44 protein-coding genes, 1 rRNA gene and 2 pseudogenes (1 of these 47 running past the window's edge) are annotated in these 57671 nt (G+C 57.8%); 33 read left to right on the top strand and 14 right to left on the bottom strand.

Features of this window, described 5'->3' with window-relative positions; all coding sequences use genetic code 11:
- Nucleotides 1–1309, top strand: partial view of a GDSL-type esterase/lipase family protein gene (locus O9H32_RS23780; protein WP_269868606.1) — the 3' portion only. 809 nt of this gene lie to the left of the window's left edge; 1309 of the gene's 2118 nt are visible here — the last part of the coding sequence; its start codon lies off the left edge, out of view; the stop codon is at nucleotides 1307–1309.
- A 14-nt stretch (nucleotides 1310–1323) separates the two neighbouring features.
- Here the strand turns inward: O9H32_RS23780 and O9H32_RS23775 are convergent, their stop codons facing one another.
- The 3 genes from O9H32_RS23775 to O9H32_RS23765 all read right to left on the bottom strand — a co-directional run bounded on the left by O9H32_RS23775 (nucleotide 1324) and on the right by O9H32_RS23765 (nucleotide 3466).
- Nucleotides 1324–2058, bottom strand: coding sequence for a class I SAM-dependent methyltransferase (locus O9H32_RS23775; protein ID WP_269868605.1), 735 nt, complete (start codon nucleotides 2056–2058; stop codon nucleotides 1324–1326).
- 84 nt (nucleotides 2059–2142) lie between these two features.
- The gene (locus tag O9H32_RS23770) at nucleotides 2143–3060 is read right to left on the bottom strand and encodes a hypothetical protein (protein WP_269868604.1); all 918 of its coding nucleotides are present in this window, start codon (nucleotides 3058–3060) and stop codon (nucleotides 2143–2145) included.
- Nucleotides 3061–3274: 214 nt separating this feature from the next.
- Nucleotides 3275–3466 carry a hypothetical protein gene (locus O9H32_RS23765; protein ID WP_269868684.1) on the bottom strand — a complete coding sequence of 64 codons (192 nt, stop codon included), beginning with the start codon at nucleotides 3464–3466 and terminating at the stop codon, nucleotides 3275–3277.
- A gap of 202 nt (nucleotides 3467–3668) precedes the next feature.
- Between O9H32_RS23765 and O9H32_RS23760 the strand changes: the two genes are divergently transcribed.
- Nucleotides 3669–4658 (top strand): Gfo/Idh/MocA family protein, encoded by a 990-nt coding sequence (locus tag O9H32_RS23760; RefSeq protein WP_269868603.1) that lies wholly within the window; start codon nucleotides 3669–3671, stop codon nucleotides 4656–4658.
- A 371-nt stretch (nucleotides 4659–5029) separates the two neighbouring features.
- Here the strand turns inward: O9H32_RS23760 and O9H32_RS23755 are convergent, their stop codons facing one another.
- Entirely contained in the window at nucleotides 5030–5902 is an 873-nt protein-coding gene (locus tag O9H32_RS23755) for an AraC family transcriptional regulator (protein ID WP_269868683.1), read from the bottom strand.
- A 307-nt stretch (nucleotides 5903–6209) separates the two neighbouring features.
- Nucleotides 6210–7196, bottom strand: coding sequence for an aldo/keto reductase (locus O9H32_RS23750; RefSeq protein ID WP_269868602.1), 987 nt, complete (start codon nucleotides 7194–7196; stop codon nucleotides 6210–6212).
- A 146-nt stretch (nucleotides 7197–7342) separates the two neighbouring features.
- On the opposite strand from O9H32_RS23750, the gene O9H32_RS23745 reads away from it, so the two are divergent.
- Nucleotides 7343–7807, top strand: coding sequence for a DUF3052 domain-containing protein (locus O9H32_RS23745; RefSeq protein WP_269868601.1), 465 nt, complete (start codon nucleotides 7343–7345; stop codon nucleotides 7805–7807).
- A 185-nt stretch (nucleotides 7808–7992) separates the two neighbouring features.
- Here the strand turns inward: O9H32_RS23745 and O9H32_RS23740 are convergent, their stop codons facing one another.
- Nucleotides 7993–8136 carry a hypothetical protein gene (locus O9H32_RS23740; protein WP_269868600.1) on the bottom strand — a complete coding sequence of 48 codons (144 nt, stop codon included), beginning with the start codon at nucleotides 8134–8136 and terminating at the stop codon, nucleotides 7993–7995.
- 238 nt (nucleotides 8137–8374) lie between these two features.
- Between O9H32_RS23740 and O9H32_RS23735 the strand changes: the two genes are divergently transcribed.
- Both O9H32_RS23735 and O9H32_RS23730 read left to right on the top strand, forming a co-directional pair.
- Nucleotides 8375–9607, top strand: a complete 1233-nt coding sequence (locus O9H32_RS23735; RefSeq protein WP_269868599.1) for an MFS transporter — start codon at nucleotides 8375–8377, stop codon at nucleotides 9605–9607.
- A 198-nt stretch (nucleotides 9608–9805) separates the two neighbouring features.
- Complete coding sequence (locus O9H32_RS23730) at nucleotides 9806–10642, top strand: hypothetical protein (protein ID WP_269868598.1); 837 nt, start codon at nucleotides 9806–9808, stop codon at nucleotides 10640–10642.
- Between the two features lie 202 nt (nucleotides 10643–10844).
- Here the strand turns inward: O9H32_RS23730 and O9H32_RS23725 are convergent, their stop codons facing one another.
- Nucleotides 10845–11654 (bottom strand): DUF5995 family protein, encoded by an 810-nt coding sequence (locus tag O9H32_RS23725; protein WP_269868597.1) that lies wholly within the window; start codon nucleotides 11652–11654, stop codon nucleotides 10845–10847.
- A 513-nt stretch (nucleotides 11655–12167) separates the two neighbouring features.
- Here O9H32_RS23725 and O9H32_RS23720 point away from each other — a divergent pair.
- From O9H32_RS23720 to O9H32_RS23700, 5 genes are all read left to right on the top strand, one after another.
- Nucleotides 12168–19979, top strand: a complete 7812-nt coding sequence (locus O9H32_RS23720; protein WP_269868596.1) for a glycoside hydrolase family 3 N-terminal domain-containing protein — start codon at nucleotides 12168–12170, stop codon at nucleotides 19977–19979.
- A gap of 343 nt (nucleotides 19980–20322) precedes the next feature.
- Nucleotides 20323–22137: a glycoside hydrolase family 30 beta sandwich domain-containing protein gene (locus O9H32_RS23715; RefSeq protein ID WP_269868595.1), complete on the top strand. Its 1815-nt coding sequence runs from the start codon at nucleotides 20323–20325 to the stop codon at nucleotides 22135–22137.
- A 72-nt stretch (nucleotides 22138–22209) separates the two neighbouring features.
- The gene (locus tag O9H32_RS23710; RefSeq protein ID WP_269868594.1) at nucleotides 22210–22443 is read left to right on the top strand and encodes a VOC family protein; all 234 of its coding nucleotides are present in this window, start codon (nucleotides 22210–22212) and stop codon (nucleotides 22441–22443) included.
- Entirely contained in the window at nucleotides 22431–22679 is a 249-nt protein-coding gene (locus tag O9H32_RS23705) for a VOC family protein (RefSeq protein ID WP_269868593.1), read from the top strand. Before O9H32_RS23710 ends, O9H32_RS23705 begins: the two co-directional genes overlap by 13 nt.
- Before the next feature lie 152 nt (nucleotides 22680–22831).
- Nucleotides 22832–23215: a helix-turn-helix domain-containing protein gene (locus tag O9H32_RS23700; protein ID WP_269868592.1), complete on the top strand. Its 384-nt coding sequence runs from the start codon at nucleotides 22832–22834 to the stop codon at nucleotides 23213–23215.
- A gap of 170 nt (nucleotides 23216–23385) precedes the next feature.
- Here O9H32_RS23700 and O9H32_RS23695 read toward each other — a convergent pair whose 3' ends face one another.
- Nucleotides 23386–24801, bottom strand: a complete 1416-nt coding sequence (locus O9H32_RS23695; RefSeq protein ID WP_269868591.1) for a SpoVR family protein — start codon at nucleotides 24799–24801, stop codon at nucleotides 23386–23388.
- Entirely contained in the window at nucleotides 24798–25958 is a 1161-nt protein-coding gene (yhbH, locus tag O9H32_RS23690; RefSeq protein WP_269868590.1) for a sporulation protein YhbH, read from the bottom strand. Before yhbH ends, O9H32_RS23695 begins: the two co-directional genes overlap by 4 nt.
- A 365-nt stretch (nucleotides 25959–26323) precedes the next feature.
- Between yhbH and asnA the strand changes: the two genes are divergently transcribed.
- Complete coding sequence (asnA, locus tag O9H32_RS23685; protein WP_269868682.1) at nucleotides 26324–27349, top strand: aspartate--ammonia ligase; 1026 nt, start codon at nucleotides 26324–26326, stop codon at nucleotides 27347–27349.
- 347 nt (nucleotides 27350–27696) lie between these two features.
- On the top strand, nucleotides 27697–28971 hold the full coding sequence (locus tag O9H32_RS23680) for a sensor histidine kinase (RefSeq protein ID WP_269868589.1): 1275 nt from the start codon (nucleotides 27697–27699) through the stop codon (nucleotides 28969–28971).
- Here the strand turns inward: O9H32_RS23680 and O9H32_RS23675 are convergent.
- Nucleotides 28968–29534, bottom strand: a complete 567-nt coding sequence (locus O9H32_RS23675) for an NADPH-dependent FMN reductase (protein WP_269868588.1) — start codon at nucleotides 29532–29534, stop codon at nucleotides 28968–28970. The two genes, O9H32_RS23680 and O9H32_RS23675, sit on opposite strands and share 4 nt — an antisense overlap.
- 177 nt (nucleotides 29535–29711) lie before the next feature.
- On the opposite strand from O9H32_RS23675, the gene O9H32_RS23670 reads away from it, so the two are divergent.
- From O9H32_RS23670 to O9H32_RS23640, 7 genes and pseudogenes are all read left to right on the top strand, one after another.
- Nucleotides 29712–31298, top strand: a complete 1587-nt coding sequence (locus tag O9H32_RS23670) for a response regulator transcription factor (RefSeq protein ID WP_269868587.1) — start codon at nucleotides 29712–29714, stop codon at nucleotides 31296–31298.
- A gap of 22 nt (nucleotides 31299–31320) precedes the next feature.
- The gene (locus O9H32_RS23665) at nucleotides 31321–33087 is read left to right on the top strand and encodes a sensor histidine kinase (RefSeq protein ID WP_269868586.1); all 1767 of its coding nucleotides are present in this window, start codon (nucleotides 31321–31323) and stop codon (nucleotides 33085–33087) included.
- A 367-nt stretch (nucleotides 33088–33454) separates the two neighbouring features.
- The gene (locus tag O9H32_RS23660; protein WP_269868585.1) at nucleotides 33455–35134 is read left to right on the top strand and encodes an ABC transporter substrate-binding protein; all 1680 of its coding nucleotides are present in this window, start codon (nucleotides 33455–33457) and stop codon (nucleotides 35132–35134) included.
- A 120-nt stretch (nucleotides 35135–35254) separates the two neighbouring features.
- Nucleotides 35255–36226 carry an ABC transporter permease gene (locus O9H32_RS23655; RefSeq protein ID WP_269868584.1) on the top strand — a complete coding sequence of 324 codons (972 nt, stop codon included), beginning with the start codon at nucleotides 35255–35257 and terminating at the stop codon, nucleotides 36224–36226.
- Nucleotides 36227–36310: 84 nt separating this feature from the next.
- A complete protein-coding gene (locus O9H32_RS23650; protein WP_269868583.1) occupies nucleotides 36311–37228 on the top strand; it encodes a carbohydrate ABC transporter permease in 918 nt (305 codons plus the stop codon).
- 42 nt (nucleotides 37229–37270) lie between these two features.
- The gene (locus O9H32_RS23645) at nucleotides 37271–38284 is read left to right on the top strand and encodes an endo-1,4-beta-xylanase (protein WP_269868582.1); all 1014 of its coding nucleotides are present in this window, start codon (nucleotides 37271–37273) and stop codon (nucleotides 38282–38284) included.
- A pseudogene (locus O9H32_RS23640) lies at nucleotides 38278–38509 on the top strand (D-mannonate oxidoreductase); the annotation flags it as partial. The gene O9H32_RS23645 and the pseudogene O9H32_RS23640, both read left to right, overlap by 7 nt.
- Nucleotides 38510–39138: 629 nt before the next feature.
- On the opposite strand, the gene O9H32_RS23635 reads toward O9H32_RS23640, so the two are convergent.
- Together O9H32_RS23635 and O9H32_RS23630 are read right to left on the bottom strand one after the other, a co-directional pair.
- Nucleotides 39139–40917 carry a S8 family serine peptidase gene (locus O9H32_RS23635; RefSeq protein ID WP_269868581.1) on the bottom strand — a complete coding sequence of 593 codons (1779 nt, stop codon included), beginning with the start codon at nucleotides 40915–40917 and terminating at the stop codon, nucleotides 39139–39141.
- Nucleotides 40918–41144: 227 nt separating this feature from the next.
- The gene (locus O9H32_RS23630) at nucleotides 41145–41309 is read right to left on the bottom strand and encodes a hypothetical protein (RefSeq protein ID WP_269868580.1); all 165 of its coding nucleotides are present in this window, start codon (nucleotides 41307–41309) and stop codon (nucleotides 41145–41147) included.
- Nucleotides 41310–41379: 70 nt separating this feature from the next.
- Between O9H32_RS23630 and O9H32_RS23625 the strand changes: the two genes are divergently transcribed.
- From O9H32_RS23625 to eutC, 3 genes and pseudogenes are all read left to right on the top strand, one after another.
- Nucleotides 41380–42981 carry an ethanolamine ammonia-lyase reactivating factor EutA gene (locus tag O9H32_RS23625; protein WP_269868579.1) on the top strand — a complete coding sequence of 534 codons (1602 nt, stop codon included), beginning with the start codon at nucleotides 41380–41382 and terminating at the stop codon, nucleotides 42979–42981.
- A pseudogene (locus tag O9H32_RS23620) lies at nucleotides 42905–44268 on the top strand (ethanolamine ammonia-lyase subunit EutB). Before O9H32_RS23625 ends, O9H32_RS23620 begins: the two are co-directional and overlap by 77 nt.
- 49 nt (nucleotides 44269–44317) lie before the next feature.
- Complete coding sequence (eutC, locus tag O9H32_RS23615; protein ID WP_269868578.1) at nucleotides 44318–45046, top strand: ethanolamine ammonia-lyase subunit EutC; 729 nt, start codon at nucleotides 44318–44320, stop codon at nucleotides 45044–45046.
- Nucleotides 45047–45269: 223 nt separating this feature from the next.
- Here eutC and O9H32_RS23610 read toward each other — a convergent pair whose 3' ends face one another.
- On the bottom strand, nucleotides 45270–46256 hold the full coding sequence (locus O9H32_RS23610) for a pectinesterase family protein (RefSeq protein WP_269868681.1): 987 nt from the start codon (nucleotides 46254–46256) through the stop codon (nucleotides 45270–45272).
- Between the two features lie 380 nt (nucleotides 46257–46636).
- On the opposite strand from O9H32_RS23610, the gene O9H32_RS23605 reads away from it, so the two are divergent.
- From O9H32_RS23605 to O9H32_RS23565, 9 genes are all read left to right on the top strand, one after another.
- The gene (locus tag O9H32_RS23605) at nucleotides 46637–47851 is read left to right on the top strand and encodes a threonine synthase (RefSeq protein WP_269868577.1); all 1215 of its coding nucleotides are present in this window, start codon (nucleotides 46637–46639) and stop codon (nucleotides 47849–47851) included.
- Complete coding sequence (locus O9H32_RS23600; protein WP_269868576.1) at nucleotides 47848–48513, top strand: amino acid ABC transporter permease; 666 nt, start codon at nucleotides 47848–47850, stop codon at nucleotides 48511–48513. The genes O9H32_RS23605 and O9H32_RS23600 overlap by 4 nt, the downstream gene beginning before the upstream one ends.
- Entirely contained in the window at nucleotides 48494–49156 is a 663-nt protein-coding gene (locus tag O9H32_RS23595) for an amino acid ABC transporter permease (protein WP_269868575.1), read from the top strand. Before O9H32_RS23600 ends, O9H32_RS23595 begins: the two co-directional genes overlap by 20 nt.
- 43 nt (nucleotides 49157–49199) lie before the next feature.
- On the top strand, nucleotides 49200–49955 hold the full coding sequence (locus O9H32_RS23590) for an amino acid ABC transporter ATP-binding protein (protein ID WP_269868574.1): 756 nt from the start codon (nucleotides 49200–49202) through the stop codon (nucleotides 49953–49955).
- 5 nt (nucleotides 49956–49960) lie between these two features.
- Nucleotides 49961–50875 (top strand): transporter substrate-binding domain-containing protein, encoded by a 915-nt coding sequence (locus O9H32_RS23585; protein WP_269868573.1) that lies wholly within the window; start codon nucleotides 49961–49963, stop codon nucleotides 50873–50875.
- Between the two features lie 178 nt (nucleotides 50876–51053).
- Nucleotides 51054–52061, top strand: a complete 1008-nt coding sequence (locus O9H32_RS23580; protein WP_269868572.1) for a phosphotransferase enzyme family protein — start codon at nucleotides 51054–51056, stop codon at nucleotides 52059–52061.
- A 226-nt stretch (nucleotides 52062–52287) separates the two neighbouring features.
- A complete protein-coding gene (locus O9H32_RS23575; protein WP_269868571.1) occupies nucleotides 52288–53442 on the top strand; it encodes a phosphotransferase in 1155 nt (384 codons plus the stop codon).
- 116 nt (nucleotides 53443–53558) lie between these two features.
- Complete coding sequence (locus O9H32_RS23570; RefSeq protein ID WP_269868570.1) at nucleotides 53559–54500, top strand: methylenetetrahydrofolate reductase; 942 nt, start codon at nucleotides 53559–53561, stop codon at nucleotides 54498–54500.
- Between the two features lie 169 nt (nucleotides 54501–54669).
- Nucleotides 54670–55824 (top strand): metallophosphoesterase, encoded by a 1155-nt coding sequence (locus O9H32_RS23565; protein WP_269868569.1) that lies wholly within the window; start codon nucleotides 54670–54672, stop codon nucleotides 55822–55824.
- Between the two features lie 77 nt (nucleotides 55825–55901).
- Here O9H32_RS23565 and O9H32_RS23560 read toward each other — a convergent pair whose 3' ends face one another.
- On the bottom strand, nucleotides 55902–56321 hold the full coding sequence (locus O9H32_RS23560; RefSeq protein ID WP_269868568.1) for a hypothetical protein: 420 nt from the start codon (nucleotides 56319–56321) through the stop codon (nucleotides 55902–55904).
- Between the two features lie 254 nt (nucleotides 56322–56575).
- Between O9H32_RS23560 and O9H32_RS23555 the strand changes: the two genes are divergently transcribed.
- The gene (locus O9H32_RS23555; protein WP_269868567.1) at nucleotides 56576–56854 is read left to right on the top strand and encodes a hypothetical protein; all 279 of its coding nucleotides are present in this window, start codon (nucleotides 56576–56578) and stop codon (nucleotides 56852–56854) included.
- A gap of 623 nt (nucleotides 56855–57477) precedes the next feature.
- Nucleotides 57478–57671: ribosomal RNA gene (locus tag O9H32_RS23550) — 16S ribosomal RNA — on the top strand; the annotation flags it as partial.

The following is a 57671-nucleotide window of genomic DNA, read 5'->3' as shown; positions in this document are numbered from 1 at the left end:
CAAAGTGAATGTGACCAACTATTCCATGGGCGGGCGTTCATTCAAGAGTGCTTATACCGAAGGCAGGCTGAACGATATTCTGCTGACAGGCAGCATCGGGGATTATGTGCTGGTGCAGTTCGGGCATAACGACGAAAGCACGGATGAGTACCGGCGCTATGGCAGAGGGGCAACGGAAGCGATGTACGAGACCTACATCAAGGAAATCTATCTTCCTGCCATCCGGGCACGGGGCATGATTCCTGTCCTGGTGACGCCGATGTCCAGAGTCAAGGGGAATGCACAGCCGGGAGAGACATACACCAACTCGTTCAAAACAAGGCTGTTCCCGGGCCTGATGAAACAGGCGGCGGAAGAATCGGGAGTGACGCTCATCGATCTGAATTCGGAGAGCCTGAAGTACTATAACGAGATCGGCGTTGAAGCGACGACGGCCATCTTCATGTCGATTGAAGCCGGAGAAACCCCCGGCAAGACGAACGACGGGAGCTACGCCAACGGTCACCCATCGAAGAAGATTGACGGCACGCACTACAAAGAGGCGCTGGCCAAACAATTTGCCCGGATCGTTGCCGCTGAATTCGTGAAAAAGGGAGGGGCAGGCGATCCCACAGCGGCTGCGATTGCCTCCTGCCTGAAGCAGGACGTCAAGGCTGCGGCCGTATCCGGCAACTGGTCGCGGGTCTTCCCGGAGATGGCCAAGGATACAACGACCGGCGAAGGCGCTTATTACCGCAATCAGATTGAGAAGCTGATTCAGCTGGGCGTGATGGGCAAGGACCGCCACGGGAACTTCCGCCCGGATGCGAAGATGACCGTTGACGAATTCATCCGGAGTCTCTCCAAGCTGATGAACTTAAAAAAATCGACATTCGCCGGCTACCCGAAGGGGGAGCTGACCCGCGAAACGATGGGCGCCATTCTCGACGATGCGTACCATGCGAAATTCACGGAGAAGCCGAAGTATATGACGGATTATAACGGGACAACGCTCGTGCCTGGCGACCCCGGTTACGACCCGAATCTGGACTCGGGGGCCAGAGGCGTCATGTACTATCCTCTGGTTTCGTATGGACAGCTGACGGATACTGCGGAGATCGCGCCTCACTTGGCTCCCAAAGTCAAGGATGCCTATGAACTGGGGCTTATCCGGTCCGAGAAGGGAATTGCCAGGGGACAGATGGTGAACGGAACGGAGCTCGAACCGGCAGCCGTCGTAACCCGTGCGAAAGCGGCCAAAGCCCTGTACTTCATGTGGGTGCTCGAACAAGCGGTGAATGTAGAGAATGATGTGTCTTCGTTGAAGTAGGCTTTCGGATGGAATTAAGTTTTGGACGCTGCCATCAACAAGAACATAGGGCGACGGGTTTCTTCCTGCCAGGCCGGATGCTGGTCCAGCATGTCTTGGGTTGGCTTCAGCTCGGAGAACTGTTCAATCCGGAAGCCGGAAGCAATCAGGGAGCCAAGATAAGTCGTTACCGTTCGATGGTACTTGGTCACATCGTGGTCCAGAAATCTAGCCTGCCTCGGCCCTTCGATATGGTAATGGTCGACAGGCCAATGCAGCTTCTCGCCTTGGGAACCATAGTACCAATCTTGTTCAGGGAGCGCAGTGAAGATCGGATGTTCAACCGAGAACACCAGGGTACCTCCGGGGGCAAGGTAGCGATATATTTGGCTGCAGAGCCTATCGAATGGCTCGACATAGTGGAATGCAAGAGAGCTGATCACGACATCGAATTGCCCTTCTGAAAAGTCGATATCTTCAATAGCGACCCGCCGATACTCAATCTGCGGGTCGTTCGTCATGGCCCGGGCCCGGGCCAGCATATGGTCCGACAGATCCACCCCCACTACCGATAAGGCCCCGCGCTCCCGCGCATACCGGCAGTGCCAACCAAAGCCGCAGCCCAGATCCAACACCCTCTTGGCACGCAGCTCGGGCAGCATTCCTCGAAAGACGGGCCATTCTCCGGCAGAATCCAACCCGCCGGTCGAACGGGGCATCCGGCTGTAATTGGCGAAAAAACCGGCATCATCATATTTATTCTGTTTCATCCGGTACTGAGCCTCCAATGGCGGATTTCTATAGTAACTGAATATTCCTGCTGTCCGCATCCTCAACTTACAGGGAGCTGCCAGCTAGTGACGGTGACCCTGCTGCCGCCTGAGATCCATCAGCCGGCTGCGGGAATCGGGAAGAACGGCCGGAACGAGCTTGCCGCCGTCGTACCGGAAGAAGGCGTACCGGTCCGAGGAGCCGGATTCGATGATCCACCCGCTGGACTCTTGGAACAAAAGGGCATATCTCGGGATCTCGTCTTGTTCCTCCGATAGACCCAAAGCCGCCGCCGTTTCATTCTCGGTCACGGTATACTCATACTCCCGGGAGTCCTGATTCCAGCGGTAGATTCCGACGCTCGGGGGGACCCAGTTCACAGCTGGACTCACCCACTCCTCTTGCCCGTCTCCGTCGAGATCCATACGGCGTACGTCATGACCCTGGTATTCCTGCATCCTCCAAGTGCCGGTCTCCTCATCGTAGAAGAGCGAGCGGACCATCGCGGCATAGCTGTCGTCTTCGGCTCCGCCGATGACGAGTTCGGGACCTGCTCCGGCTCCCCGGGGCAGAAGCCGCACCGGTACAGCCGCCGCACCGTCTCCGCCGGACGCTCCGGCCGCATACCAAGCGTCCTGTGTCTTGAGGTAAGCGCGGATCGACTGACCCGCTTCGGACTTCTCTTCGTACAGGTAGACCGAACAGGAGGGCAACCCCGGCTCTTGCTTGAATTCGTAGACTCTCGCAGGCATAGGCTCAGCCGGAGCCGGAACCTGCTGAAGTGTAAGGGAATCGGCCCGTCCGAAGGTCAGTTGCACCGCCGCGAGCCGTTCGGGCTTCACGTAGCGGGGTTCGGTTGTGGCTGCAGCCCCAGCAGCTTCAATCAGCCCGCCCAACGCTGCTCCTTCACCACGTTCCTTCGGAACGGGGGAGAGAGAACAAGCGGAGAGCAGAAGGGAGAGTAGCACCAGCGGGGCAACGCGGGCATAGTATCGTGTCATAAGTCATCACCTCTAGCTGATTCGTAGGAAGTCTATAAGGGAAACGGAACGCTCCTATCCAACTAGACGGAAGTTCTGCCCCAAAGGTTCCCAGCTTCGCACGAAGGAAACCTGAAGATTCGGTTCTTCTGTGCCGTTAGGCATCTGAGCAGCACAAAAACAAGAGACGGCGGGCGCCTCTTGTTTTCAGTGTCGTTGAGCCTGCGAGCTTACCTTAAGCGTGGTAGCTGCCGACAGGCTTGTTCAGCACCCACTCGAGCAGCAGGATCATATCCTCCAGCCGGTCGAGGTCGGCCTGCAGGCTGGGCTTGCTTTCCTCTGGCGCTGCGGCGAGACGCTCCTCCACCGTTTTCTTTTGGAGCAGCAGCTCGTTCACTTTTCTTCGGACCTGATCTTCCGTACGCATAAGCATCCTTCTTTCTTCGACTTCGACATAGGTGCAGCCATCCTTCCATCCTATCAAAAACGCGCTGCCGAATAAAGCGGAACGGACGGCGGGGAAGGGCCTTTGGGGAGGTGCGGCCATTTCTGCTATACTGGGGAGATAGGCATCGCTTATCTTACAGAACGCTATATGAATTCTTACATAAGAAAGGGAAATGGCTGTTATGGTTACTTTCGGTATCATCGGTACGAACTGGATTACGGAGACGCTCGTCCAAGCTGCGCTGCTTACGGGGAAAGTGAAATTCACCGCCGTATATTCGCGCACAGAGGAGAAAGGCAGGGAGTTTGCCGAGAAGTTCGGCATTGCGCACGTGTATACGGACCTCGAGGCTTTCGGGTCAAGCCCGGAGTTCGAGGCTGTCTATATTGCCAGTCCGAACTCCCTGCACGCACGGTATGCGGTACAGATGATGGATCACGGCAAGCACGTGCTCTGCGAGAAGCCCATCGCTTCCCATGCCCGGGAAGTGAAAGGGATGATTGGTGCAGCGAAGCGCAACGGCGTGCTGCTGATGGAAGCGGTGAAGTCGACGTTCATGCCGGGCTTCCGGGCCGTGCAGGAGAATCTGCACAAGATCGGCCCCATCCGCCGGTATACGGCGAGCTACGGCCAATATTCGTCGCGCTACGATGCTTACAAGCAGGGGACGGTTCTGAACGCGTTCAAGCCCGAATTCTCGAACGGGTCTCTGATGGATCTCGGCGTGTACTGCATCTATCCGATGGTGGTTCTCTTCGGCAAGCCGGAGCGCGTTCAGGCCGAGGCTGTCATGCTGGAGTCCGGCGTCGACGGGGAGGGCAGTCTGCTCTTGAAGTACGGGGGCATGGACGCGGTCATCATGCATTCCAAGATCGCCAACTCCTACCTCCCTGCGGAGATTCAAGGCGAGCTCGGTACGCTGGTCATCGACCGCATCAATGAGCCGGGCCGCGTTGAGATCCGTTACAAGGACGGACGGGTAGAGGACTTGACGCAGCCGACGGATCAGCCTTCGATGTACTACGAAGTGATGGAGTTCACCTCGCTACTGGAAGAAGGGAAGACGGAGTCCTCCGTCAATTCGCTCGAGGTCTCCCTTGCCGCCATGGAAGTCATCGAGGAAGCGCGCAGACAGATCGGGCTCGTGTTCCCGGCGGATAGCCAGGGGTAGCCCGGCAGGAACAGCTGAGTACGACCTGTGCCTGAGGAACAAATGTACGACAAGAGAGGGCTTGGCATCTGCCAAGCCCTTTGCGCATATCTTTCTTGTGATCCAGCAGAGGCCCGCCCAAGCATTATTTCAACAGGAGCCTAAACAATAGTTCGACGGCTTTCGCCACATCACGTCCATGAAGCCCCACATACATATAGAGCAAGATAACAAGGACTAGAAATGCCGACGCACCGGGCCATCTGCCATAGCAATGCTTAATATAAATCACAGCAGCAAAACCAACAAGAACCAGACCGTGCACAAGAACATAGGGCATCATTTCGATAAGCCATCACCTGAGATCAATATACAGACTCTTCCGATTCGTTTCAATCGTCGGTTCGCTGCGGTCTCTTCCCGACCGGGATCCAGATTTCGCTGCGGAACGTAGGGGAGTCGATCTCCTTGGATTCGTTCCACAAGATCTCGGGACCTTCTCTCAGCTCGTAGCTGGAGGAGGGGAACCACTCGGCATAAATACGTCCCCACACATTCTGCAGCGTATCCGGAAACGGTCCGACGGCTTCGAATACGGCCCATGTGGATGCGGAGACCTCCAGGGCTGTCAGATGCGCGGGGCACGTCTCGGTCGTGGCGGCGCCGATATAATGGTCGAACTCCCCCCGCTCCTCCATCCGTCCTTCCGAGAAGTGCGTGGAGGCGCTGATCAATCCAGAAGGCTCGACGTTCGACAGCTTTTTAAGTTCGGTAATGGTGTCATGGTCCAAGCTTTCCCACATCGCCGCGATCTCCGGATTGACCCCGTGGAATTGGATGGGGACCCGTTTGTGGATACCTGCTATGCGGAAGGCTTCTTTGTTTACGATACGAAAGTTCATTTCGCTTCCTCCTCTAATCGTTAATTGAAAGGTCATCCGCGAGTAGGATTTCAGGGGCTGTCCGGACCTTCTGGCTTCGGACGGCGTGAGTCCGTGCAGCTGCTGGAAGGCTCTGGTGAAGGAGTCGGGCGAGGCATAGCCGTACTTGACCGCGATATCGATGATTCGGATATCCTGGTGTTGAAGGTCCAGAGCAGCAAGCGTGAGGCGCCGGCGGCGTATATATTCGGCAAGCGAGACCCCCGATAGAAACGAGAACATCCGCTGAAAATGATACGCCGAGCAAAGTGCGATTCTTGCCACCTCCTGCATATCGATCTCATCTGTCAGATGCTCCTCAATATAAGCGAGAGCCCGGTTCATGGAATCCAGCAGCACCGGTCATCCCCTCCTTTCATGGATAGCGTAACATGGATTTCGGACAGCGATCCGACAATTCGTGTTCTGTTCAGCAGGGTTCAGGGCATCGGCCCCGGCACAAGATCAACGGTTTCGCCGTCTTTTAAGGACGGTGCGCGTTTATGAGATATATAAGAAGACAGGATCGAGCCTTGGCGAGATATACATTCTTATATATCAAAAAACACGCCATCGCGGCGTGTTTTTTTGTAGGTGTGAGTAAAGGTTCATGTTGGATTCCGAGATCCGGGGTTCATTGAACCGCGGCTGTTTACAAGTTAAGGGAGCTCATGCTGGTCTCCGGATAGCGGGTGCCGGCAGCGGCACCCTTCGGCGCGGCTTCGTCGATCCGGCGGAGCTCCTCCGGCGTCAGCTCAATGCCGAGTGCGCCCACGTTCTCTTCGAGATAGGTTCTGCGTTTCGTGCCCGGAATCGGCACGATATCGTCTCCTTGGGCGAGCAGCCAAGCAAGCGCGAGCTGCGAAGGCTGTACGTCCCTGGCCGCCGCAATCTCCCGGATCCGTTCGACGAGGTCGAGGTTCTTCTGGAAGTTCTCGCCCTGGAAGCGGGGAGAGAAGCGGCGGTAATCGTCCTCGGCGAGGTCTTCGAACTTCCGGATCTGGCCCGTGAGGAAGCCCCGGCCGAGCGGGCTGTACGGCACGAACCCGATCCCGAGCTCGCGGCAGAGGGGCAGAATCTCGTCTTCGACATCGCGGCTCCACAGCGAATATTCGGTCTGCAAAGCGGTCACGGGATGGACCGCGTGTGCCCGGCGGATCGTGGCGGGACCCGCTTCAGACAGCCCGATATAGCGGACCTTGCCTTCATTGACGAGCTCGGCCATCGCACCGACCGTCTCTTCGATCGGGGTATTCGGATCGACCCGGTGCTGATAGTACAGGTCGATATGATCCACACCAAGGCGGCGCAGGCTCGCTTCGCAGGCGGACCGGACATACTCCGGCCGGCCGTTCACGCCGAGGAACTGGCCGTCTTCGCTGCGCATGTTCCCGAATTTCGTGGCAAGAATGACGCTGTCCCGGCGGTCTTTCACGGCCCGCCCGACGAGTTCTTCGTTCCGCCCCACACCGTACATGTCGGCCGTGTCCAAGAAAGTGACGCCGAGCTCGAGGGCCCGGTGAATGGTACGGACCGATTCCTCTTCATCCCGTCCGCTGTAGAAGTCGGACATGCCCATACATCCGAGCCCGAGCGCCGAGACCTCCAGCGTGCTTCGGCCGAGTGTTCGTTTTTTCATTTGGATAACCGCCTCTCACCTAGGGATAATGATGTCCGAAAATTTTCCAGTCCACTCTAGTGTAATCCTCCGGCTGCCGGAGTTCAAGTCAGCTTGACCCAAATCTTGTATACTGAGAGAACAAGGATGAAGAAGGAGAGAACGCTATGAATGAGCTGCTCAAGAAGCTGAATTACAAAGGCCGGACACGGATGTTAGTGCTGCAGGCACCGGAGGAATTCGGTCCGTTCCTTGACGCTTTCCGGGAGGCCGGAGAGGTTTGCGCTTCTCTTGATGAGGCGGGCGAGGAGCCGTATGGATTGGTGCTGGTTTTCTGCAAAAGCGGCGCAGAGGTGGAGGCCTTGGCGCCCGAAGCCGCCCGGCGCTGCGCACCGGACCAGCTGCTCTGGTTCGCCTATCCGAAGAAGACGTCGAAGAAATACAAAGCCGATATCACGCGCGATACGGGCTGGCAGCCGCTTGGCCGCCTCGGATTCGAAGGCGTCCGCCAGATCGCCATCGACGAGGATTGGTCGGCCCTACGCTTTCGCGAGGCCCGATATGTGAAGACGATGACCCGCAGCGGGAAGCTGGCCCTGTCGGAAGAAGGGCGCCAGCGGGTACAAGAATAGGCAGAGACAAGAATAGGCAGAGACAAGAAGCGGAGGCTTCCCGGACATGGGGACCTTCGCTTCTTGTATGCAGGGCCGTCCAGCGTTCGGGCTGCCCCGGGCAAGCAGGACGCTCGCACAGCCGCGGAAGGGGCAGAATCCCCCTCCATCCGATATACTATTCCGATGCACTAACCAGCTTGGTACTAAGCCGCCGATACGACCCAGACGAGCACGCTCATGGCATACCCGTGTGAGGAACGCCAGACCTGGCGCAGCACGCCGAGGCTTCGCTGCCGGATTTTATGCTGCCTCTCTGTCATTTGAAGCTCGAGTTCAAAGTAATGCATCCGCTCCACTTCCTTTCTGTTCTTTATTATGAAGGAAGGGAAAAGGAAATAAAATGGAAAGAACGATTATAACTAAACCGTATCGGCGGGCAGGGGTGGGGCCGGTCCGGTCAATAGAGAGAGGAGTGCGGGCCGAACTCATCGCAAATGGGCATGGGAAAGGGCTGTACTCCGTAGTAGAATCCTACATAGTGAATGAACAATCGCAGGAAGCAGCGCTGGGAGATGGATCGGGACCATGGACGAAGACAGAATTATCAATTTCTCGGGACTGCGGATGAGCGGGGAGACGTGGTACAACTTCCGCTGGGATATCACCGCGGCCTCCGCCTTCAGCTTGTTTAACGTGGTATTCAACCAATTCTACATTCCGATTGCGCTGCAGCATGGCGCAAGCGACCTGCAGGTCGGCCTGTTGACCGCGGCGCCGGCTGTCGGACTCCTCTTCTCTCCCGCATGGGCGGGTGTGATGGAAGGGCGGTCTCCGAAGCCGTTCTTCCTGCTGCCGAATCTGATCGCGCGATTGCTGCTCATTGCCCCCGCCTTATACGCGTCGCCGGTCATGTTCGTGGCTACGGCTTTTGTGTTCCACTTCCTCATGGGGATCCAGGCTCCGGCCTATGCCGCCTTGATGACGAGGCTCTATCCGGCGGACCAACGAGGGCGCTTGATGGGCAATGTACGCGTGGTCATGGGCCTGCTGATGCTGCCGCTGGCCTGGGTGGCCGGCCGGTGGATCGATGCCTCCGGAAGCACGGGGCCCCTGCTCACGGCAGCAGTGACGGGGGCGCTGTCGCTGCTTGCGTTCCGGCAGGTACGCGAGGTGCCGCGATTTTTTGCCGGAGGAAAGGGCAGTGCGCTCCGCTTATCGCTGTTCGGCCAGCTGCGCCTCATCCGGGGCAACCGGCCGATCCTGGTCTTCCTTGCCGCTACAAGTCTCGCCGGCTTCGGCAACATGCTGGCCAGTCCGCTATACGCGATCTACCAGGTGCATGAGCTCGGGCTCAGCAATGCGCAGATCGGCTACCTGCGGATGGCGTATTTTGCCTGCATGCTGCTCGCTTACCTCATCGCCGGGTGGGCGATCGACCGGTTCTCGCCGCAGGCGGTGATGGCCTGCGGGCTGACGGCGATGACGACGGTGCCGTTCTTGTACGGTCTGGTCGGCACATTCCCGGCCGTGATGGCTGCCAGCGGCATCCAGGGCATCAGCGACGCGGTCTGGGATATCGGCTGCATGGCCTTCGTCTTCCGCTTCGCCAGAGGCCGGGAGGCCGTCGTGTTCGGCCTTCATCTCATGCTGTTCGGCATCCGCGGTACCGCCGGTCCCTTGATCGGGACATCGCTTCACGGCTCGCTTCCGTTCGGGGGGATGATGCTGTGCGTCGGCGGCCTGGGGCTGATGGGCCTCGTCCTGTTCCTCGGGGCGAGGATCCGCAGCGGAGATGCGGAGGCAGAGCCGCAGGGGTGAAGCCTTCATGAAGCATTTCATCCATGCCCTTATTGGAGTCACGAAAAGCAAACAAGCAAGTATGCCCAGCGGAGCAGTTCCCCTGGGCTTGTTTGTGCTTTGCGAACGACAAGAGAACATTCGGCAGGGTTGGCGTGTCAGTTAGAGAAGAGTATCTGCAGCAGGAGATCACCAGGAGCTGAAAGAGGAGGAGAGGCGATGGGCTGGAGAGAGCATCACGAGAGGAATGCGAAGGTCGGCAGAGCGGCAGGAACCCTTCTGCTGTTCGGGGGAGCGGTCATCACCGCGCTGCACGTCTATTATGGCTGGCCGGCCCGGAAGGAGCTGCTTATGACGCTGCCGGGTATGGTCCTCCCGGCTCTGTTGATGCTGGGGGTATCGGGATCCCAGAAGCGGAAGGCGCGGTTCTTTCCGCGGGATAGAGCAACGGCGGCGGATCGGGAACCTCCATCGGGACCGGATGCAATCCTGCATCGGGATTCAGAGATGATGCTGATGCGGCAGTCCGGTATGCGGCATCACATCCGTTACTTCTCCGTCGATGGAGACCTGCTCCTGGAGTTCCGGGAGACGAGCAGGGGCTGGGTGCTGTGGGCGGATGGCGCTCTGGACGGACTGCGGTCGTTCCTGCCCAAAAGCTTCGTGGTCACAGACCGCATTGGCACTCCCAGGCTGCGCCTGCAGCAGCGGGGAGGATTGAACCGGCCTATGGAAGTCTATCTGCCGGACGGTACGAAGATCGCTAGCTATCTGCAAGACCGCTGGAAAGCGCAGATGGACATCCGGGATGGGGCCGGCTGCCGCATCGGCGAGCTCCGGAGCGACGACCTGCTCGGTACGTCCTTCCGGATCACGGATGCGTCGGGACGCGAGGTCATCCGCTTCTACAACGGGGGATTGCCTTCACGGAATATGGACGCCTTCTCGGGCGGGGCGGACCTGATCAAGCTGAGGCCGCAGCTGGCGGAAGATCCCGAGGATGATCTGCGCTTCATTGCACTGCCCGCGCTGCTCAAAGTGGTGTTCAAGCGATGAGTTCAGGGCGGCTGCCTGGAACGCATCACTACTTATTTCATGTCCGATGACGAAAGTGTACGCCCCTGCGGCATCGCTTTCGTAATCCGTATATAAGACAGAAGTGAATTCAGGATTGGCAATACCGGGAAGTGCTGCAACACTGCTGGAGTAGAAGGCGTTATCGCTGGGCGCCCAGCCGCTCCGCCATGATACTCCATGTTCAGACGGCGTGCCGGATCGGCGGCACGATATCGGTATCCGTCCCCCCTAGCACATCGATGATGCGGGGGATATCCCCGCTCTCCCGGGAGCGGATGACAGAGAGGCCCAGGTTCAGCCAGAAGCTGGGATCGGCCACCTTGCCGCCCAAGAAAGCGACTTCGTTACCGAGCTGGTAGAGGTAAGCGGCATCCGAGGCGTTATCGCCGAGCGCCAGCCGCTCCGCCACGTTCCAGGCGCAGTCTCTGGCCTTCATCATGCTGAAGTTGATAACCGCGAATTCGGCCTTGATATCGATCTTGTCGAGCAATCGGATCCATGGGGAGAGCTCCTGAATCTCGTCTACGACGCTGCCTACCAGACCGGCGAGGATGGCGTTGATTTTGTTGAAGTCCGTATACAGACTGCCGAGCTCGGCTCCGGGAGAAGTCTCGGCGGCTGCGATGCCGAGGTCGTAGTTGATATGCGCGTTCATGCCGAGCAGCAGATGCTGCAGGATCAGCAGCCGCGGATTGCGGGCAGCCTCGAACGAGAGAGCCCAACAGCCTGTCGGCCGTCCGCCGTGCAGGTGAAGGTTCAGCGCATCCAGATACCGGTTCGCGAAGGTAACGTCGAGCCGTTCCATCCGCGGGCCGTCCTCGAAGAAGCCCTGCGCTATGCCGTCTTTGACCTTCCTTGTGACCATCCGGTACAAGGCGGCAAAATACCCGAGCCGGGAAGAAGCCATTCTGGCTTCCGCTACCGCATCATCCAGCTGCAGCAGCACCTCGTCGATGCTCCGGGCTCCCCCATAGGTTCCGTTCATTGTCATTCCCCGCATTTCCGTTAGAATTCTTTCCATGGTGCCCGTTAGGCAGCGCTCTCATTTAGTTCTGCTCTCATTTTAGCACGGTACATCTTCTCCAGTAAGGGGGAAGTGGGGGGCTTCCTTTTTTTTGGCCCGGCAGCTGTTTGGTAGGGGTCAGGGAATTGGGAAAGGAGAGGCTAGACATGGAATCGATTTCAACCAAAGAGTGGAGCGTTCTCCCGATAACACGGCAAATCCGAAATATGGAGAATCCAACCTGAAAAATGGGGCCTAATCCGGGGGGGACAGCTGATTTACAATGAGGGAATAACCGGAGGGCGGCTGCCCGCAAAAAGAAGGAGGAAGAGACCCGCCAAGTGATGGAGGGGAAGGCTGAATGTTGGGGCATGTAGAGAGCGCTTACTTCGTATGCTGCGGCAGCCTAAGAGTCGAGGGATGAGTGAACACAGCATAGGGAGGTTTGCGGCAACGTAATTTGTAATCGATTCCATACTTACGAGCAGGAGGACGAAACCATTGAGGTACAAACGAAAAGTATCCGCTTTGACGGCGGCGGTAGTCTTAAGCACGTCATTCGCAGGGCCGGCTGCTTGGCCGGTATCGGCGGCAGGATCCCCGGCGGAGCTGCCTCCCTATTGGAATCCGCAGCTTCCGGTGGAGAAGCGGGTGGAGGATCTTCTGGGACGCATGACGCTGGACGAGAAGGTCGGCCAGATGGTTCAGGCGGAGAGGGCCTACGCCACCCCGGAAGATGTGAGGGAGTATCACCTTGGCTCGATGCTGAGCGGAGGAGGCTCCTTCCCGGGCGGCAAACAGGCGAACAGCACGCCAGGGAAGTGGGCGGAGCTGTATGACAGCTACCAGGACGGGGCTCTCTCGACGCGGCTCGGCATTCCGCTGCTCTATGGCGTGGATGCGGTTCACGGGCACAGCAACGTGATCGGCGCTACGCTCATTCCCCATAATATCGGTCTCGGCGCCGCTCGGAATCCAGAGCTCATGAAGAAGCTCGGTGCCTTGACGGCGAGGGAGATGAGGGCGACGGGGGTGAACTATGCGTTCGGGCCTACCGTCGCCGATGTGCAGAACCCGCGCTGGGGCCGCACCTATGAAGGCTTCGGCGATGACTCGGTGCTCGCGGGCCGCCTCGGAGCAGCCTATATCCAAGGGCTGCAGGGAGCGCAGGCAGGAGATGGGAAAGGGCCGGACAAAGTGGTGGCGACCGCGAAGCATTTTATCGGCGAAGGCTATACCGACAATGGCACGAACCAGGGCGACGTATCCGCGAAGACGTATACGGAGCAGGAGATGCAGCAGATGCTCGAACGCGAGCTCGCCATGTACAAGCAGGCGGTGGATGCCGGGGTGAGGTCCGTCATGGCTTCGTATAACAGCATCCAGGGCCTCAAGATGCATGCGAGCAAGCCCCTGCTCACCGACAAGCTGAAGGGCGAACTCGGGTTCAAGGGCTTCGTGATCACCGACTGGAACGGGATCGACCAGATCACGAAGGACTGGGAAGGAGAGCCGGTCAGCGGGCTGAAGGCGCAGGTGCGCACCGCAGCGAACGCAGGCGTCGATATGTTCATGGAATCGGACAAATGGCGCGACGTTGTCCGCTATCTGAAGGAGAATGTGAACGAGGGTGCGATCCCGGCGGAGAGGGTCGACGATGCAGTCACCCGTATTCTCCGCGTGAAGTTCGAGTCCGGCGTGTTCGAGCATCCGAAGACCAGCGGAGAACTCGCGGAAGCCGTGGGCTCGGCGGAGCACCGGGAGACGGCCAGACAGGCCGTCCGGGAATCGCTCGTGCTGCTCAAGAACGACAAGGTGAACGGGCAGCCGCTATTGTCCCGGCTCGGCTCCATGAAGAAGATCTTCGTTGCCGGCAAGAGCGCTGATGATATCGGGATCCAGGCGGGCGGCTGGTCCATCACTTGGCAGGGCCAGAGTGGTCCGACGACACCGGGAACGACCATCCTGAAGGGAATTCAGGAAGCGGCCGGAGACCGGAAGACGGTGACTTACAACAAGCACGGCCGGGGGGCGGCGGGTCACGATGTGGCCATTGCCGTGCTCGGCGAGAAGCCTTATGCGGAGTCAAACGGCGACACCGCGAATCTGAATCTCGACGCGGAAGACCTCGCTACGCTGGAGAACATCCGCAGCGCGGATCCGCAGATTCCGATTCTGGTCGTTCTGGTGTCCGGCCGTCCGATGACGGTGGCCCCGCAGATGGATGACTGGGCCGGCCTCATTGCAGCTTGGCTCCCGGGAACGGAAGGGGCTGGGGTAGCCGATGTGCTGTTCGGCGAGCAGGACTTCACGGGCAAGCTGCCGATGCGCTGGCCATTCTTCGTGGAGGCGTATCCGATCAAGACGGCAGATTCGCCGTATGTGCAGTTCCCTACGGGCTACGGGCTGACGAAGGGGCAGGAGACGCCTGCACTCCCGCCGGTGCCGCAGAAGCCGGGACAGCCTGCCGATTCCGGCAAGGCGATCCCGGGCCGCATCGAAGCGGAGGCATTCGCCGCACAGAGTGGACTTCAGCTCGAGAACGCCTCCGAAGGCACGCAGAATCTCGGTTTCGCCGATGCGGGCGATTGGAGCGAGTATACCGTGAATGTGGCGGAAGCCGGCACCTATGAAGTGGATTTCCGCTATGCCGGGGAGCTCGGAAGCCCGACGTCCATCCGGATCAAGGATGAGGCGGGCCGTACGGCCGGCACTTTCACGGGTGCCTCCACCGGCGGCTGGCAGAGCTGGCAGACCGGAACCGCCGCGAAGGTGGTGCTCCGCCAGACGGGAACCCAGAAGCTTCGGCTGGAGTTCGGCGGATCGATCAACCTCAACTGGCTGGAGTTCCGCCGCACTGGCGATGTTCCTGCCGATACGGGCGGAGGGGGGGAGTCCGGAAGCGGGGCGGTCGTGAAAGCTGGGGCGGTAGAGTCGTGGATCACGAGCGAGCGCGACCCCGGCGACATCCGCTGGTATTACGCTCCGAGGTACTGCGAAGGCGACAAGAAGCTGGAGGCCCAGACGCCTCTGGATCTGACCATGCCGGGCGGGACAGCAGGCACCGAGATCAAGATCGATCCGCAGAAGACCTACCAATCGATGATCGGCATCGGCTCCTCGATGGAGGAGTCCACGGTGCACAACCTGTGGAAGATGTCGCCCGCGAAGCGGACCGAGGTGCTGAAGAAGCTTGTGGATCCGGCCCAAGGGGCGGGCATGAGCCTCGTCCGGCTGACGATCGGTACGGCCGACTTCACGGCCCGGCAGTTCTACAGCTACGACGATAGGCCGGCGGGTGAGACCGATCCGGAGCTGAAGCACTTCTCGATCCAGAAAGACCGCGATTATCATATCATCGATACGGTCAAGGAGATGCAGCGCATCCATCCGGATATCAAGTTCTTCGCTTCGCCCTGGAGCCCTCCGGGCTGGATGAAGACGACGGACTCGCTCATGAAGGGCCAAGTGAAAGACGAGTACCTGCCGGTGCTCGCAAAGTACTATCTGAAGTACCTTCAGGCTTACCGGGCCGAAGGAATCGAGATCGAAGCGATGACGCTGCAGAACGAGCCGCTGCTCGAGATCGAGTATCCGAGCGCGAAGATGCCCTGGGAGCAGCAGGCCGAGCTGGTGAAGCTGATGCGTGCCGAGCTCGATACGAACGGGTTCTCCCACGTGAAGCTGTGGATCTTCGACCACAACCCGGGCGACACGATGGCTTACCCGGCCCAGCTGCTGCGTGATCCGGCCAGCCGGGCTGCCGTCGACGGTACGGCGTTCCACGACTATGGCGGGGACCTTGGCGAGATGACGAAGCTGCACGAGCTGTATCCGGAGAAGAACGTCTATCTCACGGAACGGGCAGTCTGGGGCACGAAGGGCGCGGACCGCATGGCGCAGTATTTCCGCAACTGGGCGCGCAGCTACAACTCCTGGGTCGTGATGCTCGACAGCGACATCCGCACCCACCAATGGGTCGGTACGCCGGACCCTACGCCGCTCGTACAGGATTCGGCCGACCCTGACAACTACTGGCTCGCGCCGGAGTACTACCTGCTCGGGCAGTACACGAAGTTCGTAGAGCCGGGATATGTCCGGATCGACAGCAACTACGGCTCGTCCGATACCGTAACGAATGTGGCTTTCCTGAGCCCGGACGGCAAGCGGATCGTCACGGTCGTCATTAACCAGACGAAGGAGACGCAGCCGGTGAAGCTGCTCAGTGACGGTACGCAGATCACCTCCTCCGTGCCGGCTCAATCCGTCGTGACGTACCGGTGGGACCGGGTCGTAGCAGAAGCAACCGCGCCGGGCACGATCCGGGCGGCGGACTTCGACAGTGCCTCCGGCAGTTACACGGCGGACGCGGCAGCGGGGACGGTCGGAGGCCTGAACGAAGGCACTGGCGAACCGGCATCGTTCGATTACCTTGTGAACGTCGCGGAGACAGGTACTTATTATGCGGACCTCGGTTATACCGGCAGCCCGCAGAACGGGGGGCTGACGCTCAAGAGGGACGGCGCGGCAGCGGCGAGCATGCCGCTTGCGAGAGCAGTGACCGAAGACGGACGTACAGCGTATGCCCGAACCTCGGTCACCCTGGAGGCGGGCATCCATAAGCTGACGCTGGCGGCCGAAGGACGGGGATACAGCCTCACTAGTCTCATGTTAACGAAGGCGGACGAGGAGCGCTACGGCGTGCCTGGCCTGATCGAAGCGGAGACGGCTTCGAAGCCGGACGGCGTGCTCGTGAACCGCAGCGGCGCGGGGATCATCTCCGTCGGTTTCTCGGGCGGGGACAGCGCGCTAGGCTATCCGGTGCATGTGGAGCAGGCAGGCGAATACGCTGTGACTTACCGCTATGCATCGGAGGGCGGGCATCCGGCAGTGGAGCTGTCGGCAGCCGGTACAGTGGTTGGTACGACGTATCTCGCAGGCTCGGCAGGCCGGGAGCAGTGGGTGAACGTGACGGATACCGTCACTTTGCCGGCGGGTGACCATACGCTGAGCCTGTCCGTGAAAGGGGCAGCGGCCGACCTCGATTGGCTGGCCGTTGGCCCGACGCTGGTGGCGTCACCCGACAGCGCTGTTCGGGAAGGCCAGGAAGACGGAGCTTCGATTACGTTCGAGCTGCTCAATGATACGTTCCAACCGGCATTGAACCCTGCAGGCTGGAGTCTGGAAGGGATCGGAGGTATGGCAGTCGGAAGCGTAACCCGTCTGGACGACAGGCATGCGCAGGTTGAGCTCAGAGGCACCCGTACGCAGGATTATGACAAGGACATCCGGGCATCGGTGACGGCGGCGGTCTATGAGACGGTCAGCGGCAGCGTCTATGCAACCGGCGTACTCGGAAGCCGGGTTCTATTCCTTGCCGCCGATGATGCCGAAGAGCTGTCCATAGCAGGCGGTCCGGTGCCTTACGGCGTGGACGGCTATGTACTGGGGGTTGCGCTAGAGGGCGGCACCTTCCGAGCTGACGCACTGGAAGGAATCGGACTGGCGGGAACGGCTGTGACGCAGGGCGGCGTCTCCCTGAAGTCCGTGAGAGCGGTGGATGCTTCGCATCTGGAGCTCACGCTGGGCTGGGACGGCACCCCGTATTACGGGGATCTGTCCCTGGCAGTGAACGTGCCGAAGGAGGCGTATGCCGACGGGGAGGCGGCTCTCTCGGCTGCTGCAGTGCTCAGCGGTACGGTGAACCGCAGGGAAGCGGTGCCGGTGCCGGGCAGCGTTCCGGCAGAGGCCTTCTACAAGGTCCAAGGCGCCGCAGCGGACGAAGGTCCCAGCGGTACCCGCAAGCTGACGGGCTTCGATGCGGGAGACTACGTGGAGTACAAGATCGATGCGGCGCAGGCAGGCACGTACATGGCGGCGCTGCGGATTACTTTTGAATCCGGCGCGTCCAAAGGGATCGTGCTGAAGAACGGGGCAGGCGACACGCTGGCCGAATATACCGTACCGCAGCTGTATAACAAAAACTGGGTTACGGTGGGAAGCCAAGTGCGGCTGCCGGCCGGAGAACAGATTCTGAGGGTGTATGCCCAGGCGGGCGGCTTCGAGCTTGGCTCGATCTCGCTCGAACCGGTGACGGCGCAGAAGATGGGCGAGGACGGCCTGCTGAGGGTCGAGGCCGAGAGCTATTCGAATGCGACCGTTGGGGTCATTCAGGATAACGAAGCGAGCGGGACATCTCCTGCTTTCCGCAATATCGGCTACATGAGCGCGGGCAACACGCTCGATTATCTGGTCGACGTGAAAACAGCCGGGTTCTACCGGGTGAACTACCGCTATGCTACGGCACAGGGCGGCGTATCGGCAGCCTTCACCGTAGGCGGCAGGACGCTGGGAACGGCAGCACTGCCGGGCACCGGCGGCTGGGGAACCTTCAAGGACGCCTCCCATACCGTGAAGCTGGAGGCGGGTGTGCAGACGATCCGTTTCCTCGACCAGGGCGACGGTTTCAACCTCGACTGGTTCGAGCTGCAGCCATCCGACGGAACGGAGCAGACGGCCGCCGAGCGGGCGAGTCTGCCGGCAGCCTCTCTGCAGGCCGGCGTGCACTATGGCAGCGTGCAGGTGGCGCTGACCACGGCTGCGGAGGGCGCGGCTGTCTTCTACACGCTGGACGGTTCGCTTCCGACCGCAGACAGCATGCCGTACACCGGACCGATTGAGATCACGGAGCTGGCCGTGGTCCGGGCCATTGCGGTCAAAGCCGGTATGAAAGACAGCTTCGCGGCTCTCTATACGTATGAGATCAAAGCCGGCGAACAGCCGCTTGAGCCTGCGGCCGCACCGGTGGCTGCGCCCGGATCGGGCAGCTACACGGGGCCGCAGCAGGTGGTTCTGACCTCGCAGACCGGGGGAGCGGCGATCTACTATACGCTGGACGGAAGCGTACCATCGGCGGCGTCCGGTACGGAGTATAAGCAGGCGATCACCGTGCCGATCGGCACAACGACGATCAAGGCGTTCGCCGTCAAGGAAGGCATGGCGGACAGCCCGATAGCCGAATTCACCTATGTCATCAGTACGCCGGGCAACAACGGCGGCGGGAACAACGACAGCGGCGGCAGCAACGGCGGTGGAAATCCCGACCGCGGAAGCAGCACCGGCAGTCCGGGCAGCACCGGCGGAAATCCCGGCACGCCTTCGCCTTCCACCGGCGGGAAGCCGGTTGTGCAGGCTCCGCAGCCTAAGCTTGACCCGGCCACCGGTCTGGCATCAGTGACGATGGAGGAGGCGGCACTGGCTGACGCATTATCCGGCCGCACTTCGCTCACCATTGAAGTGCCGCTGGCAGAAGGAGCTGCGGCTTACGGCATTACGCTTCCGGTGTCCGTGCTGTCAGGGAAGGCCGGCAAGGTTGTACTGGAGCTGGTTACGGGAGCGGGCAGCATTACGCTGCCAAGCGGCATGCTGATTCCCGCGGATATAGGCGGGGCGGCTAAGGTTGAACTGCGGATCGGCCGCAGTAACGCCGCTCATCTAAGCGCAGAACTTGGCGGCAGACCCGCGGTCGAGCTTACCCTTCTGGTGGACGGCTCACCTATAGAATGGAGCAACCCGGACGCGAAGGTATCCGTATCCGTTCCTTACGACCCGAGTGCGGCAGAGCTTGCTCATCCGGAGCGTATTACGGTGTGGTATGTGAACGCCTCGGGCACGATCACAGCTGTTCCAAGCGGCCGGTATGACAACAAGACGGGGCGGGTAAGCTTCACTACGACTCACTTCAGCCTCTTCGCGGTAGCTTATGTAACCAAGTCGTTCGGGGACCTCGGTTCCCATGAATGGGCCCGCGAAGCTGTTGAGACGATGGCGGCCAAAGGGGTGATCGAAGGCACGGCAGAGGGGACATTCACGCCGGGCGCACCGGTGAAGCGGGGAGACTTCCTGCTCATGCTGGTGGAGGCGCTGGATCTCACGGCCCGCTTCGAGGGGAACTTCAGCGATGTGGAACCCTCCGCATACTATGCGGGCGCGGCAGGCGTAGCGAAGAAGCTCGGCATCGCCGAGGGCAAGGAGCAGGGCCGGTTCGATCCTTCGTCTCCGGTCACAAGGCAGGAGATGATGACACTGGCTGCCCGTGCCATGAAGCTCGCCGGGAAAGCGGCCCCGGCTGCAGACGCTTCTGAGCTCGATGTCTTCACGGACCGAGCGGAGCTTGCGGCTTACGCCGGCGACAGTGCGGCAGCACTCGTGAAGAGCGGACTGGTCACAGGCGACGGCTCGCGGTTGAACCCGCGGGGGACGGCGACCCGGGCCGAGACCGCAGTGCTTATCCACCGGTTGTACCGGTATTAATACCTTGCAATATTTCATAGTTTCATAGCTGCAGCATCCAGGAGCCCCGGCCGTATACCGCCGGGGCTCTTTATATCTCGCCAGGGCTCGCTCCTGCAATCCTATATATCTTATAAACGCGCATCGTCCTTACAGGACGGCGAAGACGTTTATCTTGTGGAATACCGCGGGTGTCCCGGCAGCCATCCTAACTTTGGAGCATCCATCCCGAAAAAAGAGACCTTTGCAAGCGCTTACCAAGCTGTATAATTGAGATATGGAGGTGATCGCCTGTTCCCCACGCTTCATGAAATCGATTTCATTTCCCGTTCATCATCTCAATCCAAGAAAGGTGTGATCTATAATGGTTTTGTCCAAAAGCGCCAAGCTTGCCCTATGTTCCGCCGTACTCACGGTTTCCTTCGCTTCGTCTTCCGTCTCTTCTGCCCACGCGGCGGGAGATTCCGTGGAAGTCTGGCTGTCCAAACCGGACTGGAGTGCCGCGCTCGCCAAGCAGGGGAACGCAGCCTTCGGGGGAGACACCGGCAGCGCCGCTTACACGATCGATGTCAACCAGGATCTGACCTACCAGCAGATGGACGGCTTCGGAGCGTCGATGACGGATTCCTCCGCCTGGCTCTTGCAGAACAAGTTGACCGCCGCCAAGCGGGCTGAAGTGATGGAGAAGCTCTTCGGGTCCACCGGCATCGGGCTCAGTCTGCTGCGGCAGACGGTCGGGGCATCGGATTTTAACTGGGAAGCATATAGCTATGCCGATACCGCAGGGGATTGGAATCTGAACAGCTTCTCGATCGCCAGGGATCTGCCCTATATCGTGCCGATGGTGAAGCAGGCGCTGGCGAAGAATCCGGGCATCAAGGTGATCGCCTCGCCCTGGAGCGCTCCGGCTTGGATGAAATCGTCCGGTTCCATGAACGGCGGCTATCTGAAACCCGAAGCATACGGCACCTATGCGAATTACCTCACGAAGTTCGTGCAGGCTTACCAGGGGCAGGGCATCCCTATCTATGCGCTTACGCCGCAGAACGAGCCGCTCTACACTACAGGGGCTTACCCGACTATGAGCATGTCCACCGCCGACCAGATCGGTTTTATCCGCGATTATCTGGGTCCTTCCCTGCGGGGAGCAGGACTGAATACCAAGATTATTGCGTATGACCATAACTTCGATAATTGGTCCTATCCGGACACGGTTCTGAAGGACGCCGGCGCGGCAGGGTATATCGCAGGCAGCGCCTTCCATCATTACGGCGGCGACCCTTCGGCCATGACGACGCTGCATAACCTGCATCCGTCCAAGGACATCTGGTTCACCGAAGGCGGCTTCGGTTCGTGGAACGACACGTTCGGCAATATCATGCATGAGCTGATTACGATTCCGAGGAACTGGTCGAAGGCCTTTATCGCCTGGAACATCGCGCTTGACCAGAACAACGGCCCTTCGCTGCTCGCGAATTCCATCAACTACGGGATGATCAAGATCCGCTCGGACGCTATGGACCAAGTGTCGTACAACCAGCACTACTACCTCATGGGGCATTTCAGCAAATTTGTGGTGCCCGGCGCTTACCGGATTGATACCCCGTCGTATGACGGCAGCCTCGAGAATGTCGCGTTCAAGAATCCCGACGGTTCCAAAGTGGTCGTGGCCTACAACCGGACTTCGGCCAGCCAGAACGTGAAGATCAAGTGGGGCAAGCAGGCGTTCACTTCTTCTATCCCTGCGGGGGCCGTCGTTACCTTCAAGTGGAACGGCACGCCGACAAGAGACCTCGTCGCGATCAAAGCTTCGGCCAACGGGTTCTATGTGGCTGCGGAGAATGGCGGAAGCAGCCCCCTGATCGCCAGAAGCTCTGCGGTCAGCGGCTGGGAAATGTTCGAGAAGGTGGACCTCGGCGGCGGCAATATCGCCCTGAAGTCGCTCGCGAACGGCCGTTACGTGACGGCCGAGAATGCGGGCGCGGGCGCGCTGATCGCCCGCAGCACGTCCGTCGGCGGCTGGGAGACGTTCCAGATGTCGAACGTGAGCGGAGGCGTCTCGCTGAAGGCCGCGGCCAACGGCAAGTTCGTCAGCGCGGACAATGCCGGCTCTTCGCCGCTCATCGCGAACAAGACCTCGGCCGGCACTTGGGAGACCTTCCAGTTTACTGCAAGGTAAGCTGGACATTTCCCCTCTTTCCTGAATTTCCTCAACCCTTTATCCTAGGGAGGAGAGAGGGGAGAGGACACGATGGAGAATCATATACTCGGATTGTTCGAGACGCATCTTCCTGTGGCGGATTTGGAGCGCTCGGCCGCTTTTTACGAGAACGTGCTGGGGCTCGAATTCGCGCATGAAGACCCGCGCGGAGTCCGCTTTTATTGGATCGGCGAACGCGGAGGGGCGATGCTCGGATTGTGGGAGAAGGGATCTCCGAGAGGATGCGTCAGCATTTTGCTTTCCGTACGTCGGTGGAGAAGATGAGGGAAGTCGTTCCTTTCCTCAAGAGCCGGGGACTCGCGGTGCATAACTTCCTGAACGATGGAACGGAGCAGCCGTTCGTATTCGGCTGGATGCCGGCCGTATCGATCTACTTCTCCGACCCTGACGGTCACTCGCTGGAGTACATCGCGATGCTGCCTGACGAGCCGAGGCCGGACTTGGGTGTCGTGTCTTGGGACGAGTGGGAGCTTCTGCAGGGGAGGATGCCTCAGGAATAGCGAAGGCCGCTGTTCATTATTTCATATCCATGCCGGGCAGCCCGGGTATAGCGCTCCACCTCCCGGTCGATACTAGTACAACGAAGAGGCACGGAATTGAATTGGGAGATTCCGAGAATTCGAGAGACTGGGATCATGGGAGGGCGTAGGCCGTGAGCACATGGTACGGACAGCAGCTGCGCGAGCTGAGAGAGCTGAAGGGGATGGAGGTCACCGAATTCGCCAAAGAACTGGGGGTAGCTCCAGGATATCTGCGCAATCTGGAGACAGGCCGCACGCAGACCATTCAGCTGGAAATCTTGTCGAGACTCGAGAAGGAACTCTATTGGTCCCCGGAAGAAGAGCTGTCCCCTGTCCCGGGTGGGGCGGCCGATACCGGGATGACCCAGCGCCTGGAACAGGCGATGCTCGGCCTGCAGGAGCTGGCCGCCATCGACCCTGAGGCGTGCGGCTATCTCCTCGGCATGGTAGAGCAGGGGCTTCGGCTGGTGCGGGACCGGCCGGCGGCCAGGCCGTCCAGCAGCATGCCGCAGTGATCCTGCACTTCGGTGCGCAGTCCCGCCAAGCTCAATAACAGCCGATGAACACAAAAAGGCCGCAGCAGAATCGAACTCTGCCGCGGCCTTTTTGTGTTCATCGGGAAGTGACCATACTGAACCTGCATGCCTATTTATATCAGAAATTTCAGATAATATAACCCGCAGGTTCACAGAAACTTCCGGTTGTGCTTCCGTCCGTCATACGAGAAGAGAACGGGCTTGCCTTCGATCATGCTCTCCAGGTAAACGGGCTTGCCCCAGAGCCGGTGGATATAAGGAAGGGTGCGCTCCACATACTTGAGATCGAGCTCGGTACCTTCGTACATGTGGCGCAGGTACAGTTCTCCGCTGCGCTCATAGTCGCCGTCTTCCACGACAATGTAAGGGAAGCCGCCATTCACCCGGGCGAAGATAAGCTGATCGCGGATATTCTCCCACGATTTGTCTGTGATTTTCCACTCGGGTCCCTTCTTCTCGAATACATAGAGATCGAGCTCGTCGACGAGCTGCTTCGTCATGTAGTTGCGGATGAAGGAGGAGTCGGAGTCGAATTCGCGCACCTCGAACATCTTCTGCCGGCCTTCGCCCCCCTTGTAGCCGAATTTCTCGCGGTCCTCGCGGCTGGGATTCTCCCAGCGCTTCTCAATATCCTCGAAGATTTTGAGCCCGAGATAGTAAGGATTGAGGCTGTGACGGGATGGGACGACAACCGAAGAGTTCAGCTTGGCGTATTCGATCGTCTCATCCTCGGTGAGGTCGAGCTCCCGCAGGATGCGCTGATGCCAATAGGAGGCCCAGCCCTCGTTCATGATCTTCGTCTCCATCTGCGGCCAGAAATACAGCATCTCGTCGCGCAGCATCGTCATGATGTCCCGCTGCCAGTCTTTCATATACGGAGCATACTCCTCGATGAAGAGCATGAGATCCTTCTCCGGCCGGGGCGGGAACTTGGAGGGGCCTTCCTTGCTCTCGGGCGCTTTGGGCTTCTCGTCCAGATCCCAGAGGTCTTCATAGCCGAAAGTCCGCTCGGTCGGCAGGGACGCGGCTTCGGTCCGCAGTCCGCTCATCCCGCGCTGGGGCTTGGAGATCAGGGGATCGACATGCTCCTGGATGGCCAGTACGGCGTCGATGAATTTCTCGACCTCCTCGCTGCCGTATTCGATCTCGTACTGCCGGATCCGCTCGGCCGTAGCCGACATGCTCTCGACCATGTTCCGGTTCGTCTTCGAGAAACGGACGTTGTTCTTGAAGAAGTCGCAGTGCGCCAGGACGTGAGCGACAATGAGCTTGTTCTGGATGAGCGAGTTGCCGTCGAGCAGGAACGCGTAGCACGGATCGGAGTTGATGACGAGCTCGTAGATCTTGCTGAGGCCGAAGTCATACTGCATTTTCATCTTGTGGAACGTCTTGCCGAAGCTCCAGTGGCTGAAGCGGGTGGGCATCCCGTAGGCGCCGAAGGTATAGATGATCTCGGCCGGGCAGATCTCATAGCGCATCGGATAGAAGTCGAGTCCGAAACCGGTGGCGACTTCCGTAATTTCGGCAATGGCATACTCCAGTTTTTTGATATCATCGAGCTTCATCGGGCGGCTCTCCCTTCGAGATTTTTGGGGAAGAAGGTCCGCAGCGCTTTATATACTTCGCCTTTCTCGCGGATGACATAATGCACGAACTTCGGATCGTGGATATTGCGGTAGGCCGACATGAGGGTGGAACTCCGGTTATATTGGTTAACCTCGCCGTAGCCGAACAGGTTCGCCCGCTTCACGAGTTCGCCGATAAGCTTCACGCAGCGCTCGTTGTCCGAAGTCAGGTTGTCGCCGTCGGAGAAGTGGAACGGGTAGATGTTATAGCGGGAAGGCGGGTATTTGCGGTCGATGAGATCGACAGCGAGCTGGTAAGCGGAGGAGCAGATCGTGCCGCCGCTCTCACCCTTCGTGAAGAACTCTTCCTCTGTCACTTCCTTCGCTTCCGTATGATGCGCGATGAAGACAATCTCCACATGCTCGTACTTGGTGCGCAGGAAGCGGGTCATCCAGAAGAAGAACGAGCGGGCAATATATTTCTCGAACGATCCCATGGAACCCGAGGTATCCATCATGGCCAGGATCAACGCATTGGACTGCGGCGTAATGATCTCATCCCAGGTGCGAAAGCGCAGATCATCCGGCGAGATATGATGGATGCCCGGGGTGCCCTCGCGTGAGTTGCGGCGGAGGTTCTCCATGATCGTCCGTTTCTTGTCGATGTTGGACATAATGCCCTTCTTGCGCACGTCGTTGAAAATAATCTCTTTGGTCGTTATGTTATCCTTTTCTTTCTGCTGCAGGTTCGGCAGCTCCAGTTCCTCGAAGAGCATCGTCTGAAGCTCCTCCATCTGGACCTCCGCATCGTAATAATCGTCGCCGGGCTGGTCGCCCGCCCCTTCACCTTTGCCTGCCCCTTTGGCCGGCTGCGGATCGACCCCGAGCACATCGCCGACCTGACTGTCGCCGTCACCTTGACCGACATGCTTGCTCTTGTTGTAGTTATAACGGAAACGGTACTCATCCAGGGAGCGGATAGGTACCTTCACGATCTGCTTGCCGTCCGACATCACGATGCTCTCGTCCGTCACCAGGTCAGGCAGGTTTTGTTTGATGGCTTCGCGTACTTTTTCCTGATGGCGGGTCTGGTCTTGATATCCTTTGCGGTGCAGGGACCAATCTTCTCTTGAGACGGTAAATAAAGGCTCTGTCATGCGGGACACCTCCTGAAGTGGGCTTCATGGTAAGCAAAATGAGAAACCGGATGATGGTTTCGGAAGAACAAGACTTTATAAAAAGAGTGCTTGTTACTAACTATATTCAAGGAGGACGGGGATATGTGATGGGAGCAGGTGCCTATTTTTTTTCGGAGAGGCGTTCGTCCCTCCTTACTCCTCCGAAGTTGCTAGAATAACAGAACCCGGAATGCTCGGCGGTAGAACAATGAGGGAGATCCATATATCTCAATAAAACATTAATATTGTAATCTATGGGATAATTTAGTAGATTAAAGAAGAGAAGCGGTATTGTGCCGCAGAAGGCGACGACGCCAAACTAATCAGGAGAGAAGGTAAGGATGATGAACCCAGTAGTGGTAACGGAGAATACGGCGGGAGCGCGGGCGAGGGAAACCGAGAAGCGGGCGGCTGGCGCCAAAGGGATGTTCGAAGCGAAGCTGAGCGGCAAGTTGAACCTGATGAAAGTGTCCGCGCCCTTATTCGTAGCGGCCGGTACCGGAATCAACGACAACCTGAACGGGTGGGAGCGGTCCGTTGCCTTCGACGCGGCGGGGAGCGGAGATGATCCTCTGCAGCTCGAAGTCGTGCAGTCCCTGGCGAAGTGGAAACGGATGGCGGCGCGCTATTACGGGCTGGAGCCGGGCGAAGGGCTGTACACGGACATGAAGGCGATCCGGCGGGACGAGACGACAGGACCGCTGCACTCGTATCTTGTCGACCAGTGGGACTGGGAGAAAGTGATCTCGCGGGAAGAGCGGCATCTGGAGACGTTGAAAGCTGCGGTGAGGCTCATCTATGAGGCGCTGAAAGAAACGGAAGCGGAGCTTGCCACCCTGTATCCTGAGCTCACGCCGGTGCTGCCGGAGGAGATTCACTTCGTAACGACACAGGAGCTCGAGAATGCTTACGCAGCGCTGTCTCCGAAGGAGCGGGAGCATGCGGCCGCGCGGGAGAAAGGTGCCGTCTTCCTGCTGCGGATCGGGGGCAAGCTGGCCTCCGGAGACATTCATGACGGGAGATCCCCGGATTATGACGACTGGCAGCTGAACGGGGATCTGATCGTATGGTATCCAGTGCTGGAGACGTCCTTCGAGATCTCCTCTATGGGTGTGCGGGTGGACGAGGCCGCGCTCGAGGCCCAGCTCCGGGAGAGCGGCTGCGAAGAACGGTTGTCGCTTCCCTTCCACCGGATGCTGATGAACCAGGAACTGCCTTATACGATGGGCGGGGGAATCGGCCAGTCGCGGGTGGCGATGTTCCTGCTCCGCAAGGCGCACATCGGGGAAGTGCAGATGTCCGTCTGGCCGGCAGAAACGGTGGAGGCGTGCAGGGAGAGAGGAATACTGCTGCTGAATCCGGCGGATTGAAGCTCATGCCCGGGTAACGCTGCGGCGAAGCGCCGCAGCCTATAACAAGCCTGTCTGACTGAAGAAGGCAGACAGGCTTGTTTGAACTATTAGAACTTATATACTAGAGCTCGATCCTGTCTTCTTATATTTCTAATAAACGCGCGTAGTCCTTAAAGGACTACGCGCGTTTATCTTGGACCGCGTTTATGGGCGGGGCGAATTTGAGGCTAGGGTAGGATGACCCCGGGATGAGGGAGCGGGTTTTGCCGTTTTTTTCCTTGCCTGCGGCAGGATTGCGCACCCTCGTGTCGAATCAGGTTTAAGGAACGATAGCATGAAGCCAAAACCGTATTGGGGTTGACCTGATGAGTTTGTTTAAAGAGATAATCCTGCAGCTCTTTTTCGCCCTTGCGCCATTCGTGGCCTACAATATCTATTACCGGGATAAGCTTCGGAATTACAGTCCATGGTTTATCCTCGCGACGAGCTCCGCCTGCCTGCTGCTTTCCATGACGTTCGCTTCGAGTCGGACGGAAGGACTCATTTTCGACATCCGGTACGTGATGATCTTCTTCGCCCTCGTGTATGGGGGGCTTCAGACCGCGGTCATCCTGTCGCTGGAATTCGTGGTATACCGCTTTTACATCGGCGGGCAGGGAGCGTCCGTGTCGCTGTTCATCCTCGCGTGCAGCTTCGGGCTATCCCTGATTCTGTGTGAGTGGTATAAGAGTACGTACCGCAAGTCCTTGGTCACCTTCACGGCCGGCGTTGTCTTCTCCGTCGTTCCTCTCGGGCTGGTCTACTTCTTCTTCCCGGCCCAAGTGATGCTGCACCTCCCTTTTCATATGGTCGTCATCCCCATTCAGAACGCACTTGGCGTCTGGCTTCTGATGTCGTTGTTCAGCAAGTCGGTGGCGGACAAGGATCTATTCATCCGGCATGCGCAGCACGAGAAGATTGAGACGATGAGCCATGTGGCGGCTTCCCTGGCGCATGAGGTCCGCAATCCGCTTACGGCAGTGAAGGGCTTCCTCAAGCTAATCCGGGAGAACCCGGACAACCATGCCAAGATCGATCAATATATTGCCATCTCGCTCGAGGAAATTCAGCGGACGGAGACGATTCTGTCCGATTATTTGTCGATATCCAAGCCGCGCGCCGAACGGAGCGAACTCGTCGACCTGTCGGAACAGCTGCAGGCCATCGGCGAAGTCATGTCACCGTTCGCCAACATGAACAATGTAGAGCTGGAGATCCATACGCCGGGAGAGCCTCTGCGGATGATGGCCAATCCTGACGAAATCAAGCAGGTGCTGCTCAACTTCATCAAGAATGCCGTCGAAGCCTGTTCGGAAGTGCCGAACGGCAAAGTCAGTCTCCGGCTGACGTCAGAGGACCGCCACGCCCTGCTCACGATCAAGGATAATGGGATCGGCATGAACGAAAGCCAGATGAACCGGCTCGGTTCCATCTACTTCTCGACCAAATCGAATGGTACGGGACTCGGTCTGACCTATTCGTACCAAGTCATTCATGCGCTTGGAGGCAGCGTGATGGTTACTTCGAGGGCACAGCACGGAACCAAGTTCGCAATCACGCTGCCGCTCGGATCCTGGGATAATGCCTTGGGGCCGAACTAGGCCCGGACCTCGGCCGCATGCCGCAGCAGCACCCCCAGCAGCATCTTCAGCCTATCCTTCGTTGCCTCATCGGTTATCTCGTCTCCCTTCAGCTTTTTGTTCACGAACGGAACGGCAAGGTTCATCGAAGGATCGAGCTTGGCCGTCATCATCCCGAGAGTAAGCAGAAGAGAAGCCTGTGCGATCTCTCCTCCGGTCTCGAAGGGAGAAGCCGAGATGACGGAGACCGGTTTGTTCACGAGCTCTCCCGAGGACACGATCCAGTCCAGGGCATTCTTCAGGGAGCCGGGCACACCCCTGGCGTATTCCGGGGTACAGATCAACAGGGCGTCTGCAGATTGGAGCCGGCTGCGGAAGGAGCGAACCGCCTCTGGAGCCTCATCCCCTTCCTGGTCCAGATCGGGATTGAAGTGTGGCAGTTCTCCGGCCGCTTCGAAGAAGGATACATGCACGGAACCGGGCGCCAGTGCAGCTATGGCTTTTAGGAGATCCGTATTGGAGGAGCGGCTGCGCAGACTCCCGGAGAGGGCCAGCAGGTTCAGCTTAGGGCTTTCATTGATCATGGATATGCATCCTTTCTACTTCCAGTATGTAACAATTATACTCTTTAATCTCCAAAGTAAAAGGTAAAGTCGGATGGGTATCCAGAAGTAGGAAATTGAATTATACTAACTTGAAAACGATTACAAACTAGGAAATACAAAATAGGCTTGAAGAAAAGCGAGAGGAGGAGCCTGCCGATGCTGAAAGTGCTGCTGGTGGACGATGAGATGTTCGTGCGGATGGGACTGCGGAGTCTCATCGATTGGGAGGGTCTCGGCTACGAGGTATGCGGGGAGGCGGAGAACGGGGAAGAGGCGCATGCGGAGATCCGGCGGCTCGACCCGGATCTGGTCATTACGGATATCCGGATGCCGGTGCTGGACGGCCTCGGGCTCATTCGGACCGTGACGGAGGAGCAGGCATCTCCGCCTTCCTTCGTGATCATCAGCGGCTATCATGATTTTCATTATGCCCAGAAGGCGCTCCGCTACGGCGTACAGGATTATCTCCTGAAGCCGGTCGACGACGAGGAGATGCAGGATACGCTGAAGAAGCTGGCCGGCCGGCTCAGCCTGCGGCGGCTGTCCCGCTCATACGTCGATCCGCCTGCGGAGGGATTCTCCGCCGCGCTGGATCTGCTCATCCATGGCAACGTACGGCCCGAAGATGCCTTCGGGGTGTCCGCCGTCTTGGGTATGGAGCAGTCTTCCCAGTTTACCTATATCATGCTTACGGTGCAGACGGACCCTGCAGGAGGGGCGGAGCCGCCAGCGGCAGGGTCGCTGCCGAGGCGGCTTGCCCCCGTGGTGAAGAGACGGCTCGGAGGGGAGTCCGGCGAGTTGCCGATGGTGGAAGGGCAGCCGGGCGTGTATGGCCTGCTCTTGGATCACGCCCGGCTTGAGGGGTCTGGGGAGCCGCTGTACCGCTTTCTAAGCCTCTTGCATCGCGAGCTGTCCCTCGCGGCTTGCGGGCCGGTATCGCTCTACGCCGGACGAACGGTAGAGCGGATATCCGACGTGCCCCTATCCTACCGCACAGCGCATGAAGCATACGCCTACAAATTCGCGGAGGATGGGCAGCCGGTGATTGCTTACGAGCACGTACAAGGTACGCCCTTGTCCTATTTTGACATCGACCCGGTCCTGTATTCGCAGCTCGTGGACCAGCTCGAGGAGAACCGGCTGGATGCCTGCCTCCGCACACTGGACGATATGATCCTCCAGTTCAAGACCAAGCGTCTGGCTCCGAGCGCGGTCGCGAACAGCGTCACCCGCTGCGTCATTGATATCGTGAATGTGATCCGCGGCATGGAGGGCGATGAGAACAGTCTGGCTACTCTGCAGAATCTCATGGAATGGCAGGGGCGCGAGTCCGGCCTCTCTGCACTTAGAGAGCATTTCGCCGCATTCCTTACAGAAGCTTCGGCTTGTATCGGGCGTCTTAGGAAGGAGCAGGCGAAGGGCGGCATTGAGAAAATCAGGAAGTTTATCGAGAGCCATTATATGGAGAATATCAGCTTGAAGAGCATCGCCGCCCGCTTCTATATGAATCCCGTGTATCTCGGGCAGCTGTTCCGCAAAACGTACGGCGCTTACTTCAACGATTATTTGCTCGGCATCCGCATTGGAGAGGCGAAGAGGCTCCTGAGGCAGACGGACCTGCGGATGTACGAGGTCGCCGACAAAGTGGGCTTTCAGAACGCCGATTATTTCGTCACCCAATTCGAAAAGCTGGAGGGCGTCACGCCGACGGAATACCGCAACAAGCTGATCGGCAAGGCTTGACAGGAAGGAGGCAAGTACAGGCATGGGCAAGCTGCATCTTAACCATATGAGACTGCGTGACAAGTGGCTGCTGATGTATGTCCTGTCGGTATTCATCCCGATCGTGCTCACCAATGTGGTGTTCTATCATGTAACTACAACCAATATCAAGAACCAGAAGCACCGGGATGCCTCTGTCGCGATCGACAAGACGGGAAGCGAGATCCAAGGTCTCATAGACGAGGCGGCCGGGGTATCGTATCTTTTCTTCTCCGATCCTCTGCTGAATGAAACGCTGGACCGGGACTACAAGTCCTCACTGGATTACATTGAAGTGTACCAGAACACGCTGCGGGGCATGTTCGATAAGTATAACGAGACGACCTACCGGTCCATCCAGCGGATCGAAGTGTACTCGGACAACAGATCTCTGCTTGCTTCGGGGAGTATGGAGTATATCAGCGACACGGTCCGCAGCACTCCGTGGTACAAGGAACTGATGAAAGCCCCGGCGCCTAACCCCGTGCTGCTCCGGACGGGAGAGACGCTGAGCCTCCTTCAGCGGCTTGATAATTACAAATATTACAATGTTCACGAGAAGTTCGTGAAGATCGATCTGAATATGACGATCATCCAACAGCGTCTGCGCAATTCCACCTTCGACGGTGAACTCTATTTCGTGAGCCGGGAAGGGCGCATTACTTCCACGAATGTGCCGGGAGTGGACTGGAAGAGTGGCGGTTCATTTTTCTCCGCTCTTACTTCCCGGGAGAAAACCCTGCAGTTTGAAGTGCCTTATACGACCCGCAGCTACCTCTCCGGGTGGAGTCTTCACGGGACCATGAACGACAAGGTGGTGCTCGAGGAAGTACGAAAGTCCTGGAAGTTCCTGATCTACCTGGCCTGCCTCAATTTCGTCATCCCGTCGATCATCATTATGGCGATGTCACGCTCGATCCACGTCCGCCTTGTCCGCATCTTAAGGCATATGAAGAAGGTAAAGAACCAGAACTTCGAAGAGATTCCGGACGAAGAGTACCAGGATGAGATCGGCCAGCTCACAGCGGAATTCAACCGGATGACCACCCGGATCCGAAGTCTGATCGATGATGTGTATATAGCAGATATCCAGAAGAAGGATTCGGAGCTAAAGCAGCGCCAGGCCCAGCTTCATGCGCTTCAGAGCCAGATCAACCCCCACTTCATGTTCAATGTGCTGGAGACGGTGCGTATGCGCAGCCTAATGAAGGGGGAGGGAGAGACGGCGAAGATCATCCAGCATATGGCCAAAATTTTCCGCAAATCGATCTCCTGGGGCAGGGACTGGGTCAGCGTGCGGGAGGAGATGGAGCTCATCGAGCGATTCCTCGAAATTCAGAAATACCGCTTCGGCGACAAGCTGGATTACCGGATCACCCTGGATCCTGCGGCTTGCGACCTGCCGATTCCGAAGATGACGCTGCTGCCCTTCGTGGAGAATGCGAGCATGCATGGCATCGAGACTTCGCCCCGCAAAGGGCTGATCGTTATCGTTATCGCGGTCGACGAGGAGCGCGGGGAGCTCGTGTTCTCCATCCGGGATAACGGCATCGGCATGAGTGCTTCGAAGCTGAATGAAATCATGGGCTACTTGAGGGAAGATGATTCCATGGGAGATCGGGTCGGCATGAAGAATGCATATTACCGTCTAGGGTTGTGCTTTCACGATCTCTTCCAGTTCCACATCGACAGTGAAGAAGGCACGGGCACGTGTGTGCAGATCCGTCTGCCGCTCCGGGGGAGGGAAGCCTCTTTGCCGCAACCCTCTTAACCTCGGGGTTAACTGTTGCGGCTTACCTCAATAGGGACAGCAATCAGGTGCTGCCGCCGTCTCTGCTCAGGGGCGGTCCCGTGTCTGCGGTACGGGGAACATGCCGCGATACTTATCGGCCGCAGCCTCCTTTTCATCGTCAGGGCTTCCCGCAGAAGCCCTATTTTCTTTTCCCGGGTTTGCCGGTGCTGCCCAAGCCGGCAGGCCAAAAAGCAGGCAAGCGCTGCTGGTACCTGACATTGTTCTTACTATGCTTTTCAAAGTGAGAACTAAAGTTTAAGGGGTACATCGAGAAAGCGCTACCGCGTTATACTGAAAATGCTTACAGCGAGAACGAATTTGAAGATCGAAAGGGGTAGTCACTCAGATGATCAACCATACAAAGCTGGCCGCCGTAAGCTTGGCGGTGCTGCTTGCAGCGACAGCTGCGGGCTGCAGCAGCGACAAACAGCCGGAGGCGGGAGCCGCGCAGGAGTCTGCGGGTGCTGCGGACGACAAGACGCCGGTCACATTCACGTATTTCTCCTTCGGCAAGGAGAAGGATGTCAATACGAACGAGACCGTCATCGGCAAGGAGCTCGAGAAGCAGACGGGCGTCAACTTCAAGATTGAATATGCGGTCGGCGATTCTAAGACGAAGTCAGGTGTCATGATCGCGAGCGGCGACTATGCGGATGTCATCGTGCCGGATGGCGAGATCGACAAGCTGCTGGATGCGGGAGCGTTCATCGCCCTTGACGAGCTCATTGAGAAGTACGGCCCGAACATCAAGCGGGTATACGGGCCTTATATGGACAAATTCCGGCAGGAAGACGGCAAGATCTATCATCTCCCGTTTTCCGCCAACCAAGGCTACATCACCGATCCGAGCATCTCCCAGGGCGCTTTCTGGATTCAGCGCTCGGTGCTGAAGGAGTTTGGTTATCCGAAGATCAAGACGCTCGACGAGTACTTTGACCTCATTAAGCAATACAAGGAGAAGCATCCACAGGTTGACGGCAAGGATACGATCGGCTTCGCGGCCTTCGCTGGCGTCAAGGACAACTTCTTCGCGCTGACGAACGCTTCGATGCACCTGGCCGGTTACCCGAATGACGGCGGTGTCATTGTCGACATGAAGACGCAGGAAGCCAAGGTATACTCTGCTGGCGAATACGAGAAGCGCTGGATCAAAAAGCTTAACGAAGTGAACGCCCAGGGGCTCTTCGATCCGGAATCGTTCACAGTGAACAAAGACCAATATCTGGCAAAGCTCACCTCTGGCCGCGTGCTGGGGTACTTCGGTTATGGCTGGCTCGTCGGCGACGCGACGAACAACCTGAAGAAAGCCGGCATCGACGAGAAACGCTACGCGCCGCTGCCGATCGTCTTCGACAAGGACATCAAGGACCAGTACCTCGATCCGCCGGCGTTCGTCAACAACCGCGGGATCGGCATCTCGGTCAAGGCGAAAGACCCGGTCCGCATCATCAAGTATTTCGACAACCTGCTCAAGGAAGAGAATCAGATCCTTGTCCAGTGGGGCATCAAGGACCAGACTTACACTGTCAATGACAAAGGGCGCTTTGTCCTGACACCGGAGATGTCCAAGAAGCGCAATGATCCGGATTTTAAGCGTTCCTTTGGCTTCCAGTACTTCGAGTACAGCTGGCCGCGTTACGGCAACAATTCCGTGCTGAAGGACGGCAACGCCTACGCCGTAGGCAACCAGCCGGAAGTGGCGGAGATGGACTATACCGAGGGAGACAAGAAGATCCTCGAAGCTTATGGGGCGAAAACCTTCGCGGACATGTTCTCGAAGCCGGATGACCGTCCTTGGTACCCTGCATGGAGCATCAATCTCGGTCAAGGAACACCGGAGCAGATTTTCGGACAGAAGTCGCAGGATCTGCAGCTGAAGTATTTGCCGAAGCTCATCATGGGCTCGCCGGATGCGTTCGAGGGAACGTGGAACGAATATACCACCGAGTTCGGCAAGCTGGACAGCAAGACATATGAGGCGACGGTAACGAAGATTGTCAAAAATCGCGCGGCAGGCAAATGGTAATACGGAAGGGGCACTGCCCCTGGTCGTGAGGTACGGAAGGCGGACGAAGGGCCGGAGGCAAAAGCCTTCCGGTTCTCAGCCCGCAAGTGGTAAAGGGAGTTAGGAAAGGAGCTGCATCCAGTGGAGAAACCTATAGAGAATGTATTTCCGGCCGGAGCCCGGCCTGCTGCAGAACCTTCCGGGCTGAGATTGTTTTTTAAGAAGCTTATACAGCAGAAGGCGCTGGTGTTCATGTCGGTCCCGTTCCTGCTGTGGCTGATCGTGTTCAAATATGTACCGCTCTGGGGCTGGGTGACCGCCTTCCAGAAGTATCGTCCTGCCAAGAGCTTCGCTGACCAGCAGTGGGTAGGCTGGCTGAACTTCCAGATGATTTTCAAAGACGCGGCCTTTTATCAAGTGCTGCGCAATACGCTCGTTCAGAGCTCGATCAAGCTGATCCTCGGTTTCGTTACTGCGATTGTGCTCGCCATCCTGCTCAATGAGCTGCGGAACCTGCTGTTCAAACGTGTCGTACAGACGGTTTCTTACCTGCCCCACTTCGTATCCTGGGTCGTGGCAGCGAGTATTATTTCGACCACGCTTGCACCGGAAGGCATTGTGAACGTGCTGTTACTGAAGCTCGGCTGGATCTCCGCGCCGGTGCTGTGGCTGGGCAAGGGAGAGTATTTCTGGGGCATCCTGGGGGCCTCCGAGGTATGGAAGGACGTAGGCTGGAACACCATTATCTATCTTGCCGCGATAACTACGATCGATCCGTCACAGTATGAAGCGGCCGAGATTGACGGAGCGAACCGCTTCCAGCGGATCTGGCACATTACGATGCCGGGACTGAAGCCGGTCATCGTCATTCTGCTCATTCTTAATATCGGGAATATTCTGGAGTCTGGATTCGAGCCGCAGTACCTGATCGGCAACGGGATGACCGTTGATTATTCCGACAACCTGGACATATATGTACTGAAGTGGGGCCTTAACCTCGGGAACTATTCCTTGGCCACAGCGGCCGGGATGTTCAAGACCGTGGTGAGCTTTATTCTGTTGATCTCGGCGAACAGTATCTCTAAGCGGCTCGGAGGCAGCCGTCTGTACTGACCGCATGCCTTTAGCTCGATAACTTAACGGAAGCCCATAAGCTGGCCTTCTTTTTACACCCCATAGCAGGAGGTAGGAACAACAATGAGCGAACCATCCGCTTCCGGAACAAGATACAAGAGTATGCCGGACAAAGTGTTCGATGTGTGCAATATCGTATTCATGGCGTGTCTGATGATCGTTACGCTGTATCCGTTCGTGAACATGCTGGCGGTCTCGTTCAACGATGCGAATGACTCGATCCGGGGAGGAATTTATTTATGGCCCCGCATGTGGACTCTGGAGAATTACGACTACATCTTCAGCGAAGCTTCCGTCTACAAGGCTACGCTGATCTCCGTCCTGCGCACGGTGCTCGGCACGGTGATCTCGGTCTTCTGCACGGCCATGCTGGCTTACACGCTAACCCGCCCGGATTTTGTGCTGCGCAAATTCATGTCGCTGGCCTTTCTCTTCACGATGTACTTCAGCGGCGGCCTGATCCCGGGCTACCTGCTGATCCGGGGCCTCGGCCTCACCAACTCGTTCTGGGTGTACATTCTTCCCGCCATCATCGGCGTGTTCAATCTCATCGTGATCCGCTCCTTCATCGAAGGGCTGCCAGAGGGCCTGCTGGAATCCGCCCGGATTGACGGGGCCGGCGAATTCGCCACGTTCCTGCAGATCGTCCTGCCGCTAACGATTCCCGCTCTGGCGACCGTGTCGCTGTTCGTAGCCGTAGGCCAGTGGAATTCTTGGTTCGATGTCTTCCTGTATAACTCATCGAATGTGAATCTGAGCACTCTGCAGTACGAGCTGCAGAAGATTCTGCAGACGACCAACACGTCAGCGACATCGGCTGCCGACCAATTCGCTTCGGCACAGGGCAACGTCACGTTCGTGACTCCTACCTCCATCCGGGCGACGATGACCATCATCGCGAGCGTACCGATTATCCTTGTATACCCGTTCTTGCAGAAGTATTTTGTTAAAGGGTTGACGGTCGGCGGAGTGAAGGGCTGATATCAGCAATAAAAAACATTCGAAAAGGTGGTTGGGCAGCAAATGGAGCAGACGCGCCAAGATCAGATGACGATTCCCTCTCTGAAGGAGGTCTATGCGGACCGGTTTGCGGTCGGTGCGGCGGTCAACCCGCTGACGATCGTCACGCAGAAGGAACTGCTGGCGGCACACTTCAGCAGCATTACGGCGGAGAACGAAATGAAGCCGGTCTCCGTACAGCCTGAGGAGGGACGGTTTACGTTCGACGACGCGGACCGCATTGCCGCTTTTGCCGCAGCGCACGGGATGAAGATGCGCGGGCATACGCTCGTCTGGCATAATCAGACGCCGGATTGGATGTTCTTGGACGGCGCGGGACATCCCGCGGGCAAGGAATTGGTTCTTCGGCGGATGAGAGATCATATCGATGCCGTCGTAGGCCGTTACCGGGACCGCATCCAGGTGTGGGATGTCGTCAATGAAGCGGTATCGGACGAGGGGCCGCAGCTCCTCCGCTCCTCGCAGTGGCTGGATGCGGCAGGCGACGAATTCATCCGGCGGGCCTTCGAATATGCGCATGAGGCGGATCCGCAGGCACTGCTGTTCTACAACGACTACAACGAGTGCCATCCGGACAAAAGAGAGCGGATCTACCAGCTTCTGAAGTCCCTGAAGGAGCAGGGGACGCCGGTTCACGGCATGGGCATGCAGGGGCATTGGAGCCTGCAGCGACCATCCGTGGACGAGATCCGGGCGGCGGTCGAGCGGTACGCGTCACTGGACCTGCAGCTGCATGTCACGGAGCTCGATGTGTCGGTATTCGAGTGGGATGACCAACGGACCGATCTGCTGCAGCCGACGGAGGAGATGCTGGAAGCCCAGGAGCGGCGGTACGAAGAGATCTTCGGGCTGCTGCGGGAGTACAGCGGCGTCATTACGTCTGTTACGTTCTGGGGAGCAGCCGACGATTATACGTGGCTCGATCACTTTCCGGTGCGAAACCGCAAGAACTGGCCCTTTCTGTTCGACGAGAAGCATCAGCCGAAGAAGGCCTTCTGGAGAGCTGTACAGCTATAAAGCCGGGGAAGCTGCTCGCGAACGAAGACGGTGCGCTCGCGGAGCGTTCACGCAAGATCATCATGCCATACGCCGATGCGCCGGTTTGGCAAAGCCGGAGGATCAGCTGTGTACGCTGATCTGGCTTGCCGACGGGAGCAGATGGGGCTCGTATCGGAGATTACGGTGCCGGTAGACGGAGGGTTCCTTGCTTATGCGGGGGATGAGCACGAGCGTCGGCCTTAGCGGATGGCAGACGGCACGGAGTGGCGTACGCTGCTGCCCGGCTCAGCATAAGTGGAGATAGGGCTGACGGTCATTATTCCGTCAGCCTATTCCCTTTGGGAGGAAGAATGGAAGGCCGGCACGCGGAGATGAAAGAAATGGCGGGACTACGATGCCTTAGAGAGAATGGAAGGCGACGTCTCTTCTCGCTCTCGAAAGAAATGCATACGTACAAGTTCCCTGAAAAGGGGAGAGCCTCAAATGATGATTGCCTTGGTATGGACGGCGCACCAGGGTTGGATCTCGGGGAATACCGTGCAGATAAACGGTCCCGTCGTAGGCTTACATGAAAGTGTGCTCGAAGCCAGCAAAGCGCCTCGCCTGGCCCAGGCCAGCAGAGCGCCTCGCCTGCTCAGGCCAGCAAAGCGCCTCGCTCGCTCAGGTCAGCAAAGCGCGCCTCGCCCGCTCAGGCCAGCAGAGCGCCTCGCCTGGCCCAGGCCAGCGAAGTGTCTCACCCGCACAGGTCAGCGAAGTGTCTCACCAGCTCAAGCCAGCAAAGCGCGCCTCGCCCGCTCAGGCCAGCAGAGCGCCTCGCCTGGCTCAGGCCAGCAGAGCGCCTCGCCCGCTAGGGCTTGCAGCCACTCGCTCACTCAAGCTTGCAGCTTCTCGCCCTCCAAGCTTCGAGTTCCTTGGTGCTCCTCCCTCCAACGCAAGGCTTCTTCAACAGCTGCCTTGGCATCCGCCCTCCCGTGGCCGAACCAAGGGCTCCAAGTTCCGTCGGCATCCTGGATGTCCTGGAAGTCCCCCCGGTCAAACGGAACGATCGGAGAGACATCCCAGGAAGGATCGGGATCGAATAGGGCGGGCGGCGTCTTCGCGTACCCTTCCAGACTCAGATCCTTCGACGCGGTCCGCTTCAGTATGGAGGCGAGCTCCAGCGCGCTGAGATGGGGATTCGCCGACAATACCAGCGCGGCTATGCCTGCGGTCAACGGCGTGGCGCTGGAGGTCCCTCCGAAGCTGTCGGTTACCCCTTGTCCCTCGGCCGTCGTAATGCCAAGCCCTTGTACCGGCATGCGGTAGTATTCATGCACATTGCTGGTCGGGGCGCAGATCGAGATCCCCGTTCCGTAATTAGAATAATGGCTGCGCTGCGCGGTGCTGGCCAGCGCAGCCACGTGCAGAACGCCGGGGACACCGACCAGATTATTCGTGAAGACACGGGTCTTCTCCACCCCTACCCAGACCAGCGACCCGTCGCTTCTGAAGTTCACTCCGCTGGTGTAAGGGACATCTACCGGAGCGGTATACTGAATGGGGCAGTTCTCGTTCCCGGCTGCCCAGAGGAAGAGGATACCTTGTCCCCGCCGTCCTCCTGTCTGGGCGAGTTCGGTGATCCGGCGGATCACTACGTCCGGCCACAGGCTTACGGGCACACCGCCCCAGGAGTTCGAGAGGATGTCCACTTTATCCTGAACGTAGTTCAGTGCCCGCAGCAGTTTGGAATCGCTGATGAACAGGGAAGGTCCGCTCGACTCCCACTTGATGGGCAGCAGCCTGCATCCCGGAGCGGCTCCGACTGTGAGGAGGGCATCGATCTCCGCACCGATCACACCGGAGCAGGAGGTTCCGTGATCCGAACCGGGCTCGTACATACTGCGGGGATCCGCATCGACGTCTTTATTCGTGATGAGGCGAGGACCTTTGAAGTAACCCCATCCGGCGAACTTGTCCGCGGAGTCGAAGTCGGCATGGTCCAGTCTGCAGCCATCGTCCGTTACGCCGATCACCACATCGGGACTGCCGTGGTGCCCCAGCAGCTCCCACGCCTCTTCACACCGCGTGGAAGCCCTTGGATCGAATGAAGGATCCTCGCAGCGGGTATGAAGATGCCACTGCTTCGGATAAGAAGGGTCCGTCGGCATAGACATTCCATATTTGTTCATAAGGTAGTTGAGATCGTGCTCGGCCGACTCGACCAGAGGCTCATCTTCCATAAGGGTAACGACCAATTTTACTGGATTGATGCCTGTTTGATCGGTAAGTTGGAAGAGATAATCCCGGTCGCTGTACGCTTCCAACGTGAAGAGGCCGTAGCGGCCGGCAAATGAGCCGATCTCCTCGGACGTCAAAGGTTCCCGGAAGGAGACAATGACACGGTCGGTAATGAGAAACTCCTTCTGGGTATCGGAGACACGGTACACGTGATGCGTCGGGGCCACATTGCGGGCCCGGTTCATCAGCGGCTCGAGCTCAGACTTCGCCGTTACCACGCGGGAAGAGGAAGTAGATACCTGCATGGCATCCGCGATCCCGATCTTCTGCTTGAGCTCGGAGGGAAGGGCACGTACTACGAATTGGTCGGGCTGCTTCGTAAGAGCAATTTTCTTTCCGGCACGGTACGTATAAACTTCCTCATTAGGCGTCATGTGATCGTCTCCTTTGTTCGAATGGTCTGCTGGGTGGACAGAGACACGAAATCGAAAACAAAAGCAAACACCTGTTCTTATTTCTTGTTGTAAAAACCATATTATACCATGATGAAGAACAAATCAAGTGAAAATTAACTTGATCTATATTGACTCGAAAAGAGGCGGACATGTAGAATAAATAAAAAGGGCGCATTGTAATGTAACCTAACATATTCTTCTTGGAGTCATTGCTCCGATTCATCAAGCGTTTGAGGAACAGCCATTTTCTGCTGAAAGTAGAGATAAGGTTGATAAACTCGGAACGCTTTTTTTAATATATAACGGCGAAGCCTTTTATCTTGTACCTGTTTTTGTGCCTGAGTAAGGGCAAAGGTGCTCTGCAGATTCATGTGCGGTATCTTTACAGGGCTCGAAACCGCCGGCCTCGGCAAGGCAGGTCCTATTCCATTGGAGGCTTGCATGGATGAACAGTGGATTACCAGCGTAGGCATTGATCTCGGCACAAGCACGACGAAGTGGATCCTCTCCGGCTTGAAGCTGGTCCGTACATCGGGAGTCTGGGCGCTTCCCGCAGTGGATATTACCGAGAGGGTGATCCGTTACTGTTCACCGATCTATCCGACTCCGCTGCGGGGCGGAATCGAGATAGACGCCGTCGCTTTGGCGGCGCTGATGGCTTCGGAGTATGAGAGGGCGGGGATCGTTCCGGGGGACATCCAGTCCGGGGCTGTTATCATTACGGGAGAGACGGCGGCTAAGCTCCATGCCGCAGAACTTGTTGCGGCGTTCGCCCGCGAGGCGGGGACTTTCGTAGTGGCGGCAGCGGGTGCGGATCTCGAAGCGCTGCTGGCCGGCAGAGGGTCCGGGGCGGCCGCCTACTCCTGCGAAGTGCAAGGAACGCTGGTCAACATCGATATCGGCGGGGGGACCGCGAATGCTGCTTACTTCCGGGACGGAGAGATGACGCATACCGTCACCTTGCATATCGGCGGCCGGTTGATCCGTGTTGAAGCGGACGGAACAGTTCTTTATGTGGCGGAGCCGCTGCGGCGCTGGATGGCCAATCTGCCGCCCTGTCTTCAGACATTGGAGGGCGGGCGGACGGATTACGATACGCTCCAAGAGCTTTGCAACGCAATGGCGGCGGACCTTATTGCCTATATCAGCGGCACAGGGCTAGCGGAGCTTAGGGGGCGGATCTCGGAACTGCTCGTCTCGCCACCGGATAGCCCCCTCCCCGTGCCCGGGGAGATCTGGATCTCCGGAGGTGTCGGCGCGTTAATGGATGTGCCTCCGCCCCGCTCCCTTGGGGAGACGGTGCGCTATGGCGATATCGGCCCGCTGCTCGCGGCAGCGCTTCAGGAACAGGCCGGGACTACCCCCGTCCCTCTGCGTCCCGCCGAACAACGCGAGCGCGCCACCGTGATCGGCGCGGGGACGCAGACGACCGAGCTCAGCGGCGCTACGATGTATGCCGACGCCGAAGTGCTCCCCCTTCGCGGCGTGTCTGTAGTGGCATGTCCGCTGCCGCCGGAAGGCGGCACCGGCATGCTTGATGCGGTGCTGCTGCGGGACGCCCTGCAAGCCGCGGTGAAGCGGGGGGCCTCCCTCTACGGGGGCGTGCCTGCTGATCCGCCCTTCGCCTTGGCACTGCGCGGAGCTGCTTACTGCTCCTATCGCCGTCTTCAGCGGCTGGCGGAGGCCCTGATCGAGGCGTATGGCTGCGCCGCTCCGGAAGCTCATGTGCTGCTGGTCGTCTGCGAGATCGACATGGCCAAGTCGCTTGGCCACCAGCTGGCCCGGCGGCTCAAAGCTCGCGGTGTGATGACGGTATGTCTCGACCAGCTGCGCCCGGAGGAAGCCGACTATCTTGATATCGGCGCACCGCTTGGGGAGGAGGTCATTCCGGTGGTGCGCCGGACGCTCGTGTTTCAGAAGCGGCCGGCCGGCAGGCTAGGTCCCAGGGAGGGTGAGGTGGGGGGGAATGAAGCTGGAAGCAGCGCTGCGGGGGAGAAGATACACCTTCGCCGATCTCAAGGAAGTGATGGCGAAGGCGAATGAGGAACGGTCTGGCGACGCCTTGGCAGGTATCGGAGCTGGGGATCTGACGGAGCGGATCGCCGCCAAGGTGGTGCTGGCGGACACGACGCTGGAAGATCTGCGGAAGCATCCGCTCCTGCCGCCGGACCAAGATGAGGTGTCCCGGGTGATTGAAGAGGCGGTAGAAGAAGAGATCTACCGGGAAGTGAAGGGCTGGACGGTCGGCGGGCTGAGGGAATACCTGCTGCGCACCGATACGGCTGGCAGCGACATGCTGCGCACGGCACGGGGACTGACGAGCGAGATGATCGCGGCCGTCTGCAAGCTCATGTCCAATATGGATCTGATCCAAGCTGCTTCACAGATTGAGACCATCACGACCTGCCGCACGTCCATTGGACAGAAGGGTACGCTCGCCTCCCGCGCCCAGCCGAACCACCCGGCAGACAGCATTGGCGGCATGAAAGCCGCCCTGTTCGAAGCGCTGAGCTACGGCGTGGGGGATGCCGTCATTGGGATCAATCCCGTGGGTGACTCGGTTCAGACGGTTCAGGCGCTGCTGCACGCGACCCGGGAGGTCATCGACCGCTGGTCGATCCCGACCCAGAATTGCGTGCTTGCCCACGTAACGACACAGATGCGGGCTGTAGAAGGCGGCGCACCGGCCGACATGCTGTTCCAGAGCCTGGCCGGGACAGAGGAAGGCAATCGGGGTTTCGGGATCTCCACCCAGCTGCTGGAGGAGGCCGATGCGCTGATCCGGGAGCGGGGAGCGGCTGGGGGGCCGCACCGCTGGTACTTCGAGACGGGTCAGGGCTCCGAGCTTTCGTCCGGCGCGCATGCCGGGGTGGACCAAGTAACGCTGGAGGCCCGTTGTTATGGGCTCGCCAAGCGCTTCCGGCCTTTCCTAGTCAACACCGTCGTAGGCTTCATCGGCCCGGAGTACTTGTATGCAGCAAGCAGGTGATCCGGGCGGGGCTCGAAGATCATTTTATGGGCAAACTGCACGGTCTGCCGATGGGAGTGGACATCTGCTATACGAACCATATGATAGCCGACCAGAACGACATGGAGTCCCTCGGCGTACTCCTCGGGGCTGCCGGCGTCAACTTCGTGATCGGCGTGCCGATGGCCGATGACTGCATGCTGAACTACCAGTCGATGAGCTACCATGATATCGCCTCCCTGCGGGAAGTCCTGGACCGTCGTCCGGCACCGGCCTTCGAGGCTTGGATGGAGCGCTGGGAGCTGCTGGAGGCCGGCCGGCTGACACCGCAGGCTGGGATCGGGGCGAGATTTGCTCTCTGAGCGGGCAAAAGGATAGGCGGCTCCCATGAAGGGGCGGAGGTGAGCGGGCATGACAGCCGAAGAAGAGCAGAGGGAACGGCAGGCGGGGATTTTTGCGGAGTTAATGAAACAGACGCCGGCCCGGTTGGCCGTGGGACGCGCCGGGACGCGCCCGACGACGGGCGCCATGCTGAAGCTGCGGCTCGATCATGCGGAAGCGGTGGATGCGGTGTACGGGGAGGTAGGAGAAGAGACGCTGGAGGCGTTCGGCTTGTTCTCTGTGGATACGAGGTTCGGTAACAAGGAGACCTATCTGAAGCGTCCGGATCTGGGACGCATATTGGCGGCTGAAGCCGAAACCGTAATCCTGGCCCGGTGCATACATGAAGCGGAGGTGCAGATCGTCGTCTCGGACGGTCTCAGTGCCAAGGCAGTGGAGGACAATCTGGCCGACGTGCTCCCTGCGCTGCTGGATTCACTTGAGATAAACGGGCTGCAGGCAGGGACTCCCTTCTTCGTGCGCGGAGGGCGCGTGGGCTGTATGGACGAGATCGGGCGGCTTCTGGAGCCGAAGACGCTCGTCCTGCTGATCGGCGAGCGGCCGGGTCTGGTGACGGCTTCCTCCCTTAGTGCTTACCTGTGCTACAAGCCCAGACCGGGGTGCCGGGATGCCGACCGGACGGTGATCTCGAACATTCACCGGGGCGGAACGCCGCCCGTGGAAGCGGGTGCCCATATCGGGAGCCTGTTGCGGAAAATGATCGAGCAGAAGGTCAGCGGGATAGGCCTGATCGTGTAGACGATTTATAGAACACTGCGGCCGGGTAGCCCTCATTAGCTTATTACGGAGCGCGTGGACGCCTTTCGGCTGCCTCGGCAGCGAAGGGTAACGGGACACAGCAGACGACGAAGAAAGACCCCGGGGCTTCGCAGGAAGCGCCGGGGCCTTTTCATGTTTTTTCTTGAATCACTATGAGGTCGAGGATCCCATACGGATATATCACCTATTTTGGAAAAAAACGTTATTTTGTTGGGTCCCATCCGTCGGTTCCCGCAAGCACACTCTTAGCCGTGATCGCGCCGGCCTGGGAGGAGGTCAGCTTCTTCGCCCAGTCTACCCGGGCAGAAGCGTTGGCACCGGCTCCTGTGCTTCCGTATTCATAGTAGCGGGCAGTCGCTTCGTTAGCGGTGTTCCCCCAGTTGTTCCATCCTTCGGGACGGATGTGGGAGTCCATGGCCGTATTGATGTAAGTTACTGCTGCATACGGCCTCCATGGCCGCCCGAGATAGACCGTAGCTTTGCCCGCCCCGTTTTTGGTCAGCCGGGAGTTCAGGAAGACATACCCGTACTTCTGGGATTGATCCGTCGATGCCGCTGTGACGAATCCCGTACCGAGGCTTCGGATCTCGCAGTTCTCGAATACGGCGGTCGCCGAACCGAAGATAAAATCGACCGTGCCTTCGATGTAGCTGTTGTAGTAGTATTGGCGTCCCGTTCCTGTGGCGTAGAGCGTATCTTGGTTGCCGAGCACCTTGATGTTCTTGAAGATCGCCCGGTCCCCCGATACGTAGAGGGCTACCGCTTGGCCTGCAGACGGACCGGCCGTGTTGCGGAAGGTAATGTCTCTGGCCTGAAAGTTACTCGCACGCACCATAGTGCTCGCGCTGTTCGTCGTACTGCCGGCCGTTGCGGCGGTATCGTTGTAGGTCAGGATGGTCCCCAGGGTGCTTTGGCCCAGCAGGGTAATATTGGGTTTGGTCGAGGGGATATTGATTTTCTCGTTATAGGTGCCGTTCTTGATATAAATGGTGCGCGTCGTCGTACTGTTGTCCGGAATCGAATTGATGGCGGCCTGTACGGTGGTATAAGCTCCGCTGCCATTCTTGTCCACGACGACGGCACCCGCCGGCTGAGTTGCGGCCGCAGCGGGGGAGGTCAACGGCGGCAGCGTTGCGAGCAGCAAGGTGGCCGTGAGCAGGGGCGTGCGCAGTTTTTTCCATGGGATCATCATAAGATCACAACCTTTTTCTTAGAATGGTTACTAAACAGGTGCTTCGGTATCGGTAAGCGGAAAATTTCACCTCCTTTGTGCAAACGTTACCAGAAAACGCATACATTTTCTTGTGCAGCATTGCTCATTTCCCCTTATTATTGCGTTTATTTGTCCATTAGCAGTCTGCTGCTCTCCTGACCCTACTCACCAAAACACACAAATTCCGAGTTGACACATGTGTTATATATGGAATAAGATGGGTACAGATTTTCTTGATCACAAGAGTTGACCGTACGAACGGAGGCTCCTGTTTCTTTCCGTGGCACAGCTATGTCTGCATGCTGCGGAAAGAATGGGGGCTTTTTATTTTGGAACAGAAATGGAAGGTGCCCCCTATGTCGCGTTACAGTTATTTTTCCCATCTGGAGTGCCCCAAGTGCCGGCAGACTTACGACGGCCGGGAAGTGCAGCAGCTGTGTGCCTGCGGCTCTCCTCTGCTTGCCCGTTACGAACTGGAGGAATTGAAGCGGGCGCTGCCACGCCCCGAGCTGGATGGAAGAGAGGCCAGTCTATGGCGTTATCATGAGCTTCTTCCGGTGGAGCTTCGCGAGAACGTGGTCACGCTCGGCGAGGGATGGACGCCCCTTCTCTCCCTGCCGAAGCTGGGGGCTGACTATGATATCGCTCATCTCTATATGAAAGACGAAGGAATCATTCCCACCGGTTCGTTCAAAGCCAGAGGGGCGGCGGTCGGCTTGTCGAAGGCCAAGGAGCTGGGGGTGAAGGCATTCGCCATGCCGACCAACGGCAATGCCGGGGCGGCCTGGTCCCTGTACGCGGCACGGGCCGGACTCCGGGCCACGGTCGTCATGCCGGTCGATGCACCGCTGATTACGCGCGGCGAGTGCGCCATTTCGGGGGCGGACCTCTACCTCGTGGACGGCCTGATCAGCGATGCAGGAAGGCAGGTGGCGGGGAAGATCGCCGCCGAAGGCATCTACGACGCTTCCACGCTGAAGGAACCGTACCGCATCGAAGGTAAGAAGACGATGGGTATCGAGATTGCCGAGCAGTTCGGCTGGTCTCTGCCGGATGTCATTCTCTATCCTACCGGAGGCGGCGTCGGCCTCATCGGCATCTATAAGGCGCTGTCCGAGCTGCTCGCGCTCGGCTGGATCGAAGGCCCGCTTCCCCGTCTGGTCGCCGTTCAAGCGGCAGGCTGCGCGCCTATCGTGAAGGCCTGGGAGGAGGGACAAGCCCAGTCGGAGTTTTGGCCGGACTCCCGCACGGCGGCCTTCGGGATCAACGTGCCGAAGGCGCTCGGCGATTTTCTCGTGCTCGAAGCGGTCTATGCTACAGGGGGCTGCGCCGTTGCCATTGAAGACGAGAGCCTGCTGCGGGAACAGCGCCTGGCCGCGGCCCTCGAAGGAGCTTTTGTCTGCCCCGAAGGTGCTGCCGCCTTCGCGGCTGCCCGCCTGCTTCGCGGGAGCGGCTGGATTCGGGACGGGGAGAGGGTCGTAGTGCTGAATACCGGCATGGGGATCAAGTATCCGGATACGGTGCCCGTGGAGGCCCCGGTGCTCCAGCCGGAGGAATCTTTGCCGTTATGACGCTGGATGTTCCTTATATGCTGGAGCGGCTTCCGGACTTCTACAAGGCGGTAGGAGTCACCTTCGGGGTCGCCGGCCTCGCCATTCTTGCCTCGATGCTCGTAGGACTGCTGAATGCGCTTCTTCTTTTCCTCCGTATCCGGATCCTGCAAGCCGTCGTCCGTGTGTATGTCGAGGCGGCACGCGGCACCCCGCTGCTGATTCAGCTGTTCTTCCTGTATTTTGCGCTGCCCTCCGTCGGAATCCGGTTGTCCGGTTATGCCACGGCCGTTCTGGCGATGACCTTTCTCGGAGGGGGATACTTGACCGAAGTGATCCGCTCGGGAGTGGAGGCGGTGTCCAGAGGGCAGCTGGAATCGGGTCTCGCTATCGGGCTGTCGCGCTGGCAGCTGCTGCGCTTCGTCGTCCTGCCGCAGGCGCTGCGCATTTCCACTCCGGCGCTGTTCAGCACCTTTATTTTTCTATTGAAGGAAACTACGGTAGTGTCGGCGGTTGCGGTTCCCGAGATCTTGTATACGACGACGAACTTTATTGCGCTTGAATACCGGACCTATGAAATGCTGCTGATGATGACGGCGTTCTATCTCGCGATCTTTCTGCCGCTGTCTTTCCTTCTGAGCTGGGTAGAGAGGAGGTTCCGTCATGGCCAGTTCGGGCTTTGATCTTCTCCTGCAGTCGCTGCCGCAGCTCGGCAGGGGAGTTCTCCATACGGCGGGGATCGCCTTTGCGAGCATCGCGTTCAGTACAGCGGGGGGATTGGTGTTCGGTGCGCTGCGCACTTCCCGTTTTTGGCCGCTGCGCGTTCTGCTGCGTACTTATTTGGAATTGTTCCGCGCCGTGCCGATCCTGGTGTGGCTGTTCTTTTTCTTCTTCGGCCTGCCGATTTTCTTTGGAATCAACGTGCCGAATGTGCAATGCGCCGTGCTGGTCCTGTCCCTGTGGGGCATCACCGAGATGGGGGAGGTGGTCCGGGGGGGCCTGCAGTCCCTGCCGAAGGGGCAGAGCGATGCGGGCCGGGCGATCGGACTGTCCTCTTGGCAGCTATTCGTCTATATTCTGCTGCCCGGTGCCGTCCGGCGCATCATTCCGCCCGGCATCAATGTCTGTACCCGGATCATCAAGACGACATCGCTGACTGTTCTGATCGGCGTGACGGAGATGATCAAGGCCGGTCAGCAGATCATCGAGCGGACCGGCGAATCGCTCATCATTTATGGGGCGTTGTTCTTATTCTACTTGGCCTTATGCTACCCGCTGTCGGCTGTCTCCCGTTCCCTGGAACAGAGGTGGAGCTCGTACGGGTGATCTGGCCGCGAAGCATTACTGCTCGGAAAGGGAGTGATCCGCGTTGACGGATCCGGTATTCGAACTGCGGAACCTGCGCAAGTCTTTTGACGGCACGGAAGTGCTGAGAGGAGTGAATCTGGATATCCGCCAAGGGGAGGTGATCGTCATCCTGGGCCCCAGCGGCTGCGGAAAAAGCACGCTGCTCCGCTGCCTGAACGGCCTTGAACCGGCCGATAGCGGCTCTCTCCGCTTTCATGGCCAGGAGCTCGGCGGCAGAGGAACGCCTTGGCGGGACATTCGCCAGCGGATCGGCATGGTGTTTCAGCGTTACGAACTTTTTCCGCATCTGAATGTCATGGACAATATTCTGCTAGGGCCCCTCAAGGTCCAGGGACGCTCCCGGGAGGAGGCGGCGGCTCAGGCTGCAAGCCTTCTGGAGCGGGTCGGCCTCTCCGGGAAGAAGGATGCCTTCCCCAGGCAGCTGTCCGGGGGGCAGCAGCAGCGCATCGCCATTGTCCGGGCCTTGTGCATGAACCCGGAGGTGATGCTGTTCGACGAAGTGACGGCGGCGCTCGATCCAGAGATGGTCAAGGAAGTGCTGGAAGTGATGCTGGGTTTGGCCCGACAGGGGATGACCATGGCGATTGTGACGCATGAGATGGGATTTGCCCGGGCGGCAGCCGACCGGGTGATCTTCATGGACGAGGGCAGCATCGCCGAGGAGGCGGACCCAGGCGTCTTTTTCACGAATCCGCAGACGGAGCGGGCCCGGCGGTTCTTGGATCAGTTTTTGACGGTAGAATCTTGGAAAGGGTGAGAGGAATGAGAAGAAGAACACAATGGCTCGCGACGGGCCTTGTAGTGGTGTTGGGAATGCTTGCGGGGTGCGGAGGCCAAGGAAGTGCCCCGGCCGGGACAGCGCCGGCGCCGGGAACGGCCAAGGATACGGCGTCCTCTGCAGCGTCTCCATCTTCCGGCGGAGGTTACATACAGAAGATTAAGGACCGCGGCAAACTGGTCGTCGGCGTATTTACCGATAAACCGCCGTTCGGCACCGTGGACGACAAGGGCAATCCGACCGGGTTCGAGAACGAGCTCGCGAAGCGGTTTGCCAAGGATCTGCTCGGGGACGAGACGAAGATCGAGTTCGTCACCGTGGAACCGGCATCGCGTATCCCGTATCTGCAGAGCGATAAGGTGGATCTGATCCTGGCGAATATGACGGTAACCGAAGAGCGGAAGAAGGCCGTTGACTTTACGAATCCCAACTTGAAGGTAGCCACGCAGGTGCTGGTCAAGAATGACGCGGGGATTAAGAGCCTCGCCGATCTCAAGGGCAAGAAAGTCATTGTCACCAAGGGAACGACAGCCGATATTTTCCTGACGAAGAACCGTCCCGATGTAGAACTGGTGAAGTACGACAAGAATACGGAATCCCTGCAGGCGCTGAAGGACGGGCGCGGCATCGGCTATGCCCAGGATAACTTCATCCTTTTCTCCTGGGCCCGCAAGAATCCCGGCTTCACCGTACTCCCCGAGAAGCTCGAGAAGGAAGCGCCGCTGGCCCCTGCCGTCAAGAAGGGCAATACGGAACTGCGCGACTGGGTCAACGGGGAGCTCGAGAAGCTCGGACAAGAGAAATACCTGCTCCAATTGTATAACAAGTACGTGTTAGACGACCTTGGACCCGATACCAACCCAAGCGACATTATCGTGGAAGGCGGAAAGTGGGAATAAGGGGCTGCGGCCGGACCTTTCTTTCGTAATCCGGCAAGCCTCGTGTACATAGGACGATCCTCTTGTTGAGGGTCGTCTTTTGGTTATAACCAAACTTGCCCTGTCAGGGAACCCGCGGAATTAGTACAGTAAGAGGATAGCGTAAGTACACACTGGTATTAAGAAAGGCGGGATGACATTGGGACGTTGGCAGGACCGAATAACCGAGCGCTGGGTGGACCAGATCGCAGCCGAACACCTGGGAGTCGGGAGCGGTACTCTTCGGGAGGTAGGCGGATTCGAGAATAAGATCTATGGCTTCAGCAGGGATTCCCGGGAATATATTCTCCGCGTCTCGCACAGTTCCCACCGATCGCGGGAGCAGATCGTCTCCGAACTCGATTGGGTGTGCTATCTGGCGGATCACGGCGTGAACGTATCCAGACCTGTGCCGCTGCGCTCGGGAGCCTTCTGTGAATCCGTGGAGGCAGAGGACGAAGGCTGCTGCGTGCTGACCCTGATGACCCGGGCGCCTGGAGCCCATGCCGGAGCAGGCAGCGCCGCTTGGGGAACGGGGCTCTTCGAATCCTGGGGCGCGATTACGGGACAAATGCATGCTTTAGCCCCAGGATACCAAGTTCCGGAAGGAATCGAGCCGAGGCCCTCGGAGGATTCACTTGATGTGGGAGATCCCGAAGGGATGCCGCCGGCCCAAGCGGACGTGTGGGGAAGATACCTTCAGCTTCAGCAGGAAATTGATGGATTGAAGCGGGAGCCGGACGGATTCGGGCTGTGTCACCGCGATCTGCATCAGGGGAATTTTTACGTCGATAATGCAGGGAAGATTACGGCGTTTGATTTTGATGACTGCGGGTATGAACATTATCTTCACGATATCGCCATGGCGGTATATTATTCATCGGTCTTCCCGGACTGGCGCAGGCCGGTGACGGACCCGGAGGTTCTGGCCTCCTCTTCGGAAGTGTTCCTGGATGCTTTCATGAAAGGTTATGGCAGAGAGCATACGCTGAGTCCGAGGCATTGGGCCAAACTCTCATTGTTCTTGGAGCGCAGGCGCTGCGATTTGTGCCTCCTTCTCTTCGAGGAGTGGGGCCGGCCGGATTCGATTCCCGAGCAGCGGGCCTGGCTGGAGTCCAATATAGAAGGGATCCGCAGCGGTACGCCAGCTATACCGGTATCGTGGTAGGGAGTAGCAAGTTTACTATAAGGCTCTATGCTTCAGTATCTCTCATGTCACGTGGTTTATCGGGGCCTTCGCTGCCTTTTTCTACAGGATCGCTGCATCGTAGCAGTCGGTCCTGTATTTTTTTTATTTTACATGCACCTTTTCGGAGGTAGGAGTCGTCTGACATGGTGAGTGGTATATATTACAAAATTTGGAATGGCACAAAAATATAACGGGAGCGTGTAGCATGAGTGGAGCAACGATCGCGGATAAATTGTACGAGCTGAGCGATTCCTTATTGGAAAGTGCGGTAACCTCTCTGACCGGCGTACAGGGGGGGACTATCGCCTCGTGGACCTGTCACCCTATTGGCTCCTTGGAAGGCAACTTTGTGACCGACGGCGTCTTTCGGGTGGAAGGATGGACGGAAGCGGCGAACGGCTCCATTCCCTGGTCGGTTATCGTTAAGATCATCCGTTGCGATCCGGAGCGGGATGATGCGGCCCATTATAATTACTGGCGCCGCGAAGCGCTGGTTTATCAATCCGGGCTCTTGAATGCATTGCCGGGAGAGGTGCGAACGCCTGTATGTTACGGTGTGGAAGAGAAGCACGATGGATCGGTTTGGTTATGGCTTGAGGATCTGCAGGAAGATGGGGCTCCATGGGGGGAAACGGAGTTCTCGTTTGCCGCCTGCCGGCTTGGACAGCTGCAAGGGGCTTATCTGGCCGGAGAGGCTCTTCCGGATGCGCCGTGGCTGAACCGGAGATGGCTTCGTTCCTGGGTCAGCGAGTGCCGGCGGTATCTGTCCTCGCCTCTACGGCAAACGGCGGGCTCCGTTCTGATGTGGCATCCGGGCATACAGGAGACGCTCGATCGTTACTCGCGGTTTTCACAACATATCGATGACTGGGTGACGAAGCTGGAGCGTTTGCCGCGCACCTTGTCCCATCAGGATTTTTATCAGAACAATCTCATGATACTCCGGCATTCGGGCAGAGCAGGTGGTTGGGAACTGGCCGCGCTGGATTGGCAGTTCGCCAGTCTGTCGGGCATCGGGGAAGACCTGGGTCGTTTTTATGGTCTGACGATGAGCCAAGGCCACATTACCCCTGCCTCATTCGGCCGGTATCGGCAGCTTTTTATCGAATCGTATATAGAAGGTCTTCGCGAAGCGGGCTGGAGAGGCGACGAACGGCTTGCGCATCTTGGGTTCCTTGCTTCTTGCGCGGTCCGATCCGTATGGGAGGTGCCTGAGCTGATACATAAGGTATCCATGCAGAGTATCGAGAGGCATTGGGTCTTGGGTCATGAAGACGAAGCGATCGAGCGATTGGTCCATGTTACCGAGGAACAGATGAACCTGGTGCGCGAATTGCAGAAGCTAAGCGAGGTGTTGTAATTCGCCGCTCTCTTTGTATCCGGCTCTATTGACAGATTATCCCCCTCTGTTTAGTATGAAAAAACACCATTTGAAAAACGGCGGCAAAAAGAGTCGGAGGAAGCGGAGGCCAGCAGATGCTTAAAGAGAAGATTCAAGGAAGGGAAGCGGGAATCGTTACGTATGGCATTACCCCGCCCAAACAAAATCAATCTCCGGAGAAGATCGCGGAAATTGCGCAAAAACAAATCGACCGCATTGCCGCAATGGGAATCGACGGTTTAATCTTATACGATATTCAGGACGAAGCGGACCGGGTCGATCAGGAACGGCCCTTTCCCTATCTGAGTACTGTCGATCCGACAGCGTACAGCAAGGAGTACTTGGAACCCTTAGCCGTTCCACATATCATCTATCGGAGTGTGGGCAAATATTCGGAGGACGAGCTCTCGCAGTGGATCTCTTCGGATCCCGGTCAAGAGAGATTCGCCGTCTATGTAGGGGCGTCGTCGAGCAAGCAAGAAGTTAGACTTGGTCTGCCGGCTGCTTATGAGCTCAGCCGCAAGCTGAATCCCGGATTGAATTTTGGCGGAGTCGTCATCCCTGAGCGGCATCTGACAAGAAAAGATGAACATCTCCGGATGGTGGAGAAGATGAGGAGCGGCTGCCGTTTCTTCGTATCTCAGGCCACCTATGATGTGGAAGCCTCCAAGAATGTGCTCTCCGATTACTATTACTTTTGCCGGCAGGAAGAGATCGAGATGGTTCCGGTTCTCTTCAATCTCACCCCCTGCGGCTCTCTGAAGACGCTTGAATTTATGAAGTGGCTCGGAATCAGCGTGCCGAAGTGGCTGGAGAACGACCTCATGAACTCCAATGATATCTTGGACAAGTCCGTAACCCTGACTCGCAAAATCATGGAGGAGCTCCTGGACTTTGGTCTTGATAAAGGCATTCCGATCGGCTGCAGCGTGGAGAGCGTTTCGACACGAAAGGTGGAGATTGATGCATCGGTGGAGCTGCTTAAGGCCGTTAAGCAGAGTATGGACAAGCGCCTTCTCCAAGCACAAACGGTCTAACGCCAGCAGAATGAAATGCCTGAAGAGAGGGACAAAGTTTAATCCCCTTCCTTCAGGTTTTTTTGTTCGGAGGGCTCTTCTGCGGTTGATTTGACGCGGCAGAATCGCGTACGCTATAGTAGGTCTCAAGGCAATGGTTGTAAGATTCAACTAGTCGGAGGACACAGCGATGAGATCCCGAATGTTCCCCATGTTGACGCTGTTTCTGCTTCTTTTCGCGGCGCTCAATTATTATGTTGGCTACCATCTATGGATGTATCTTTCCTTTATGTTGCGGTTTGGAGACAGCACGATCTTTTGGATTCTCTTCTGGATTGTGACCTTCTCTTATGTCATCGGACGGGCGGGCACCCGCTTTATCGGACGGCCTGCGGCCCACCTGCTGAGACAAATCGGCTCCATCTGGTTTGGCGTGCTCGAGTACTCGGTTCTGCTGCTTCCGCTCGCGGATCTTCTGTCCGTGATCCTGAGGGCGGGGGGAATGCCGACCGAAGATGTGCTGAAGCTGCTCGGCTCCATTGTGTTTGTCTTGTTGATCGCCTTGCTGGCGTGGGGGACTTATAACGCCTGGAATCCGGTTGTTCGCCGGTATAATATCCATATTCCAAAGAACGGCGGAGGCAGGGAGAGGCTCCACATTGCGATGGCATCCGATATTCATCTGGGCACCATAGTCGGCAACAAGCATCTCGGCCGGCTGCAGAAAGTAATGGACGCTTTGAAGCCGGATCTGATTTTGCTTCCGGGCGATATTATTGATGACGACATCGAACCCTTCGTCAGAGAGAAGATGTCAAGCGGACTTGCCCGCCTCACGGCGCCGCTCGGGGTATATGCAGTGCTCGGGAACCATGATTATTACGGGGGGCACGTGCAGCAGCTCGTTAAGGAGCTCCAAGCCATCAATATACGGACACTTCAAGACGAGCATGTGCTGATCGACAACAGCTTTTATGTCATTGGCCGCAAGGACCGTACGGCAGAAACCATGGAACCCGGCGGACGCTTCGCTGTTGAAGCGCTGACTGCCGCTGTCGATAAGAGCAGGCCGGTTATTTTGATGGATCATCAGCCCCATCATCTCGATAAGGCCTCCGAGGCTGGAATCGATCTGATGCTCTCCGGGCATACGCACCGGGGACAGATGGCCCCTAATCACTTGATTACCAGGCGAATCTTTGAGTTGGATTGGGGCTACCTTCTGAAAGGCGGCATGCATGCGATTGTTTCCTCAGGCTTTGGTACCTGGGGACCTCCTATACGTCTGGGCAGCCGCTCGGAAGTGATAGATATTCGGATTTCCTTTGGGACCGAGCCGGTATAACCAGGGTTCACTTGCATATCGTTTATGAAGGAAAAGGGCTTTTTTAAACAATCTGAGCGGCCTTGGGCCGCTCTTTTTCACTTCTTCTCTTCTTTCTTGTCTGTCTTCGCCGGGGTAGAGGATGGGGGAGCGGGGCTGCTGGAAGAGGAGACGGCTGGTTTGCTTTTGGCTGTCTTTTTGGTCTTCTTCTCTTTCTCTCTTCCCAGTTCGCGGGGGTGGTTGATGTACAGAATATTTCTGTAGTCCGGAGTGATTTCGAGCATGCTTGTTTGCCGCGACGGATCCATCACGACATACAGGTCTTGGAAGGCAATATCGTATTCGCCGTGATCTTTTAAGACGAGCTCGTAATCGTCGTCAGGAATTTCGTACTCAGCCGAGGCGACGGGATAACTGCCAGGTTTGAGCTCAATGGAACCTGGGTTGGCTTTGGCTGTGCAAGCGGTTAGTGCTATAGAGGCAAGGATCAGGACAAGCAGTGATTGTTTAGGGTTCATGAACGGTTCTCCTCTTGGATGGAAGGCTATGTACGCAAAAAAGCACACTGGTCACCGGTAAAGTGACAGCGTGCTTCGCTGAATAGGCCGTTCCATATGAATTTGTAAAGTTACTATAGCAGGTAAGCCTCAGGCTGTCTACAAAAAAATGGAAATGATAAGGAGCTTGTCTCACCGCTCCAATTCCGCAAGCAGATACAAATTGTGATATAATGCGCAGTAACAGAACATAACAGAATAGAGGGGGGCCGATCATGCAAATCCGTGTTATCGAAGCGGCCATGACGCACAGCAAGGAAGACGGCTACAGAGGGTATGTACAATTTCATTACGGGGAGCATAAGCAGCCGTATGAGTTGGCTCTCTTCAGCAAGCGTGGGATCGATTGGGATTACAGTTTGGTTTTCGCCAAAGAATCGGGGCCGGAAGAAGAGATCCTCGTTATGGAAGACAAGCTGGAGAACGACGATGACTTTTTCGAGGAGCTCGTCGATGCTGCATATGACACACTGGAAGAAGAGCCATTGGCATAACGATAAGGAGGGCAGCTATAGATGATGCTGTACCTCCTTTATTGTTATATCAACATTTAATCTAAGATAGAGGTATCCTTCCACTTCTTTATGTCAAAAATAAAGATACTCCTTAGATTCTTAAGATGAAGGTGGCCAGATTGTTTTCAATAAAAGGGCAGAAGTAGGACTTGCAATAGAGCCTTACGACGTGATATATTACATTTCCCGGTTCGCAGAGAGCGTCCGGACAGGACAAGAGTCGAGTCTTCTGGTCACCATATCCTAAGAATCTATTAGACGATAGGTGATCAAATTTAAATCTTGATTTATTGTAAAGAGTATGGTAGATTACATCTCGCGGCGTTGAATCGCTGCCGTGAAATTCTTCTGGTGCTGGTCTTTCGGGTCATCCTTAGATTGGATAACATTAGTAGGTTGCACGATGAGATGAAATATGCTACATTGATTCTCGCCGCTAAGAACCATGGCGAATGCAGTCGAAACGAATTGCCCTTTGAAAACTGAACATCGAGTGAGTGTTAAATATAGAAGCTCAGCAATGAGTTTCTGCCATGCAGTTGCAATTGAGATGCCGGTTACGGCAACGCAATTGTCAACCGTAATGAGTCATCAGCTTTTCTTTAATGGAGAGTTTGATCCTGGCTCAGGACGAACGCTGGCGGCGTGCCTAATACATGCAAGTCGAGCGGACCATTTCCTTCGGGGAATGGTTAGCGGCGGACGGGTGAGTAACACGTAGGCAACCTGCCTGTAAGATCGGGATAACTACCGGAAACGGTAGCTAAGACCGGATAGCTGGTTTCTCCGCATGGAG

Source organism: Paenibacillus caseinilyticus (assembly GCF_027533645.1).
Lineage (GTDB): Bacteria > Bacillota > Bacilli > Paenibacillales > NBRC-103111 > Paenibacillus_G > Paenibacillus_G caseinilyticus.
This window is presented reverse-complemented; position numbering and strand designations above follow the sequence as displayed.

Bases quoted from the DNA above. Each gene is read 5' to 3' on its own strand.
- O9H32_RS23695 (WP_269868591.1), bottom strand. From the start codon at position 24,801: ATGAAGCTCGATGATATCAAAAAACTGGAGTATGCCATTGCCGAAATT.
- O9H32_RS23645 (WP_269868582.1), top strand. From the start codon at position 37,271: ATGGAGCAGACGCGCCAAGATCAGATGACGATTCCCTCTCTGAAGGAG.
- O9H32_RS23565 (WP_269868569.1), top strand. From the start codon at position 54,670: ATGAGATCCCGAATGTTCCCCATGTTGACGCTGTTTCTGCTTCTTTTC.
- O9H32_RS23595 (WP_269868575.1), top strand. From the start codon at position 48,494: ATGGCCAGTTCGGGCTTTGATCTTCTCCTGCAGTCGCTGCCGCAGCTC.
- O9H32_RS23660 (WP_269868585.1), top strand. From the start codon at position 33,455: ATGATCAACCATACAAAGCTGGCCGCCGTAAGCTTGGCGGTGCTGCTT.
- O9H32_RS23560 (WP_269868568.1), bottom strand. From the start codon at position 56,321: ATGAACCCTAAACAATCACTGCTTGTCCTGATCCTTGCCTCTATAGCA.
- eutC (WP_269868578.1), top strand. From the start codon at position 44,318: ATGACAGCCGAAGAAGAGCAGAGGGAACGGCAGGCGGGGATTTTTGCG.
- O9H32_RS23665 (WP_269868586.1), top strand. From the start codon at position 31,321: ATGGGCAAGCTGCATCTTAACCATATGAGACTGCGTGACAAGTGGCTG.
- O9H32_RS23575 (WP_269868571.1), top strand. From the start codon at position 52,288: ATGAGTGGAGCAACGATCGCGGATAAATTGTACGAGCTGAGCGATTCC.
- O9H32_RS23775 (WP_269868605.1), bottom strand. From the start codon at position 2,058: ATGAAACAGAATAAATATGATGATGCCGGTTTTTTCGCCAATTACAGC.
- O9H32_RS23740 (WP_269868600.1), bottom strand. From the start codon at position 8,136: ATGCATTACTTTGAACTCGAGCTTCAAATGACAGAGAGGCAGCATAAA.
- O9H32_RS23670 (WP_269868587.1), top strand. From the start codon at position 29,712: ATGCTGAAAGTGCTGCTGGTGGACGATGAGATGTTCGTGCGGATGGGA.
- O9H32_RS23600 (WP_269868576.1), top strand. From the start codon at position 47,848: ATGACGCTGGATGTTCCTTATATGCTGGAGCGGCTTCCGGACTTCTAC.
- O9H32_RS23755 (WP_269868683.1), bottom strand. From the start codon at position 5,902: ATGAACCGGGCTCTCGCTTATATTGAGGAGCATCTGACAGATGAGATC.
- O9H32_RS23635 (WP_269868581.1), bottom strand. From the start codon at position 40,917: ATGACGCCTAATGAGGAAGTTTATACGTACCGTGCCGGAAAGAAAATT.
- O9H32_RS23730 (WP_269868598.1), top strand. From the start codon at position 9,806: ATGGGCTGGAGAGAGCATCACGAGAGGAATGCGAAGGTCGGCAGAGCG.
- O9H32_RS23765 (WP_269868684.1), bottom strand. From the start codon at position 3,466: ATGCGTACGGAAGATCAGGTCCGAAGAAAAGTGAACGAGCTGCTGCTC.
- O9H32_RS23585 (WP_269868573.1), top strand. From the start codon at position 49,961: ATGAGAAGAAGAACACAATGGCTCGCGACGGGCCTTGTAGTGGTGTTG.
- yhbH (WP_269868590.1), bottom strand. From the start codon at position 25,958: ATGACAGAGCCTTTATTTACCGTCTCAAGAGAAGATTGGTCCCTGCAC.
- O9H32_RS23750 (WP_269868602.1), bottom strand. From the start codon at position 7,196: ATGAAAAAACGAACACTCGGCCGAAGCACGCTGGAGGTCTCGGCGCTC.
- O9H32_RS23605 (WP_269868577.1), top strand. From the start codon at position 46,637: ATGTCGCGTTACAGTTATTTTTCCCATCTGGAGTGCCCCAAGTGCCGG.
- O9H32_RS23680 (WP_269868589.1), top strand. From the start codon at position 27,697: ATGAGTTTGTTTAAAGAGATAATCCTGCAGCTCTTTTTCGCCCTTGCG.
- O9H32_RS23725 (WP_269868597.1), bottom strand. From the start codon at position 11,654: ATGACAATGAACGGAACCTATGGGGGAGCCCGGAGCATCGACGAGGTG.
- O9H32_RS23570 (WP_269868570.1), top strand. From the start codon at position 53,559: ATGCTTAAAGAGAAGATTCAAGGAAGGGAAGCGGGAATCGTTACGTAT.
- O9H32_RS23770 (WP_269868604.1), bottom strand. From the start codon at position 3,060: ATGACACGATACTATGCCCGCGTTGCCCCGCTGGTGCTACTCTCCCTT.
- O9H32_RS23760 (WP_269868603.1), top strand. From the start codon at position 3,669: ATGGTTACTTTCGGTATCATCGGTACGAACTGGATTACGGAGACGCTC.
- O9H32_RS23745 (WP_269868601.1), top strand. From the start codon at position 7,343: ATGAATGAGCTGCTCAAGAAGCTGAATTACAAAGGCCGGACACGGATG.
- asnA (WP_269868682.1), top strand. From the start codon at position 26,324: ATGAACCCAGTAGTGGTAACGGAGAATACGGCGGGAGCGCGGGCGAGG.
- O9H32_RS23675 (WP_269868588.1), bottom strand. From the start codon at position 29,534: ATGATCAATGAAAGCCCTAAGCTGAACCTGCTGGCCCTCTCCGGGAGT.
- O9H32_RS23710 (WP_269868594.1), top strand. From the start codon at position 22,210: ATGGAGAATCATATACTCGGATTGTTCGAGACGCATCTTCCTGTGGCG.
- O9H32_RS23555 (WP_269868567.1), top strand. From the start codon at position 56,576: ATGCAAATCCGTGTTATCGAAGCGGCCATGACGCACAGCAAGGAAGAC.
- O9H32_RS23650 (WP_269868583.1), top strand. From the start codon at position 36,311: ATGAGCGAACCATCCGCTTCCGGAACAAGATACAAGAGTATGCCGGAC.
- O9H32_RS23625 (WP_269868579.1), top strand. From the start codon at position 41,380: ATGGATGAACAGTGGATTACCAGCGTAGGCATTGATCTCGGCACAAGC.
- O9H32_RS23715 (WP_269868595.1), top strand. From the start codon at position 20,323: ATGGTTTTGTCCAAAAGCGCCAAGCTTGCCCTATGTTCCGCCGTACTC.
- O9H32_RS23610 (WP_269868681.1), bottom strand. From the start codon at position 46,256: ATGATCCCATGGAAAAAACTGCGCACGCCCCTGCTCACGGCCACCTTG.
- O9H32_RS23735 (WP_269868599.1), top strand. From the start codon at position 8,375: ATGGACGAAGACAGAATTATCAATTTCTCGGGACTGCGGATGAGCGGG.
- O9H32_RS23630 (WP_269868580.1), bottom strand. From the start codon at position 41,309: ATGAATCTGCAGAGCACCTTTGCCCTTACTCAGGCACAAAAACAGGTA.